This is a genomic window from Streptococcus sp. WB01_FAA12 (assembly GCF_012843315.1).
Lineage (GTDB): Bacteria > Bacillota > Bacilli > Lactobacillales > Streptococcaceae > Streptococcus.
Window position 1 is genome coordinate 1 of the sequence record NZ_JABAEX010000002.1, and the last position, 57671, is coordinate 57671.

Consider the following 57671-nt stretch of genomic DNA (forward strand, 5'->3'; position numbering starts at 1 on the left):
AATCAGTTTCACTCAGCAAATCAGTAAGTGTGTCATTGAGCGATAGTACTTCAGCATCAATCAGCGCAAGTGAGTCAATCTCAACAAGCGCAAGCTTGAGTGACAGCATTTCTGCATCAATCAGTGCAAGCAACAACTCAGGTAGCGGTTCAGGTTCAACAAGCACAAGCAATGACTCAGCAAGTCAATCAGCTTCAGCATCTGTAAGTGCAAGTCAATCAACTAGCGCATCAGTATCTGCAAGCCAATCAGCTTCAATCAGTGCAAGCAACAACTCAGGTAGCGGTTCAGGTTCAACAAGCACAAGCAATGACTCAGCAAGTCAATCAACTAGCGCATCAGTATCAGCTAGCCAGTCAGCTTCAATCAGTGCTAGCCAATCAGCAAGCACAAGCTTGAGCGACAGCGTAAGTACCTCAACTAGCTTGTCTGACAGTGCTTCAATCTCAAGTGCATTGAACCACTCACAAGCTCCTGCACAACAACCTGCTGGACCAGGACGTTCAAACGGTAGAAAACTTCCAAATACAGGAACTGCAAGTAACCAATTTGCTGGTCTTGGATTAGGAGTAGCTGCCTTGGCAACTGCCTCTCTTCTTGGCAAGAAGAAGAAATCAGCAGCTTCTGAAATGGATTTAGAAGACTAAGTCCCAAAAATCGGCTAAAATGAAATTGTTGATATCATTTTAGCGACGAAAACAAGAACCCCGGATGGCTCAAGGCTATCTGGGGTTTTTGCCTCTTTGTCAACTGTGGAGAGTGACATCTAATTAAGCATGAGAGAGAAGCAGATTGCTTCTCTCTCTTTTGTAACATTCAAAGTGACGAGAATCGTCATTCTAAAATTTTTGAAATTTTGAAAATCAAATACTATACATCTTATATCCTTGCTGATTGTCTCCAACTTGATATTGGAATCAAAAGGGATGGACTTCCATTTCTAAACGTTCTAAAGAACTTAATGATATCTCGCTAGTTATTAATCACCGCCAAAGAGAATATCTGAATCACAAGACAGCTTTTAAAGTACTTAGGAATAAGGGGTAAAAATATTACACTACGCATTGCATATCCCTAACGAAATAGATAAAAATCTAAAATTTGTAGAGAAAATAATATAATTTCGACCTTTTGTGACAGGAATTGCTTGACTAAATAAAACTAAAGCTGTATAATAAGGCAAATATCTAAAACAGGAGGTTCTGGAAATGAAAAAGTCTAAGGCCAAGTATCTGACACTGGCAGGTGTCGTGTTAAGCGCGGGTATCCTACTAAGCGCATGTGGGAACTCAGCAAGTTCATCTAAAACATATAACTATGTCTATTCTAGTGATCCATCTAGTTTGAACTATCTAGCAGAGAACCGTGCAACAACCAATGATATCGTTACCAATCTGGTAGATGGTTTGATGGAAAATGACCAATACGGAAACTATGTTCCATCTTTAGCGGAGGATTGGACCGTTTCCAAGGACGGTTTGACTTATACCTACAAACTTCGTAAAGATGCCAAGTGGTATACATACGAAGGTGAAGAATACGCCCCTGTAACTGCTCAAGACTTTGTGACAGGTTTGAAATATGCGGCAGATAAAAAATCTGAAGCCTTGTACTTGGTTCAAGACTCTGTAGCAGGTTTGGATGACTATATCAACGGCAAAACAACAGACTTTTCAACTGTCGGTGTTAAGGCGATTGACGACCAAACGGTTCAGTACACTTTGACTCGACCAGAACCTTACTGGAATTCTAAAACAACTTCAACCATTCTCTTCCCTGTCAATGCTGATTTCTTGAAATCAAAAGGGGATGATTTTGGTAAGGTTGATCCTTCTAACATTTTGTACAATGGACCTTTCTTGATGAAGTCCTTTGTTTCAAAATCCGTCATCGAATACAAGAAAAATCCGAATTACTGGGATGCTAAAAATGTCTTTGTGGACGATGTGAAATTGACCTACTATGATGGAAGTGACCAAGATGCCCTAGCACGTAACTTTACAGAAGGAGTATACAGCTACGCACGTCTCTATCCAAATAGCTCAAGTTTTGAAGGGATTAAAGAGAAGAATAAGGACAATATCATCTACAGCATGCAAGATGCCACTTCTTTCTACTTGAACTTTAACCTAGATAGAAAATCTTATAATTTCACTTCTAAAACGACTGACATCGAAAAGAAATCTACCCAAGAAGCAGTTCTGAATAAAAACTTCCGCCAAGCTATCAATTTTGCCTACAACCGTACGGCCTATGGGGCACAATCTCAAGGGGAAGACGGAGCAACGAAGATTATTCGTAACCTAGTTGTACCTCCTACATTTGTAAGTATCAACGGAAAAGACTTTGGTGATGTTGTTTCCGAAAAGATGGTCAACTATGGCCAAGAATGGCAAGGCATCAACTTTGCTGATGCTCAGGATCCTTACTACAATCCTGACAAGGCTAAAGCTAAGTTTGCGGAAGCTAAGAAAGAACTAGAAGCCAAGGGTGTTCAGTTCCCAATTCACTTGGATAAGACTGTTGAAATGACCAATAAGTCAGAAATTCAAGGGATTAGTTCAATGAAACAATCCATCGAATCTATTCTTGGAACTGAGAACGTGGTTATCGATATCCAACAACTGTCAACAGAGGATTATGATAGCTCTGGTTATTTAGCTCAGACAGCAGCCCAGAAGGATTTTGACCTTTACAATGGTGGTTGGAGTGCTGACTACTTAGATCCGTCAAGCTATCTTGATATTTTTAATGTTAATAGCGGAGGTATGTTGCAAAACTTTGGTTTAGAACCAGGTGAGGTCAATGACAAGGCTAAGGCAGTTGGACTTGATACCTATACTCAAATGTTGGAAGAAGCCAATAAAGAGCAAGATCCAGCAAAACGTTATGAAAAGTATGCTGAAATTCAAGCTTGGCTCGTTGATAGCGCCCTTGCAATTCCAAACGTTTCCCTTGGTGGAACACCTAGCCTGAGAAAGACAGTTCCATTCTCATCGCCATTCTCACAAGCTGGAAATAAGGGTGTCGAATCATACAAGTACCTCAAGTTACAAGATAAGACTGTAACGGCTGATGAGTATGAAAAAGCTAAAGAAAAATGGCTAAAAGAAAAAGAAGAATCAAATAAAAAATCCCAAGAAGAACTGGCAAAACACGTTAAATAACCAGTCTATTCAACAGGAAAAACGATAGTTTCTCAAGGAACTATCGTTTTTGTATAGTTTGAAACTATAACTAGCTCTTGAAAAGAAGAAAATGAGTTAGTGAAAATAAGTGGTACAATAGTTACTATAGATTTGGAGGTATTGTATGAGCAAAGAACTACACATCAACACAATTTTGGCCCAGGCGGGAATTAAGTCAGATAAGGCGACAGGTGCCTTGGTAACGCCGCTTCATTTTTCAACAACTTATCAGCATCCAGAATTCGGTCAGTCTACTGGTTTTGACTATACGCGTACTAAAAACCCAACTCGCAGTAAGGCGGAGGAAGTCTTGGCTGCAATTGAATCAGCAGACTATGCCCTAGCGACGAGCTCAGGTATGGCTGCGATTGTACTGGCTTTTAGTGTTTTTCCAGTGGGAAGTAAAGTCTTGGCAGTGCGTGACCTTTATGGTGGTTCTTTCCGTTGGTTCAACCAAGTGGAGCAAGAAGGCCGTTTCCATTTTACCTATGCTAATACTGAAGCAGAGTTGATTGCTGAGCTGGAAAATCATGTGGATGTTCTCTACATCGAAACGCCAACCAATCCTTTGATGTTAGAATTTGATATTGCAAAACTAGCCCAAATAGCTCACGCTAAGGGTGCCAAAGTAGTCGTAGACAATACCTTCTATAGTCCGATTTACCAACGACCAATCGAAGATGGTGCAGATATTGTTCTTCATTCGGCTACCAAATACCTAGCAGGGCACAATGATGTTTTGGCTGGGGTAGTTGTGACTAATAGTTTAGAACTATATGAACAACTGTTCTACAATCTCAATACGACAGGTGCGGTCTTGTCTCCATTTGATAGTTATCAGTTGATTCGTGGTCTTAAGACCTTGTCTCTGCGCATGGAGCGTTCTACAGCTAATGCCCAAGAAGTGGTTGCCTTTTTGAAGAATTCTCCAGCAGTCAAGGAAGTGCTCTACACTGGTCGTGGGGGAATGATTTCCTTTAAAGTAGTGGATGAGAAACGTATTCCTCATATTTTGAACAGCCTCAAGGTCTTCTCTTTTGCAGAAAGTTTGGGTGGGGTAGAGAGTCTCATTACCTATCCGACGACGCAGACCCATGCGGATATTCCAGCAGAAGTACGCCATTCCTACGGTTTGACAGATGATCTTTTGCGCTTGTCTATTGGGATTGAGGATGCTAGAGATTTGATTGCAGATTTGCGCCAAGCCTTGGAAGGATAAGACAAAGATGGGAAAATATGATTTTACAAGCCTGCCCAATCGTTTTGGACATCATACCTATAAATGGAAAGAGGCGGAAGCTGATCGAGAAGTTCTACCAGCCTGGATAGCGGATATGGACTTTGTAGTTTTGCCTGAGGTTCGACAAGCCGTACAAACCTATGCGGATCAGTTGGTCTATGGTTATACTTATGCAAGCGACGCTTTGATTCAGTCGGTTCAAGAATGGGAAGCCAGTCAACACGGGTATCACTTTGACAAAGATGCTCTCGTTTTTATCGAGGGAGTGGTGCCAGCTATTTCAACAGCTATTCAAGCCTTTACAAAAGAAGGTGAGGCTGTCCTGATTAACACACCGGTCTATCCACCTTTTGCCCGCAGTGTCAAACTGAACAATCGCCGATTGATTACCAATCCTTTGGTGGAAAAGGATGGGCTGTTTGAGATTGACTTTGATCAGCTGGAGAAGGATATGGTGGGAGAGGATGTGAAGCTTTATATCCTCTGCAATCCCCACAATCCTGGGGGCCGTGTGTGGGAAAAGGAAGTGTTGGAAAAGATCGGAAATCTCTGCCAAAAACACGGTGTTTTGTTGGTTTCGGATGAGATTCACCAAGATTTGGCCCTCTTTGGTCACAAACACCAGTCTTTTAATACCATTGATCCAGCTTTTAAAGACTTTGCCCTTATCTTGAGCAGTGCCACTAAGACCTTTAATATTGCTGGAACGAAAAATTCTTATGCGATGATTGAAAATCCTAAGCTTCGAGCGGCTTTTCAGAAACGTCAGTTGGCCAATAACCAGCATGAAATTTCAGGCCTGGGTTATTTGGCGACAGAAGCTGCCTATCGATATGGAAAGGATTGGCTAGAAGAACTCAAGCAAGTCTTTGAAGACCACATCAATTATGTGGTGGATCTATTTGAAAAAGAGACTAAAATCAAGGTCATGAAACCGCAAGGAACCTACTTGATTTGGCTGGATTTTTCAGCCTATGACCTAACGGATGACCGCTTGCAAGAGCTTTTGAGAAATGAAGCTAAGGTTATCCTCAACCGAGGTTTGGACTTTGGGGAGGAGGGAACTCTTCATGCCCGCCTCAATGTAGCCATGCCGAAGTCAGTGCTAGAAGAAGTTTGCCAACGCATCGTGACTACTTTTGCTACCCTTTAAAAATCCAGCCTTCTAGGAGAAAAGTATTCCTAGAAGGCTATTTTCATAGGGGAAAATGTGGTATAATGAAGAGATAAGATAAAGGGGTAATTATGGCTAAATTGATTCCAGGAAAGTTGCGCATGGAGGGTGTTACTCTCTATGAGACAGGCAAGATTGAGATTATCAAGGAAAAGGGGAATCGCCTCTATACTCGTGTGGCGGGAGAAGACTTGCGCTACAGTTTAGAGGATGATCTTGTTTTTTGTGCTTGCGATTTTTTCCAAAAAAGAGGTTACTGTGTTCACCTCGCAGCGCTCGAGCATTATCTGAAGAACGACGAAGAAGGCCAGGTGATTTTACAAGCCTTAGAAAAAGGACATGAGGAGCAAGAAGAGGTCGAAACCAAGGTTAGTTTTGGTGGTGGTTTTTTGGAGCGTATCCAACCTCAGAAGAGAGAGAAAATCTACACTTTGTCGGCACAAGGCCAGGTGGAAGCTGGAACCAATCGCCTCCTTTGGACTCTCCGAATCGGTTTAGTTGATAGTCAAAAATATTATGTCATTCGTGACATCCCTCTCTTTTTGAAGGTCTTGGTCCATCGAAAACCATATATGATTGGGAAACACTATGAAAATGACTTGTCTTGGGATGCTTTTGATACAGCTAGTCAAGAAGTTCTTACTTTCTTATGTGGCTTGATTGAGGAGGGACTGAGTCAAGATCTCTTTTTCCCCAATCAAGGTCGTCACCTCTTTTTTCCTCTAACCTTTTTTGAGCAGGGAGTGGAGTTGCTGATGAACTTGGAAGATTTTCATTTTGAACACCAGATCGATAGTTATGAAAATCTTCTCTTTCATGATTTAGATTCCGATGCTGGACTTTTCACTTTTTCTGTGAGGGAGCATCCCGATTATTTTGAGATGGAAATCTCTGAAACTGAGCGAGTCAACGTATTCTATGGGGGAGCGGTTCTCTTTCGTAAAGGAAATGTTTATTTCTTGACCCCTAATCAGATAACTCTTTTGAAGGAACTCAGGGAGCTCCCTCGGGAGGAAAGAGGGAGAAAATGCCTCCAGTTTGACAACAGTGATCGTGATCGCCTAGCCGCCTGTTTGCCTATGTTTGGACTGCTAGGAACAGTCTCTGTACCCGAGCGTCTGCAAATCAGACCCTTTTCACCAATCTTTTACTTTGATAGGGAGGATGACGGTCGTATCCGCTTGGATATCCAGTTTGACTATGGAGATGTTAAGGTGACTAGTCGTCAACAGCTGGAACAATTACAATTTTCAAGCGATGCTGTCTTGGAAAACCAGCTATTTCAAGTCTGTTTAGGGGCTGGGTTTGAGGCTGATTTTCAGTCTTGGAGACAGGCTTTGAAGCCAGAAGCAGTTTATTCTTTCTTTCACCATACGCTTCCTGCTTTTGAGAAGTTGGGTCAGGTTTTCTTGTCTGATGAGATAAATCAGCTCTACAGTGTCCAAGCTCCTCAGGTTCAGATCGAGTCTAAGGGGGGACTGTTGGAGATTCTGTTTGATTTCCAAGGGATTGCCCAAGAAGAGATTGATCAAGCTCTTAAAGCCCTGACCAGCAATCAGGATTTCTATATCAGTTCTTCTGACCAAGTGTACTTTTTTGATGAGGAAACCAAGCAGATTCGTCAAAATTTACAGGAACTGGGGGTTGAGCTAAAAGGTGGTTCTTTCCAAGCGCGAAAATCTCTGGCTTATAGCCTTTCTCAGCTTTTTGAAGGTCGAGATAGGATCTCCTTCACAGAGGAATTTCAGCATTTAGCTCATGATTTGACCCATCCAGAGGACTTTCCTTTGGGAGATATACGGGTTCAGGCGAGTTTGAGAGACTATCAGGAAAAGGGTGTTCGTTGGCTTCAGATGCTACATAACTATGGTTTTGGTGGCATTCTGGCAGATGATATGGGACTGGGAAAAACACTGCAAACTATTGCTTTTTTGACCAGTCAGGTGACCGAAGACAGTCGGGTCTTGATTTTAGCGCCGTCAGGTTTAATCTACAATTGGGCAGATGAATTCAGGAAATTTGCCCCACAGTTGGATTTGGCTGTCGTTCATGGTTTGAAAGCGAATCGAGAAGCAATTCTTTCTGAAAATCACCAAATCTATGTGACTAGCTATGCCACCTTTCGTCAAGACAGCGAGCTTTATCAAGAGATGGACTTTGATTTTCTCTTCTTAGATGAAGCCCAAGTCATGAAAAATGCCCAGACAAAGATTGCTCAGAGTTTGCGCCAGTTTGTGGTACCAGCAGTCTTTGCATTGTCAGGAACGCCCATTGAAAATCATTTAGGAGAGTTGTGGTCTATCTTTCAAATCGTCCTCCCAGGGCTCTTGCCGAACAAGAAAGAGTTTATGAAATTACCAGCTGAGCGAGTGGCGCAGTTTATCAAGCCCTTCGTCATGAGGCGTAAGAAAGAAGAAGTCCTTACAGAACTGCCTGACCTAATCGAAGTCGTCTATAAAAATGAACTGGAAGACCAGCAGAAGGCCATCTATCTAGCCCAGTTGCAACAGATGCGAGACCGACTAGCCCAAGTGACAGATCAAGAATTCCAGAGAAGTCGGGTAGAAATTTTATCTGGTCTCATGCGTTTGCGCCAAATCTGCGATACGCCAGCTCTCTTTATGGACGATTACCAAGGAGCTAGTGGTAAATTGGATAGTCTCCGAGATTTATTGCTACAAGTGGCTGATGGTGGGCATCGGGTCTTGATTTTCTCACAATTCAAAGGAATGTTGGAAAAAATTGAGCAAGAACTACCAGACTTGGGCTTGACTTCCTTCAAAATCACAGGTTCAACTCCTGCTCAAGAAAGACAGGAGATGACCAAGTCCTTTAACCAAGGAGAAAGAGATGCCTTTCTCATCTCCCTTAAGGCGGGTGGTGTTGGTCTCAATCTAACGGGAGCTGATACGGTTATTTTGGTTGACCTCTGGTGGAATCCCGCTGTCGAAGCACAGGCTATCGGACGAGCCCACCGCATGGGGCAGGAGCAGATGGTCGAGGTCTATCGTTTGATTACCAAGGGAACCATTGAAGAGAAAATCCAAGAACTTCAAGAACAAAAGAAACATTTGGTTTCCCAAGTTTTAGATGGTACGGAGTCGCGTGCGAGTCTCAGTCTGGCAGAAATTCGTGAAATTTTGGGAATTTCTGAAGCCAGCACTTGAAAAATCAAGACAATACGCTATAATGAAGTGTTGAAAGGAAATACAAAATGAAACAAGATCGATTTCCATTGGTGTCAGATGATGAGATCATGCTGACCAAAATGCCAGTCATGGACTTGTACGATGAGTCAGACTTTATTAGCAATATCAAAGGTGATTACCGCGATAAGAACTATTTGGAATGGTCTCCTATCAATGAGGAAGAAACCGTAGTTTCTCCAGTGGTTAACAAGGAGTCAAAGCCAAGCCCAGAACCTAAAAAAGTTGAAAAAACGTATGCTGAATTGGCTCGAGAAGAGGCGCGTGCGGACTTGAAGAAGAAACGTTCAGCCAAGTATTTGACTCAGGATGTTAGTCATACCAGACGACACAATGGTTCAACACTTATTCGTCAAGGAAACCAACCAACAGCACCATTTCAAAAGGAAAATCCAGGTGAGTTTGCCAAGTTTAGCAAAAACTTGATCCAGTCTCACTATATTCTAGCTGAAGAGGTTGGCCAAGTGGCGGTTCCAACTCCGAAAACCCAAACGGGAAAAAATAAAAAGAACAACTATGATTTTCTAAAGAAGAGTCAAATCTATAATAAAAAGAATAAGCAAACAGAACAGGAACGTCAGGTTGCCCAAGAGTTGAATCTGACAAGAATTACTGAGTAGGGGAGAAAAGCATGTCAAAAACATATCATTTTATTGGAATCAAGGGATCAGGGATGAGTGCCTTGGCCTTGATGTTGCACCAAATGGGGCATAAGGTTCAAGGGTCAGACGTTGAAAAGTACTACTTTACTCAACGTGGACTAGAGCAGGCAGGGATTGCGATTCTTCCTTTTGATGAAAAGAACCTGCAAGGTGATGTGGAGATTATCGCTGGAAATGCCTTCCGCCCAGATAACAATGTTGAAATCGCCTATGCCGATAAAAATGGTATCAGCTACAAACGTTATCATGAATTCCTAGGTAGCTTTATGCGTGACTTTGTCAGCATGGGAGTGGCAGGAGCTCATGGCAAAACTTCAACAACAGGTATGTTGTCTCACGTCTTGTCTCATATCACAGACACCAGCTTCTTGATTGGTGACGGGACAGGTCGTGGTTCAGAAAATGCCAAATATTTTGTCTTTGAATCAGACGAATATGAGCGTCACTTCATGCCTTACCATCCAGAATACTCTATCATCACCAACATTGACTTTGACCACCCAGACTACTTCACTAGTCTAGAAGATGTTTTCAATGCCTTTAATGACTATGCTAAACAAATCACGAAAGGTTTGTTTATCTACGGTGAGGATGCTGAGTTGCGTAAGATCACAGCCAATGCGCCAATCTATTACTATGGGTTTGAAGCAGAGGGCAATGACTTTGTAGCTAGTGATCTCCTTCGCTCAACAACGGGTTCGACCTTTACAGTTCACTTCCGTGGTCAAGAATTGGGACAATTCCACATTCCAACCTTTGGTCGTCACAATATCATGAATGCGACAGCTGTTATTGGTCTTCTTTACACAGCAGGATTTGATTTGAACTTGGTGCGTGAACACTTGAAAACCTTTGCGGGTGTCAAGCGTCGTTTCACTGAGAAAATTGTCAATGATACAGTGATCATTGATGACTTTGCCCACCATCCAACAGAAATCATCGCGACCTTGGATGCGGCTCGTCAGAAATACCCAAGCAAGGAAATCGTAGCAATCTTCCAACCGCATACCTTTACAAGAACCATCGCCTTGTTGGATGATTTTGCCCAAGCCTTGAATCAGGCAGATGCAGTCTACTTAGCGCAAATCTATGGATCAGCACGTGAGGTAGATCACGGAGATGTCAAGGTAGAAGATCTAGCAAGCAAGATCACTAAGAAAAACCAAGTCATCACCGTTGAAAATGTATCGCCACTCCTAGACCATGACAATGCTGTCTATGTCTTTATGGGTGCCGGAGACATCCAAACCTATGAGTACTCATTTGAAGGTCTTTTGTCTAACTTGACAAGCAATGTCCAATAAGGAAAACCAGATGGAAATTCCAATCACTATAAGGCAAGCCACCTTATCAGATTTAGACGAAATGTTGGCGATTGAAGAAGTCAATTTTTCATCAGAAGAGGCACTTAGCCGTCAATCCTTAGAAGAGAGTATCCGTAAAACTGCGGATACCTTTCTTGTAGCTAGGGATGAAAATCAACTTGTGGGCTATATTCTTGGGGCTGGATTGTCAAGAACTCACACTAAAACAAGCGCGAGCCTTGAAATCAAGCATCTAGCCATTCATCCAGACCATCTTGGGCAAGGTTTGGGAACTCTTCTCCTTGCCAACTTGAAACAAGTGGCTGTAGAAGGAGGAGTCAAGTGCCTTCGTCTGACTTGCCCTGATGACCTCCTCTCTTACTTTGAGATGAATGGATTTGTCGAGGAAGAAGTGCCAGAGGTTTTGTACGCAAGCTCTTCGGAATGGAATCTGATTTGGGCCAATCCTTTTTATCGGGAGGAAATATGAAAATCAGACAAGCAAGATTTTCGGATTTAGATCGGATTATAGAGATAGAGCTAGAGAATTTCTCCCTTGAAGAAGCTATTCCTCGTTCGGTCTTTGAGGCGCACTTACGTGAAATTCAGACCAGTTTTCTTGTAGCTGAAAGGGAGGGACGTATCCTTGGTTATATCGAAGGTCCAGTCGTCCCACACCGCCATCTACAAGATCAGTCCTTTACAGAAGAAATAAAAGACTATAGCCATCGACCTGGAGGTTATATTTCTGTGACTTGCCTATCTATTGCCAAGGAAGCACAAGATTTGGGAGTTGGGAAAAGACTATTAAAGACTCTGAAAGAGGTCGCTTTAGAACATGAACGAGAGGGCATTAATCTGACGTGTCATGATTATCTTATCGCCTATTACGAAAAACATGGCTTTGTTAACGAGGGAATATCCCAGTCAAGCTTTGCTGGGGAAACATGGTATGATATGGTTTGGCAGCCAGAAAATAAAGAAAACTAGCTAGGGAATGCCCTAGTTAGTTGCTTTTCTGCGACTTTTAAGATATAATATTATGGATTGTCAACAAGGAGGTAATGCTTTTGACTGAAAAATCAAGAGAAGAAGAAAAACTAAGCTTTAAAGAGCAGATTCTACGCGATTTAGAGAGAGTCAGAGAGAGAGAAAGAAGAGAGAAAGAAGATGAAAGTCCGATCACCCCAACTCCATCTTCTCAAGTAACTCCAACCGCTCCTTCTGAACAAGAACCAAATCTTGCCACAGAAGGTTTAATGGTAGACTCTCTGTCAACTGTGGATGAAATCCTTAAAAATGCCCCAAGTGTGCCACCACGCCCAAGTTTTGAATCAAGCGAAGTGACAGTACCAGAACCAGAAGAGTCAAAACTAGAAGAGCCCGCACCAGCCAAGATTGATGCTGTAGAGCCTAAAAAGGAAGACAAAGAGTTTAATACTACTCCGACTAAAGTGGCTGTTTCCTATAAAACAGATGGTAAAAAAGAAGAATCAATCCTTCCTGTTGTGGAGAATGTAGTCCCTGCTCCAGTTGAGAAAGTTGATAACCTAGCGGATGCTCCACGACGCAGTCGTCGTGAAGGAACAAAGCCAGCTAAGAAAAAGAAGAAATCAAAAGCTAAAGGTTGCTTGCTTACTTTCCTAGTTCTTCTAGTGCTTGGAGGTATTGGTGGCTTCTTTGGTTATGGATACGTTAAAGAATCCTTGAAACCTGTTGATGCAAGTTCTAAGGACTATGTGACAGTTCAAATCCCGGAAGGTTCAAATGTTCAAGAAATTGGGAGCACTTTGGAAAAATCTGGTCTTGTTAAACATGGACTTATCTTTAGCTTTTATGCTAAATATAAGGGCGCAGACTTAAAATCAGGTTATTACAACTTGAAGAAGAGCATGAGTACGGATGAATTGATCCAAGAATTGCAAAAGGGGGGAACTCCTGAACCACAAGAACCAGCTCTTGCAAGTCTGACAATTCCAGAAGGATATACATTAGAGCAAATCGCTCAAACAGTAGGACAACTTCAAGGTGAATTTAAAGAACCTCTTACTGCGGATGCTTTCTTGGCAAAAGCTCAAGATGAGACCTTTATCTCTCAAGTAGTAGCCAAGTATCCAAACTTGCTTGGAAGTCTACCAACAAAAGATAGCGGGGTTCGTTATCGCCTAGAAGGTTACCTTTTCCCAGCAACTTATACTATCAAAGAAAGCACTACAGTTGAAAGTTTGATTGATGAGATGGTAGCTGCTATGGATAAGGCCTTGTCACCATATTACGCTACGATCAAAGAAAGGAATCTGACAGTCAATGAATTGCTCAGCATTGCCTCACTTGTCGAAAAAGAAGGTGCTAAGACCGAAGACCGCAAGAAAATCGCAGGTGTCTTCTATAACCGCTTGAATGTTGGTATGCCACTTCAAAGTAATATCGCTATCCTATATGCTCAAGGAAAACTTGGTCAAAAGATTAGTTTAGCAGATGACGCTGGAATTGATACAACGATTGATTCACCATACAATGTTTATACACACCTTGGCCTCATGCCTGGACCGGTTGATAGCCCAAGTTCAGATGCGATTGAAGCAAGTGTAAACCAGACAAAGAGTGAGTACTTGTACTTTGTAGCCAATGTAGAAGATGGTAAAGTGTACTTTGCAACGACAAAAGAAGAACATGATCAAAACGTTGCAGAACACATCAATAGCAAATTAACACAATCAAGTAGTTCAAACTAAAATTATGTGGTTTTCCACATAATTTTGTTTTAAAAACAAATTAAGAAAAGAAAGTTGAGAAAAATGGCAGAAAAAACTTACCCAATGACCCTTGAAGAAAAGGAAAAACTAGAAAAAGAATTAGAGGAGTTGAAACTCGTTCGACGTCCCGAAGTCGTAGAGCGTATTAAGATTGCTCGTTCCTATGGAGACCTTTCAGAAAATAGTGAGTATGAAGCAGCGAAAGATGAACAAGCTTTTGTTGAAGGACAAATTTCAAGCTTGGAAACTAAAATCCGCTATGCTGAAATCGTTAATAGCGATGCAGTTGCCCAAGATGAGGTAGCAATCGGTAAGACTGTAACGATCCAAGAAGTCGGTGAAGATGACGAAGAAGTCTATATCATCGTCGGTTCTGCAGGTGCAGATGCTTTTGCTGGTAAGGTTTCAAATGAGAGCCCGATTGGGCAAGCCTTGATCGGTAAAAAGACTGGTGATACAGCGACCATTGAGACACCAGTTGGTAGCTATGATGTAAAAATCTTGAAGGTTGAAAAAACAGCCTAAATAGGATGAAAAAGGAGTAGTGGAGGTCTTGTCTTGCTCAACTCCTTTTTGGTTTTTTGAATAAATAGGAGACTATATGAGTGAAAATAAGAAGAAAAATAAAATGGAGCGTGGATTAACCAATCGCCACGTTCAGGTGATGGCCATTGCTGGGACAATCGGAACAGGACTTTTCCTAGGTGCTGGTCGTTCTATCAGCCTTACTGGACCTTCTATCATCCTGATTTACATGATTACAGGAGCCTTTATGTTTTTGATGATGAGGGCTGTTGGAGAGATGCTCTACCAGGATCCAGAACAGCATACTTTTATCAACTTTATCACCCGTCATTTGGGGAAAGGCTGGGGGTATTTCTCGGTATGGTCTTATTGGTTGTCTGTCGTCTTTATCGGTATGGCAGAAATCACTGCGATTTCGCATTATGTTCAGTTTTGGTTTCCTAGCTGGCCTAGTTGGTTGATTCAGATTGTCTTTTTAACGATTTTGGCCTTGGTCAATCTGATTGCGGTTAAGCTCTTTGGAGAAGTCGAGTTTTGGTTTGCAATGGTTAAGATTGTGGCTATTTTAGCTATGATTGCAACGGGAGCCTTTATGGTTTTAACTGGATTTGAGACGCCACATGGGGCTGCAAGTCTGGCAAATATCAGCGACCAGTTCTCTCTTTTTCCAAACGGAGTCATGAACTTTGTCATGGCCTTTCAAATGGTATTTTTTGCCTATTTGATGATTGAGTTTATCGGGGTGACAACTTCTGAAACGAAGAATCCTCGTCAAGTTTTACCCAAGGCCGTTAAGGAAATTCCTCTCCGAATTGTCTTCTTCTATGGTGGAGCTCTATTAGCCATTATGTCTATCATTCCCTGGAGAGAACTTGCTTCTTCAGATTCACCATTTGTAACGGTCTTTGAGCTAGCAGGTATCAAGTGGGCGGCAGCTCTGATTAACTTTGTCGTTTTGACGTCGGCAGCGTCTGCTCTTAACTCAACTCTCTACTCAACAGGTCGACACCTCTACCAGATTGCTCATGATTCGCCCAATCGCTTCTTAAAAGCGATTAAGGCAGATACTCTTTCTCGTCACAATGTTCCGCAAAATGCCATCATCGCCTCAGCAATCTTGATTGCTCTGGCTGCCTTTATCAATGTTTTGCCAGGTGTTTCCGATGCCTTTGCTTTGATTACGGCGTCCTCATCAGGTGTTTACATCGCGATTTATATCTTGATCATGGTGGCTCACCTCAAATACCGCAAGTCACAAGACTTCATGGCGGATGGCTACCTCATGCCTCAGTATCGTTTGCTCAATCCCCTAACGATCCTCTTTTTTGTCTTTGTTTTTGTGACTCTCTTTTTGCAAGAGTCTACTTTCATGGGGGCAGTTGGTTCAGCCATCTGGATTATCGGTTTCGGAATTTATAGTCAGTGGAAATTTAGAAAATAAATCATGAACTCATCAACTCTGCTTGGTGAGTTTTTTCTAGTTTGACAGTCTATTGAAATAGGATTATAATCAAGCTGTATCAGTTTTTAGGAGGTTTGGATGTACGTTAGATTGGAAAATAAGGAATCTCATAAAGCGCAAGAAATAGGGAATCTGATTCGCACTTATAATCGTTCCAAAAGAGAAGAGGCTGCAAGTGAGCCACTGAATCTTTATCTCGAAGACGAAAAGGGCAATCTTATGGCAGGCTTAGTAGCTGAGACTTTCGGAAATTGGTTGGAAATTGAGTATTTGTTTGTAACAGAGGAACTGCGAGGGCAAGGAATCGGTTCAAAACTATTGCAACAGGCAGAAAATGAAGCTAAGAATCGAAACTGTCGTTTTGCTTTCGTCAATACTTACCAGTTTCAAGCGCCAGATTTTTATAAAGGGCATGGCTACAAGGAAGTCTTTACCTTGCAAGACTATCCCTACACAGGGAAAAGATTTTATTACCAAAAGGATTTGTAAGCTGAATATGAAAGTATAAAGCAAAGAGGGATTTTTCACATCACTATGGAGGTGGGCTAATGGACATAATATTAGATATGGGCAACGTTTTATTAGAATGGAACAAGGATAAGATTTTGCAAGGTGTTTCGGAGATAAAGAAAGATTATCTGATTTTAGATAAGACTATTTTTCAGTCGGGGCTTTGGGAGAGATTAGATCTTGGTACCATGACGAGAGAAGAATTAGTGCTTAAAGTTGTGTCCATGATTGGAAGGACCTATCAAAAGAAGGTCGAAGAAGTTATCTGGAACTGGCCTAGCTACATTGACATTTATACGGAAGTCTTTCCTGTCTTGTCAGAACTAAAGAAAAAGGGGCATCGCATCTTTGTCTTGTCCAATACCTCAAAGGTATTTTATGACTTGCTGGAAGAGCAGCTATCTCCCATAAAAGAACTTTTAGATGGCTTTATCCTATCTGGTGATATAAAAGCTATAAAGCCTGATTTGGCAATGTTTAAGGAGATTCTCGACAAATACCAGTTAGATCCTACAAATTGTGTCTTTCTAGATGATATTGAGGACAATACAAACGCAGCCCAGAAATTGGGCATCAAGGCCTATCAGGTCAAGAAAAGAAGTGATGTCGTCGATATTTTGAAATCCTATATTTAAAGGCAACACTCTCTATTTTTGTGGTAGAGGGTTTTTTTGTTAATAAAATGTTACAAAATGACATTTATATATTGCATTAAGTTAGATATATGGTATAATGTTTTTAAAAGAAGCGCAACTTTTTAAAAATGTGAAGGAGGACGCTAGTGGCTAAAAATTTAAAATTAAAATTAGCTCGGGTGGAGCGTGATTTAACACAAGGGGATTTGGCAGAGGCTGTTGGTGTTACTAGGCAGACTATAGGCTTGATTGAAGCTGGGAAATACAATCCTAGTCTCTCCCTTTGCCAGTCCATTTGCAGATGCTTAGGCAAAACTTTAGATCAATTATTTTGGGAGGAAGAAGATGAAAAATAGAAAGAAACTTGTGATCAAAGATGAACGTACGGAAAAATTGGACGGAAACATTTCAGGAGAAATTCTCTTGGGAATGTGCCTATTTTTGGCACTGGAAATTTTTGCCAAAGTTTATATTTTCAATTTAACACTTTTGTCCTATTTACCAGAATTACTTTTATTGATTGGAGTCGGTTTGTATGCCATCATTCGCCGCATGTATGTTGGAATTGACATTCGAGATATTGTTGAGAATACTGGAAAAGAAAGAATTTTATCTGCTTTGGGATTTTCTATAGTGATTTTATTGATTGATATCGTAGGCAATCGCGAGGAACTGGTCAATCTATTGACTTGGAAGTACTCCCTAAAAGTGGTTCTAGCAGTTATCATCTATCTCGTTGGGAGTTTTTCTATGGATAGAGTTATCCTATACTTGAATCGCAGAAATCAGCAAGTTTGGGAGGAAGAAGATGAAAAATAGATTTTTTTATTATCAATTACTAGACGAAAGAGAAGAACAACTGATGAATAAAGCGGGGGCTGAAAGTTTCTATATCTCTATAGCTTTCTTGCTTTTATCTTATATGATTACAGTATTAGCACCAAGTCTTTTTAATCCGAGAATGATTCTCATCATTATCATTATTGGAACTTCTTACTTTTTCGGCCGTGCTCGAGATTTGGGTGTGAACTACTATAGTCGTTTTCATTTTACAATTATAGGGTGTTTGCTGGTAACTCTCGCTATTACGACTCTTTTGATGTTGCAGAATTATCAATTCAATATCGAAATTTATCAGCACAATCCTCTGAACTTTAAATACTTGTCTGCTTGGGTCATTACTTATCTGATTTACCTTCCTTGGGTTTTTATCGGCAATCTCGGGCTTAAAAGTTATGGCGAATGGGCTCAAAAAAAGTTCGAGCAAGATATGGATGAACTGGAGAACGGAGAATAGCTTGTTAGTTTTTTATCAATCTCGGTAAAATGTGTTATAATAGTACTAATTTATCGGATGGTGTGAAAGTGGTAGAATATGTTCATACCTTTGTAAAGTAGGAAGAAGGAAAACAGATGTATCCAGATGATAGTTTGACATTGCACACGGACTTGTACCAGATTAACATGATGCAAGTTTACTTTGACCAAGGAATTCACAATAAGAAGGCGGTTTTTGAGGTTTACTTCCGCCAGCAACCGTTTAATAACGGCTATGCGGTTTTTGCTGGTTTGGAAAGAATTGTACATTATCTTGAAGACTTACGCTTTTCAGATAGCGATATTGCCTACTTGGAGACGCTTGGGTATCATGGAGAATTCTTGGATTACCTACGAAATCTCAATTTAGAACTAACGGTTCGTTCTGCTCAGGAAGGGGACTTGGTTTTTGCTAATGAGCCGATTGTGCAGGTTGAAGGACCTCTAGCCCAATGTCAATTGGTCGAAACGGCTCTCTTAAACATCGTTAACTTTCAAACCTTGATAGCGACCAAGGCAGCACGTATTCGTTCAGTCATTGAAGATGAGCCTTTGATGGAATTCGGGACACGTCGTGCGCAAGAAATGGATGCAGCTATCTGGGGAACACGCGCAGCCGTGATTGGTGGCGCCAATGGAACCAGTAACGTGCGTGCTGGTAAACTCTTTGATATTCCTGTCTTGGGGACTCATGCCCATGCCTTGGTACAAGTTTATGGAAACGACTATGAAGCTTTCAAGGCTTATGCGGCGACCCATCGTGACTGTGTCTTTCTAGTAGATACTTATGACACGTTGCGAATCGGTGTGCCAGCTGCCATTCAGGTAGCGCGTGAGTTGGGAGACAAGATTAACTTTAAGGGCGTTCGTATCGACTCTGGGGATATTGCCTACATTTCCAAGAAAGTCCGTCAGCAACTGGACGAGGCTGGCTTTACAGAGGCTAAGATTTATGCTTCCAATGACCTTGATGAAAATACTATCCTCAATCTCAAGATGCAAAAGGCCAAGATTGATGTCTGGGGTGTGGGAACCAAGCTGATTACAGCCTATGATCAGCCAGCTCTTGGGGCAGTTTATAAGATTGTGGCTATTGAAGATGAAAATGGCCAGATGCGCAATACCATCAAATTGTCCAATAATGCTGAAAAAGTGTCTACGCCAGGTAAGAAGCAGGTATGGCGCATTACCAGTCGTGAAAAAGGCAAGTCAGAGGGTGACTACATTACCTATGATGGCGTAGATGTTGCTAGCATGACAGAAATCAAGATGTTCCATCCAACTTATACCTATATCAAAAAGACCGTTCGAAATTTTGATGCCGTTCCTCTCTTGGTGGATATTTTCAAAGCAGGAACATTAGTTTACAGCTTGCCTAGTTTGACTGACATCCAGGCCTATGCTCGTAAGGAATTTGACAAGCTATGGGATGAATACAAACGCGTGCTCAATCCGCAACACTATCCAGTAGACTTGGCGCGTGATATTTGGCAAGATAAGATGGACTTGATTGATAAGATGCGCAAGGAAGCTCTTGGCGAAGGAGAAGAAGAATGAGTTTGCAAGAGACCATTATCCAGCAACTAGGTGTCAAGCCAGTGATTGACGCCCAGGAAGAAATTCGTCGTTCGGTTGATTTCTTAAAGAGATACTTAAAAAAACACCCCTTCCTTAAAACCTTTGTACTAGGGATTTCTGGAGGACAAGACTCAACCTTAGCAGGGCGTTTGGCGCAATTAACTATGGAAGAAATGCGAGCAGAGACAGGAGATGACAACTACCAATTTATCGCTGTCCGCCTGCCATATGGAGTGCAAGCTGATGAAGCAGATGCTCAAAAAGCCCTCGCTTTCATCCAGCCGGATGTCAGCTTGGTTGTGAATATCAAGGAATCAGCTGACGCTATGACAGCAGCAGTTGAAGCGACAGGAAGCTCTGTTTCAGACTTTAATAAGGGAAATATCAAGGCTCGTAGTCGCATGATTGCTCAATATGCGCTTGCAGGGGCACATAGTGGTGCGGTTATGGGAACAGACCATGCTGCGGAAAATATCACAGGTTTCTTTACCAAGTTTGGTGACGGTGGTGCAGACATTCTCCCTCTTTACCGCCTCAATAAACGTCAAGGAAAACAACTCTTGAAGGAACTTGGTGCAGACTCCGCCCTTTATGAAAAAATTCCAACAGCAGATTTGGAAGAAGAAAAACCAGGTATTGCAGACGAAGTAGCCTTGGGAGTCACTTACAATGAAATTGATGATTACCTCGAAGGCAAACAAGTCAGCCCAGAAGCCCAAGCGATTATTGAAAACTGGTGGCACAAAGGCCAACACAAACGCCACCTACCAATCACCGTTTTTGATGACTTTTGGGAGTAAAAAGGTCCTGTGGACCTTTTTACCCTGAGCCTAGAAATGAGAAAGCGAGGAAGGTCCGGGGGACCTTTTTAGCCCGAGTCTAGAAACGGGAAAACGAGGCAGATTCGGTAACTCGTAGAGTTCGATTTTCCTTGTCTCACCCCCGCAACGATGACTAGGTTTGAAAAAGCTTGGTAAAGCGCATTTCAAACCAGACAGCGACTGCGTCAAGTAACTAGATGAAAAACTTATTTTCTAGCTGTTACTGAGTATAGTCTTTTTACCCCGAGTCTAGAAATGAGAAAGCGAGGAAGGCCCGGGGAACCTTTTTAGCTTCTTGCCTAGAAACTGGGAAGCAAGAATAACCTCCAGTGGAGGTTTTTACCCTGAGCCTAGAAATGAGAAAGCGAAGAAGGTCCGGGAGATCTTTTTAGCTTGAGCCTTAAGCTTAGAAAGCGAGGTAACATTATGAAAGCAATCGGTACGCAAATGTTACAGACAGAACGTTTGATTTTAAGAAGATTTGTGGAGAGTGATGCGGAAGCCATGTTTCAAAATTGGGCTTCATCTGCTGAGACTCTGACCTATGTCACCTGGGATCCTCATCCGAATGTTGACGTGACTCGAAACTCGATTCGAAATTGGGTTGCATCTTATACCAATCCCAACTATTACAAATGGGCCATTTGTCTCAAAGAAAAACCAGAGCAAGTGATAGGAGATATCAGCATCGTTGAGATGAATGAGGATGATTCTTGTTGTGAAATTGGCTATATTTTAGGTAAAACCTATTGGGGCCGTGGTATGATGACAGAGGCCTTGAAAGCTGTGTTAGACTTCTGTTTTACTCAAGCAGGATTTCAGAAAGTTAAAGCACGTTATGCCAGTCTCAACCCAGCTTCAGGCCGAGTCATGGAAAAGGCTGGAATGACCTATCTAAAAAACATTGCCAATGGGGTTGAGAGAAAAGACTACGTTGCGGACCTTATTTATTACCAGATTAAAAAGAACTAAGAAATGACCTGAGCTTCAAAATTTAACTTTTGAAGCTCAGGTCATTTTCTTCTGCTCTTTTATTTTAACTCATAAAGCCAGTCATCGCCGTCTTTATAGTAAAAGAATTCACTGAGATCCTCTTCTAGAAACACACGAAGCATATCAGACATATCATCGGTTGCAAGTTTTAGATGAGATAGATTGTCAAAATTCTCCCACCAGACTTTCCCTTCGTCTGAAGATTGGAGTTCACCAGTAAAGTGTTCTGTCTTGTAAAAAAGGACGACATACCGATAATCCTCGTCATCGTACCAGTCTTTGATACCACAAAGTTGAGGTTTGGATATGGTTAGTCCAGTTTCTTCCTTGACTTCTCTGATAACTGCATCGGTAAAAGATTCCCCACGCTCTACATGACCACCAGGAAAAGTGATTCCGGGCCAGTCGGGATTAACTCGATCTTGGACCAGAACCTTGTCACCATTTTTAATCATGCACATGTTGACAAATTCGACTAATTCTCGTCTGTTCATATTGTTTTTCCTATTTTGTTAGTAACTTTTCCACGACGTTTAACTTTCGCATGGTCAAATCCACGCCAAAAAGTTTTTCAAGATAGTTGGTATTGAGCTTTTTTCGTTTTGCAGTTCTAGGGAGATAGAGGTAGAGACAGTGATCGCCTACACAAATTTCTTCCTCACCGTAGTCAGCTTTCAATTTTTTTAGTGGCAGACTTTGGATAAATCCCTGATAAAGAATCACATGTACACGATCATGAAGATAGTTATCTTTAAATGGATTCTCATGAACAATCTTTTCAAGATCGTTCTTATTCTTAATAACCATTTTTAAGTCGGCTCCAATTTTTTCCTTTATCAGAGTATGAACGCGTTCTCGTATTTCTTCTAAATCTAAGTTACTTTCAAGAATGATATTCCCACTTTGAATATAGGTTCGAACGTGTTGAAACCCAGTTTCTGTCAAAATATCTACCAAATAAGACATTTTCGGGATAGCATTTTTTCCATTAGGAGTAACACCTCTTAGTAAAATAATATGTTCCAAAGGACTTCCTTTCTTATTTGGTACTTATTGGATTTGAGCCTGCCACCCAGCCGGTACAGAGGGCAGAAGTGATATTAAAACCACCTGTGTGGGCATTGATGTCTAAAACTTCCCCAGCAAAGTGGAGGCCAGGTACTAGCTTACTTTCCAGAGTTTTAGGATTGATTTCTTTAAGACTGACGCCTCCTTTGGTGACAAAGGACTTGGCCAATGACATTTTACCAGAGACAGGAATTTTGAGAGCCTTGATAGATTGGGCAATCTGGTCCCGTTCTTTTTCAGTTAGCTGTTTGACTTTTTCAGGAAATCCTTGTACAAAAAACTCAGCCAAACGTTCTGGTAACAAGGTTTTTAAAGCATTTTTCAAGGATTTTTCCCGATTTTCTTCTAGAAATGCCAACAAGTCGCTCTCAGAAAGTTGAGGTAAAACATCGAGTGAGAGAACCTCTCCACCTTTTACAAAGCTAGACATGCGTAGGGCAGCAGGTCCTGACAAACCAAAGTGGGTAAAGAGCAGGTCGTGGGTGATGACATGCTTGCCATAACTTAAGGTCACATCATCTAGGGAAATTCCCTGCAAGGCCTTATGCGGAAAATCTGTCAATAATGGACTTTCAGCGGCTTCAAGCTCTGTAATGGTATGTTTGAAATGACGGGCGATCTCATGTCCAAAACCAGTCGAACCAGTCGAAGGATAAGACTTACCACCTGTTGTGACAATGAGTTTGTCACAAGTGAAGGTTTGGTCCGCAGACTTCAGGACAAACTGGTCGTCTATCTTTTTAACCGAAACAATTTCTGTTTGAGTAGCAATTTGCCCACCAAGTTCAATTATTTTCTTTTCTAAGGCTTCGATTATGGTTCGCGATTTGTCGCTGGCGGGAAAGACACGGCCGTGGTCCTCAACCTTTAGTTTAACACCGTTTTCGGTGAAAAAGTTGATGATATCATGGTTATCAAACTGGGAAAAGACACTATATAGAAAGCGTCCATTTCCAGGGATGCCAGCCAGTAGGTCATCTAGACTTCCGTTGTTAGTTACATTGCAGCGACCACCGCCTGTTCCAGCTAATTTTTTACCAAGTTTCCGATTTTTTTCGATGAGAAGAGTTTTCTGACCATAAAAGCTACTGGAAATCGTAGCCATCATACCAGCAGGCCCTCCACCGATAACAATAGTATCAAAATGTTTCATAGCTCTATTGTACCATAAAAAACAAGAGATGCTTGGCATCTCTTGTTGCTAATGATCTTAGTTGATTTCATATCCCATCAACAAACCGCCATCTTCTGCATAGAAACTACAAAGTCCAGAAGTTGGAAGAATCTTAATTTCAGCTTGTGGGAACGTTTCCAGCAAGCGTTCTGACAATTGCTGACAGAATTTTTCATTGCTGCGATGAGCCATGACGATACGACCACCAGCATAGCCAGCCTTGATGAGTTCTTCATAGGCTGCTTGAAGGGACTTTTTAGCACCACGAGCTTTTTGAAGAAGCTCTAGGGTTCCAGTTTCACTTGCTTCCCCAACCATACGGATGTTGAGAAGACCAACGACTGTACCGATAAGCTTACTTAAACGGCCATTTTTTACCAAGTTATCAACTTTAGCGAGGACAAAGAGCAATTTTGTTTTTTCTTGGTAGGCTGTGATAGCTTCAACAATTTCCTCATGAGAAAGTCCTTGGTCAATCAAGTCATTGATTTTTTCGACAATCAAATCAACTTCCCCACCTGCAGATAAACTATCAATCACATGAATCTGAGTGTCAGGGTGTTCTTCAAGGTAGATATTTTTAGCGAGTTGTGCACTATTATGACTACCTGAAAGAGTACCAGTGATAGTAACGACAAAAATATGTTTGGCACCTTCAAATGCACGCAAGTAATCATCAGGGCTAGGACAAGCTGATTTTGAAGCCTCAGAAGTCGCATACATGGTTTTCATCATGTGGTCAATGTTAAGATTGGCATCATCGATAAAGACCTGATCAGCTACTTGAATGGTTAAAGGAACACTAACAAATTCAGTATCAATAGCGGGAGTTACCAATTGACGATAATCACAACCCGAGTCAGCTACAATCTTCCAAGTCATAGAAATTCTCCATCTCTGTCACTTATACATTGACAAAGGTTCTGTCTTTTTTTACAATTATATCATGAAAGCCCTTGAAACAAAAGTACCACCTCTCTGTTGTCACAAGTAGAAAGAAATTGTTATGTCTGAACGTAAAATATCTGAAAAATCTCTTGAAAATCTCAGAAAATCCAATCAAGAATCCAATTTCTTGACCAGAGAAGCGATTGAGACGGCTCTTTTGCAACTTCTAGAGAAAAAAGACTTGGCTAAGATTAGTATTTCAGAGTTGGTCAAGCGGGCGGGCGTCTCTCGCGCTGCCTTCTATCGCAATTATGACTCTAAAGAAGCAATTTTAGAAAGTGTTTTTAAACGCAGTGTTCATAATATCATGGAACAGTTGAGCCATTACGATGTTAAAACCGACCTTTATCTGGTCTGGGTTCACCTTTTCCGCGCAGCTAAGAAAGAAGCTAAGGTTATCCAACTTGCTCTGGACTACCACTTGGAAAAGATTTTTATCCAAGCAATGCAGGAATTTCTGGAAAAATACCACGGAAAATCAAAAGGTGTCAGCAGCTACCTTCATTCGTTTTGGAGTTCTGCCATCGTATCGGTTCTGCTCAAATGGATCAAGGATGGCATGAAGGTTCCAGCTGAAAAGATTGCAGATTTACGCTTGCCATTTTTCAAAAAATAGAGGACAAGGAGAAGACTTATGACAGAAAAAAGACTGGCTTGGGATGAGTACTTTGCAGCCCAGGCCTTACTGATTGCTAATCGTTCCACTTGTAAACGCGCCAAGGTAGGAGCTGTCCTAGTTAAGGACAATAAGGTCATTTCAACAGGCTACAATGGTTCCGTATCAGGAACGGAGCACTGTATTGACCACGAATGTCTAGTCATTGAAGGACACTGTGTCCGAACCCTTCACGCCGAGGTCAATGCCATCTTGCAAGGTGCTGAACGAGGGGTTCCCAGAGGTTTTACAGCCTATGTGACCCATTTCCCTTGTCTGAACTGCACCAAACAACTGCTACAAGTTGGCTGCAAGCGCGTAGTTTATATCAACCAGTACCGAATGGATGACTATGCCCAATACCTTTATCACGAAAAAGGTACCGAGTTAACCCATTTACCATTAGAGACTGTTCAGACAGCTCTCCAAGAGGCAGATTTGATTTAGAAATTAATAAAAATAAATGGTTTAGAAAGCTTTTTAAACCATTTTTTGATATAATGAGAAGAATAAATTGAAAGAAGGAATTCAAAAAATGGGAAAACTTGAAGTTATTAATCATCCACTTATTCAACACAAGTTGTCAATCTTGCGTCGTACAGACACTTCTACAAAAGCTTTTCGTGAGCTAGTAGATGAGATTGCAATGTTGATGGGATATGAAGTACTTCGTGATCTTCCACTTGAAGATGTGGAAATCGAAACACCAATCACAAAAACAGTTCAAAAACAATTGGCTGGAAAAAAATTGGCGATTGTCCCAATCTTGCGTGCAGGTATCGGGATGGTAGATGGGCTCTTGAGCTTGGTTCCAGCAGCCAAAGTTGGTCATATCGGTATGTACCGTGATGAAGAAACCCTTCAACCAGTTGAATATTTGGTGAAATTGCCTGAGGATATTGACCAACGTCAAATCTTTGTAGTGGATCCAATGTTGGCAACAGGTGGTTCAGCTATCTTGGCTGTTGACTCCCTTAAAAAACGTGGGGCATCAAACATTAAGTTTGTCTGCCTTGTAGCTGCTCCAGAAGGAGTAAAGGCTCTTCAAGCAGCTCACCCAGATGTCGAAATTTTCACAGCAGCCTTGGATGAACACTTGAATGAACATGGCTATATTGTTCCAGGTCTCGGAGATGCTGGAGACCGCTTGTTCGGTACGAAATAAGACTCAGATAGAGTCTTAAAGATGAAATTGGAGGATGTTTCTAATTTCGTAAGGAGGTTGAATTTTTGATTCTGTCTATAGTATAGAGCAAAAATTTGACCTTTTTTGACCAAAAAGATATAATAGTTCTGTATTGAGTCGTATGACTAAGAAAATTCAACATAAAAGGAGAAATGAATGATTCCTGTAGTTATTGAACAAACAAGTCGTGGAGAACGTTCCTATGATATTTACTCTCGTCTTCTGAAAGACCGCATCATCATGCTAACAGGTCCAGTCGAAGACAATATGGCCAACTCCGTTATTGCCCAGTTGCTCTTCTTGGATGCCCAAGATAGCACAAAAGATATTTACCTTTATGTCAACACACCTGGAGGTTCTGTGTCTGCTGGTTTGGCAATCGTTGATACTATGAACTTTATCAAGGCTGATGTCCAAACCATCGTGATGGGAATGGCTGCATCTATGGGAACTGTTATTGCATCAAGTGGAGCAAAAGGCAAACGCTTCATGCTTCCAAATGCAGAGTACATGATTCACCAACCAATGGGTGGTACAGGTGGTGGTACCCAACAAACAGATATGGCAATCGCTGCAGAACACTTGCTTAAAACCCGTAAGACATTGGAGAAAATCCTTGCAGATAACTCTGGTAAATCAGTTGAGCAAATTCATGCAGATGCAGAACGTGATTACTGGATGAGTGCCCAAGAAACACTGGAATATGGCTTTATTGATGAAATCATGGCTAACAATTCTTTGAGCTAAGCAACCTAGAAAGCAAACTCGACGGAGTTTGCTTTTTTTGATATAATAGGATAAGATTTCTTAGAAAGAGGATTCATCATGTTTGAAAAGGTCAATCGCTCAGGATTAATCATCTATCTTTACTATAATCGGGATGCAAATAAACTTCAGGAATACGGTGACATCTGTTACCATTCTAAGAAGCATCGCTACTTGCAACTCTATGTTCCAACTGAGGAGCTAGATGATTTAGTTGAGAGATTAGGTAAGGAAAGATTTATCAAAAAAATTAGACGTTGTCACATTCAAGAGCTAGAAACTCCCTTCGTTGGGAATCTCTATCGCACCGAGGAAAACGTTATCATTTAAAAAATAAGACAAAAGTGTTGACAATTTTCTGATAATTCGGTATATTCTTAACATACTATTTTTGAAACAACTATAAGGAGATTAAAAATGAAGAAAAAATTTGCCCTATCTTTTGTGGCTCTTGCTAGCGTAGCTCTTCTCGCTGCCTGTGGAGAGGTCAAGTCAGGAGCGTCAAATACAACTGGTAACCCAGTAGACGAAAAGACTATCAAAATCGGTTTTAACTTTGAAGAAACAGGTGCTGTAGCTGCCTATGGTACTTCTGAACAAAAAGGTGCTCAACTTGCTGTTGATGAAATCAATGCTGCAGGTGGTATCGATGGAAAACAAATCGAAGTTGTGGATAAAGATAACAAATCTGAAACTGCTGAGGCTGCCTCTGTTACAACTAACCTAGTTACCCAATCAAAAGTTACAGCTATCGTAGGACCTGCGACATCTGGTGCAACTGCTGCAGCTGTAGCCAACGCTACTCAAGCAGGGGTTCCATTGATTTCACCAAGTGCGACTCAAGATGGATTGACCAAAGGTCAAGAATATCTATTTATCGGAACTTTCCAAGATAGCTTCCAAGGGAAGATTATTTCTAACTATGTAACAAACAAATTGAATGCTAAGAAGGTTGTTCTATATACTGACAATGCAAGTGACTATGCTAAAGGTATTGCTAAATCTTTCCGCGAAGCATACAAAGGTGAGATTGTTGCAGACGAAACTTTTGTGGCAGGTGATACAGACTTCCAAGCAGCCCTTACTAAAATGAAAGGGAAAGAGTTTGACGCTATCGTTGTTCCAGGTTACTACACAGAAGCAGGTAAAATCGTAAACCAAGCGCGTGGTATGGGAATTGATAAACCAATCGTTGGTGGTGACGGCTTTAACGGTGAAGAATTTGTTCAACAAGCAACTGCTGAAAGAGCATCAAACATTTACTTCATCTCTGGATTCTCAACTACAGTTGATGTTTCTGCAAAAGCTAAAGCTTTCCTTGAAGCCTACCGTGCTAAATACAACGAAGAGCCTTCAACATTCTCAGCTTTGGCCTATGACTCAGTTTATCTAGTAGCCAATGCTGCAAAAGGTGCTAAAAACTCAGGTGAAATCAAGGACAACCTTGCTAAAACCAAAGACTTTGATGGTGTGACTGGTCAAACGAGCTTTGATGCAGATCACAACACAGTGAAAACGGCTTACATGATGACCATGAATAATGGTAAAGTGGAAGCAGCAGAAGTTGTAAAACCATAACATTAGAATAGTAGTTGAAATAGGGAATGAGCCTTTGACTCACTCCCTGTTTCGGTGTTTATGAACTTGTGAAAATTGAGAAATTTTCTAAAAAATAACGATAGAAAAGAGTGAATGCTATGCTCCAACAACTTGTGAATGGTTTAATTCTGGGTAGTGTTTATGCACTTTTGGCCCTGGGTTATACCATGGTTTATGGAATTATCAAACTCATCAACTTCGCCCACGGTGATATTTATATGATGGGAGCCTTTATTGGTTACTTTTTGATTAATTCTTTCCAAATGAATTTCTTTTTAGCTTTGATTATTTCAATGGTAGGAACCGCACTGCTTGGTGTTGTGATTGAATTTCTTGCCTACCGTCCTTTGCGACATTCTACGCGTATTGCTGTATTGATTACTGCTATCGGAGTGTCTTTCCTACTGGAATATGGAATGGTTTACTTGGTCGGTGCCAATACTCGCGCCTTTCCTCAAGCCATTCAAACAGTTCGCTATGATTTGGGGCCAATCAGCTTGACAAATGTTCAATTGATGATTTTAGCAGTTTCCTTACTCCTGATGATTTTATTGCAAGTGATTGTTCAAAAAACAAAAATGGGGAAAGCTATGCGTGCTGTATCAGTTGATAGTGACGCGGCGCAATTGATGGGAATTAATGTAAATCGTACAATCAGTTTTACTTTTGCTTTGGGTTCAGCCCTTGCTGGAGCAGCAGGTGTCCTAATCGCCCTTTACTACAACTCTCTTGAACCTTTGATGGGTGTGACTCCAGGTCTAAAATCATTCGTTGCGGCCGTTCTTGGTGGTATCGGGATTATTCCTGGTGCAGCTCTAGGAGGATTTGTGATTGGCTTGTTGGAAACTTTTGCAACTGCCTTTGGTATGTCTGATTTCCGTGATGCCATCGTTTATGGAATCTTGCTTTTGATTCTGATTGTTCGTCCTGCAGGTATCCTTGGTAAGAATGTGAAAGAGAAGGTGTAAACAATGAAGACAAATCTTAAAGTAAATATTCTCTGGTTATTCCTTCTGTTAGCGGGTTATGGATTGGTTAGCGTATTGGTTTCTGCTGGTGTTCTCAATCTATTCCATATCCAAATTTTAGAACAAATTGGGATTAATATCATCCTTGCAGTAGGTTTGAACCTAATCGTTGGTTTTTCAGGACAATTCTCACTCGGTCATGCAGGTTTTATGGCGATTGGGGCTTATGCAGCAGCGATTATTGGCTCAAAATCACCAACCTATGGTGCCTTCTTTGGAGCAATGGTCTTGGGTGCCTTGATTTCTGGTGCAGTCGCTTTGCTCGTTGGGATTCCAACACTCCGTTTGAAGGGTGACTACCTGGCTGTTGCGACACTAGGTGTTTCAGAAATCATCCGTATTTTTATCATTAATGGTGGAAGTTTGACCAACGGTGCTGCTGGTATCTTGGGTATTCCAAACTTTACCAACTGGCAGATGGTTTATCTATTTGTGGTGATCACAACTATTGCAACCCTCAACTTCTTACGTAGTCCAATTGGACGCTCTACTCTATCTGTTCGTGAGGATGAGATTGCTGCAGAGTCTGTTGGGGTAAACACTACAAAGATCAAGATTATCGCTTTTGTCTTTGGTGCTATTACAGCAAGTATTGCTGGCTCACTTCAGGCTGGTTTTATCGGATCTGTTGTTCCAAAAGATTACACCTTTATTAATTCTATCAATGTGTTGATTATCGTTGTATTTGGTGGACTTGGATCTATTACTGGTACCATTGTTTCAGCGATTGTTTTGGGAATTTTAAATATGCTCCTTCAAGATGTAGCTAGCGTACGTATGATCATCTACGCCTTGGCTCTTGTATTGGTTATGATTTTCAGACCGGGTGGACTTCTTGGAACATGGGAATTAAGTCTATCACGTTTCTTTAAAAAATCTAAGAAGGAGGGACAAAACTAATGGCATTACTTGAAGTTAAACAGTTAACCAAACATTTTGGCGGTCTAACAGCTGTTGGAGATGTCACTCTTGAATTGAACGAGGGAGAATTGGTCGGTTTGATTGGACCAAACGGGGCTGGTAAAACGACCCTTTTCAATCTCTTGACGGGTGTTTATGAACCAAGTGAAGGTACGGTGACACTAGATGGTCACCTCCTAAATGGGAAAACTCCCTACAAGATTGCTTCACTTGGACTCAGTCGTACTTTCCAAAATATTCGTTTGTTCAAGGATCTGACAGTTTTGGAAAATGTTTTGATTGCGTTTAGCAATCATCATAAACAACATGTCCTTGCGAGCTTTCTACGTCTACCCGCTTTCTATAAGAATGAGGAAGAATTAAAAAGCAAAGCGTTGAACTTGCTGAAGATCTTTGATTTGGATAGTGACGCAGATACTCTTGCGAAGAATCTGGCCTATGGCCAACAACGTCGATTAGAAATCGTTCGTGCTCTGGCAACTGAACCTAAGATCCTCTTTTTGGATGAACCTGCAGCTGGGATGAATCCACAAGAAACAGCTGAATTGACAGAATTGATCCGCCGTATCAAAGACGAATTTAAAATTACCATCATGCTCATCGAACACGATATGAACTTGGTTATGGAAGTTACTGAGCGTATCTATGTTCTTGAATATGGTCGTTTGATTGCTCATGGGACTCCAGATGAAATCAAGAACAACAAACGTGTTATCGAAGCTTATCTAGGAGGTGAAGCCTAATGTCTATGTTAAAAGTTGAAAACCTCTCTGTGCATTACGGTATGATCCAAGCAGTTCGTGATGTAAGTTTCGAGGTTAATGAAGGTGAAGTTGTTTCCTTGATTGGTGCCAATGGTGCTGGTAAAACAACCATTCTTCGCACCCTTTCAGGTTTGGTTCGTCCAAGTACTGGTAAAATTCAGTTTTTAGAAAAAGAAATTCAAAAGATGCCAGCGCAAAAAATCGTGGCAGGTGGCCTTTCACAAGTTCCTGAGGGACGCCATGTTTTTCCAGGATTGACTGTTATGGAAAACTTAGAAATGGGAGCCTTTTTAAAGAAAAATCGTGAAGAAAATCAAGCCAACTTGAAAAAAGTCTTTTCACGTTTCCCTCGTCTGGAAGAACGTAAAAACCAAGATGCGGCGACCCTTTCAGGTGGTGAACAGCAGATGCTGGCTATGGGACGTGCTCTCATGTCCACGCCTAAGCTCCTTCTCTTGGACGAGCCATCAATGGGACTTGCTCCTATCTTTATCCAAGAAATTTTTGATATCATTCAAGATATTCAGAAGCAAGGAACAACGGTTCTCCTAATTGAACAGAACGCTAACAAGGCCCTTGCTATTTCTGACCGAGGTTATGTGCTTGAAACAGGTAAGATTGTCCTATCAGGAACAGGAAAAGAACTCGCAGCATCAGACGAAGTCAGAAAAGCATATCTAGGTGGCTAAAAAGGTCCGGGGGACCTTTTTAGTCGGCAGATAGAGATTGCGTAGCAATCATCAGATCCAGTGGATTGTTTTAGTCGGTGGATGAGAGTTGCGCAGCAATTCCCCTATAGTCCGAGGGACCTTTTTAGTCGGCAGATAAGGATTACGTAAGCAATCATCCAATCCAGTGGATTGTTTTAGTTGGCATATGAATTTGAAGAGCTCCAAATTTGGGGCTCTTTCTTCGTTTGGTCACTATTTTGATGGACTTGATTTGAGCATCCGTTTTCTTAATATAGAATCTAACTTGACAAAAACACGTGTTCATTATATAATTAAATGAATAAAAATATTGAACAAAAGAGGCTGAAGATATGCTATCAGAAAAACAATTTAAACTTTTACGTTTTTTGTTGACTCACAAAGACGAAAACTTTACACAGAGACAATTGGCTGAACAGCTAGATATCGCTTTGGGGACGGTAAATAATCTTCTCAAGGAATGTAAAGAAGAGAAGTGGATCAGTGAGGAAAATCATTTAACTGACTTAGGTGAGGAGGCTTTAGCTCCGTATCAGGTGAAGAATGCCATTATCATGGCTGCAGGTATGAGTAGCCGCTTTGCTCCTTTGTCTTATGAGCTACCTAAAGGATTGCTTCAAGTTAAAGGTGAGCGTTTGATTGAGAGAGAAATCAAGCAGTTGCAAGAAGCTGGGATAGAGGATATTACAGTTATTGTAGGCTATCTGCAGGAAAAAATGTTCTATCTAGCAGAAAAATTTGGTGTTAAAATCGTTGTGAATAATGATTACTACAAGTACAACAACTGTTCTTCTCTCATGCTAGTCAGAGACCAACTTTCTAACACTTATATCTGCTCTTCGGATAATTATTTTGCGGAAAATCCGTTTGAGCGATACATTTACAGAGGTTACTATTCTACAATATTTGCAGAAGGGGACACAGACGAATACTGCTCTAAGGAAGACTCCAATCACACGATTATCGATATTCAAATCGGTGGGACGAATACTTGGGCTATGGTGGGGCACGTTTATTTTGATCGTGCATTTAGTGAAAAGTTTGTAGATATTTTAGAAACTGAATTTAAGCACGAACCATATCGCGAACAACTCTGGGAAGATTATTATAGTCGTCACGTCAAGGAGCTTCCTTTGGAAGCTCGGCATTATTCAGCAGACATTGTTAAGGAGTTTGATTCACTAGATGAGTTGCGTCAGTTTGATGAACACTATTTGGTGAATACGAATTCGGAAATCATTGATAACATCTGTAAGACATTAGGATGTATAGCTTCAGATATTGTCAATATCAAACCTCTAAAAGATGGTCTAACCAACACTTCGTTTTCATTTGACTGCCTAGGGAAGAAATATGTTTACCGCCATCCAGGTAGAGGAACGGAGAATTATATCGATCGTGCTAGTGAAGCGGCTTCCATGGAAATTGCTGCAAAATTAAAGATTGACCGTACTTTTGTCGCTATGAACAAGGATGAGGGCTGGAAAATTTCAGAATTTATTCCCAACGCCAAGCAACTAGATTATGATAATTGGGATGATGTAGCAAAAGCAATGGAGCTCTTGAGACGCTTGCACCAATCTGGAGAAAAAACGGATCATTCTTTTGATCAATTTGAGGGAATTGATGATTTTAGACGAAAATTAAAAGCTAGCAATCGTTTTGAGTTTGATGGACTTGAAGAGTTGGATAAGAATGTCTCAGTTCTCGAGAAGCTTTTACAAGAAGATCAAGCGAAAAAGGTTCTCTGCCACGGAGATTCTTATAGCCCGAATTTCTTGTTGAATGAAGCTGGCGAAATGAGCTTGATTGATTGGGAATATTCTGGTATGGGAGATCCAGCAGGAGATTTAGGAACCTTTATCGGGTGTTCAAATTATACAGTAGAAGAAGCTGAAAAGGTACTTGAAATCTATCTACAAGAAGTTCCAGACAAGAGAACCAAACGTCACTATTTTGCCTATGTATCAGTGACTTCATATTATTGGTTTTTGTGGGCCCTGTTCCAAGAAAGCGTTGGAAAACCAGTAGGTGAATTTCTTTATATCTGGTATCGTTATACCAAGCAGTATGGAAAACTTGCATTAGATTTATACTTAGAGGAGAATTGAGATGAAACCGACATCAGAAATTGAAGAATTAGTAGCAAATGAAACGAAAAGAAGGCTAGAAGAAATGGAATCACCAAACTATGTGTTTGCTCAGCCGTTTCTAAAAAGTGATTTTATTATAGTCATTGGCTTAGTTCTAATTAACCTTATTCTGATTATCCTAGCCATGACAGGAGGTATTCAATAAAATGTCTAAGATGAATGACTTTATTCAACAGGAGACGATAACGGGAATTGTTCCCATGACCAACAAGGATCGTCAGTATTCTTTCTGGGATCTCTTCCTGTCGACAAGTGGCTTTGCCATTGCAACTTGGTGTTATACCCAAGGAGCTTATGTGGCTCAATATTTGACCTTTAATCAAATGTTGATTAATATTTTTAGCTTTAATATTATCTGGGTCTTTATTGAGTGTCTCCCAATTCTGTTTGCGGTTAAATATGGAATTGATTTGTGGATTTGGTTGAGGGCTGTCCTAGGAAAAAAAGGGGTGGCCTTGCTATCAACCATTATTAGCTTGGCTAACTTTGGCTGGTACGCCGTTGCGGCTAATCTTTTTGCTAATTCTATGATCCACTTGGCAAATAATTTTGGACTTGGTTTAGACAAGGGAGTATGGGCACCGATTTTAGGTACTCTCTGTGTTCTCCTTGGAACGCTGATTGCCCTTGGAGGTCCAGAAGTGATCAAATGGACCAATCGATTCTTGGTCATCGCCCTGTTGATTGTCGGTCTGATTATAGTTGGAATCTGTTTTGTAGCTGTGCCTATCACTGACATTATGAACATTCAACCAGCTACCCAAGGAGATTTGACGCCCTTGGAACGCTTCATGCTCTCTGGGGAAGGAAATGTTGCTTTTGCCTTCTCTTGGTCTACACAAGCATTGGTTTTACCGCGTTTGGCAAAATCAGAACGCAGTGGTTATTGGGCTACAGCCTTATCATACGGGGTTGTCGCTCCATTCTTCGTTGCGACAGGTGGAGTCATGGCTCTAGCCATGTTTGTCAAAACAGGTGTTTATGAAAGTGATCCAACAACGATGCTGTCAACTCTAAGCACCCCAGCCTTTGCCCTCTTAAGTCTACTACTAGTAGCCTTTGCCAATATTGGAACCCAGGGGACAGGATCGTATGTGAATTGTATGATTGTCAAAAGCGGGATGCCAAAAGTAAGCTATAAACTAATGGTTTGGATTGCTATGGTTTACGTGAGTCTACTCACTATCTGGGGAGGGGTAGAAGAGTACTTCGGTTCCTTCATCTCACTAGCCGCTTATATTCAGGGGCCAATTATTGGTATGATCGTTGTTGACTACTTTATCTTAAGAAAACGAAAACTTGATTTGCGTTCAGCTTATTTCCTTGAAGGACACGATGCTTACGAGTTTACCAAAGGATTTAACTTGGTTGGCTTGTCTTGCGTATTTATCTCCTTATTGGTTGCAGTACTATTTGTTTATAACCCTGTAACAGCACAGATTCAAAGCCCAATCTTTTTAATCACAACGGGTAGTGGCTTTACTGCGATTTTTGGAGGTTTATTGTACTGGTTAGCTAGCTTAACTCCGTTAAAACGCTATATGATCAAGGATCGGGACTCTGTTACGATTTAAGGATAAATGAAAGCCTTAATCTATATCTATTTGCTTCCTCTTTTTTGAAAGTTAATTTTACATTAGTAATTGACATGAACTTAGTTAACCTCATTCTGATTATTTTTGCTATGACAGGAGATATTCAATAAAATGTCCAAGATGAATGACTTTATTCAACAGGAGACCATAACGGGAATCGTTCCCATGACCAACAAGGATCGTCAGTATTCTTTCTGGGATCTCTTCTTATCGACAAGTGGTTTTGCCATCGCAACTTGGTGTTATACCCAAGGAGCTTATGTGGCTCAATATTTGACCTTTAATCAGATGTTGATTAATATTTTTAGTTTCAACATTATCTGGGTTTTTATCGAATGTCTCCCAATCTTGTTTGCGGTTAAATATGGAATTGATTTGTGGATTTGGTTGAGAGCCGTTCTAGGTAGAAAAGGGGTGGCTATTCTATCAACCGTGATTAGTCTGGCAAATTTTGGTTGGTATGCCGTTACCGCCAATCTTTTTGCCAGCTCCATGATTCATTTGGCAAATAATTTTGGACTTGGTTTAGACAAGGGAGTATGGGCACCGATTCTAGGCACCCTCTGTGTTCTCCTTGGAACGCTGATTGCTCTTGGAGGTCCAGAGGTGATTAAAGGTACTAATCGCTTTCTGGTGGTAGCCTTGTTATTGGTCGGGCTAATCATTGTTGGAATCTGTTTTGTTGCGGTTCCTATAACTGATATTATGAATGTCCAGCCTGCCATCCAAGAAAATTTGACACCGATTGAACGTTTTATGATGTCAGGGGAAGGAAATGTGGCCGTAGCCTTTTCTTGGTCTACACAAGCCTTTGTCTTGCCACGTTTGGCAAAATCAGAACGTAGTGGCTATTGGGCTACAGCATTATCGTATGGGGTTGTTGCGCCATTCTTCGCTGCGACAGGTGGGGTTATGGCTCTAGCCATGTTTGTCAAAACAGGTGTCTATGAAAGTGACCCAACAACGATGCTTTCAACGTTGAGCACTCCTGCCTTTGCCCTTTTAAGTTTACTACTGGTAGCTTTTGCTAATATTGGAACCCAGGGTACAGGATCGTACGTGAACTGTATGATTGTAAAAAGCGGGATGCCCAAAGTGAGCTATAAACTAATGGTTTGGATTGCGATGGTTTATGTGAGCCTGCTTACGATTTGGGGAGGAGTGGATGAATACTTCGGTTCCTTCATCTCGCTGGCGGCCTATATTCAAGGACCCATTATCGGAATGATCGTTGTTGACTATTTTATCTTAAGAAAACGAAAACTCGATTTGCGTTCAGCCTATTTCCTTGAAGGACATGACGCCTATGAGTTTACCAATGGCTTTAACCTGGTGGGATTATCTTGTGTAATCATTTCTTTGTTAGTTGCAGTACTATTTGTTTACAATCCTATAACAAAGCACATCCAGAGTCCTGTGTTCCTACTCACAACTGGTAGTGGCTTTACTGCGATCTTTGGTGGTCTATTGTACTGGCTAGCTAGCTTAACTTCTTTAAAACGCTATATGATTAAGGATAGAGATTCCGTTACGATTTAAGTTTAAGAGAGAAGGCTATTTCTCTCTTTTTTGTGATTGAATGTTACAAAACCTTGAAAAAGAGATGAAAGCGTTTGATAGTTTTTGTAAGAAAGTGTATAATTATAGTAGCAATAAAGAAGGAGAAGTCTCATGGCAGTTAAAGATTTTATGACCCGCAAGGTAGTTTATATCAGTCCAGATACGACTGTAGCACATGCAGCAGATTTGATGCGAGAGCAAGGTTTGCACCGTTTACCTGTTATCGAAAATGATCAATTGGTTGGTCTTGTAACAGAAGGAACCATTGCTGAAGCCAGTCCGTCTAAAGCAACCAGTCTCTCCATCTATGAGATGAATTATCTTCTCAATAAGACCAAAGTTAAAGACGTCATGATTCGGGATGTTATCACAGTGTCAGGTTATGCAAGTCTAGAGGATGCGACTTATCTTATGTTGAAAAATAAAATCGGTATTCTTCCAGTTGTGGACAACCAACAGGTTTATGGTGTGATTACAGATCGTGATGTTTTTCAAGCCTTTCTAGAAATCGCTGGCTACGGCGAGGAAGGAATTCGTGTTCGGTTTATTACGGAAAATGAAGTTGGGGTTTTGGGGAAGATTGTGACCTTGATTGTAGAGGAAAATCTGAATATTTCACACACCGTTAATATTCCTCGCAAGGATGGTAAGGTTGTTATTGAAGTTCAAATTGATGGGACGATTGATTTAACCTTCCTGAAGGAGAAATTTGAAGCTCAAGGTATCCAAGTAGAGGAGATTGCTCGAACATCTGCTAAAAAGTTATAAAATGGAGGGTGAAAGCCCTCTTTTTTGTATACAATTTGAAATAACAAGCAAAATATGGAAAGAAATGAGAGAATGTGGTATAATGAAACGATGTGAATAAAGGAGTATTTATGGACATTTCAGAAATTCGTCAAAAAATTGACGCAAATCGTGAAAAATTAGCTTCTTTCAGGGGGTCTCTTTGACCTCGAAGGACTAGAGGAAGAGATTGCCATCTTGGAAAACAAGATGACAGAACCTGATTTTTGGAACGATAATATCGCGGCCCAAAAAACGTCGCAAGAATTAAATGAATTAAAAAACACCTACAACACCTTCCGCAAGATGGAGGAGTTGCAGGATGAAGTTGAAATTTTATTGGACTTTTTAGTAGAAGACGAGTCTGTACGTGATGAACTGGTTGAACAGTTGACAGAACTGGATAAGATGATGACCAGCTACGAAATGACGCTTCTCTTGTCAGAACCTTATGACCATAATAATGCAATCTTGGAGATTCATCCAGGATCTGGTGGTACTGAGGCTCAAGACTGGGGTGATATGTTGCTCCGTATGTATACTCGTTATGGAAATGCCAAAGGTTTTAAAGTAGAAGTCTTGGATTACCAAGCTGGTGATGAAGCGGGCATCAAGTCTGTGACCTTGTCTTTTGAAGGTCCAAATGCCTACGGTCTTCTCAAGTCAGAAATGGGTGTTCACCGTTTAGTCCGTATTTCGCCATTTGACTCTGCCAAACGTCGCCATACTTCATTTACCTCCGTGGAAGTCATGCCCGAGTTGGATGATACCATCGAAGTGGAGATTCGTGAAGATGATATCAAAATGGACACCTTCCGTTCAGGTGGTGCTGGTGGACAAAACGTCAATAAAGTTTCAACAGGTGTGCGTTTGACACACATTCCTACGGGAACTGTCGTCCAATCAACGGTCGATCGTACCCAGTATGGAAATAGAGATCGTGCTATGAAGATGTTGCAAGCCAAGCTCTATCAAATGGAGCAAGAAAAGAAAGCTGTAGAAGTCGATTCCCTTAAAGGTGAGAAAAAAGAAATCACTTGGGGAAGTCAGATTCGTTCTTATGTCTTCACACCTTATACCATGGTAAAAGATCACCGTACGAGCTTTGAAGTCGCTCAGGTAGATAAGGTCATGGATGGAGATCTTGATGGTTTCATCGATGCTTATCTCAAGTGGCGAATCAGCTAAGAATAGAAAGGAACTCACATGTCAATCATTGAAATGCGAGATGTTGTCAAAAAATATGATAACGGAACGACTGCTCTTCGTGGAGTCTCTCTTAGTATTGAACCAGGAGAATTTGCCTATATCGTTGGGCCTTCTGGAGCAGGGAAGTCAACCTTTATTCGAGCTTTATATCGAGAAGTAAAGATTGAAAAAGGGAGCCTAACAGTTGCAGGTTTTAATTTGGTTAAAATCAAGAAGAAAGATATCCCTCTGCTCCGTCGCAGTGTTGGGGTAGTCTTTCAAGATTACAAACTCTTGCCAAAGAAAACCGTTTATGAAAATATTGCCTATGCAATGGAAGTAATCGGTGAGAACCGTCGCAATATTAAGAAACGGGTTATGGAAGTCTTGGACTTGGTCGGTTTGAAACACAAGGTTCGCTCTTTCCCTAACGAACTCTCAGGTGGAGAGCAGCAACGGATTGCGATTGCTCGTGCGATTGTGAACAATCCTAAGGTCTTGATTGCCGATGAGCCGACAGGAAACTTGGACCCAGATAATTCTTGGGAAATTATGAATCTGTTGGAACGCATCAATCTCCAAGGTACTACTGTCTTGATGGCGACCCACAATAGCCAGATTGTAAATACCTTGCGCCACCGTGTCATTGCCATTGAAAATGGCCGTGTCGTTCGTGACGAAGCTAAAGGAGAATATGGATACGATGATTAGTAGATTTTTTCGCCATTTATTTGAATCATTAAAAAGTTTAAAACGAAATGGCTGGATGACAGTAGCAGCGGTAAGTTCGGTTATGATTACCTTGACGCTCGTTGCCCTGTTTGCATCCGTAATTTTTAATACAGCGAAACTGGCTACCGATATTGAAAACAATGTTCGTGTCATGGTTTACATTCGTAAGGATGTGGCGGATAATAGTGAAACGATTGAAAAAGAAGGTCAGACAGTTACCAATAATGACTATCACAAGGTTTATGATGCCTTAAAAGCCATGCAAGGTGTTAAGAATGTCACTTTTTCAAGCAAGGAAGAGCAGTATCAAAAATTGACGGAAACAATGGGAGACGATTGGAAGGTCTTTGAAGGAGACGCTAATCCTCTCTATGATGCCTATATCGTTGATACCAATACTCCGAGTGATGTTCCTAAAGTAGCAGAAGAGGCCAAGAAAATTGAAGGGGTATCTGAGGTTCAAGACGGTGGTGCCAACACTCAACGACTTTTTGAACTGGCTTCCTTTATCCGTGTTTGGGGATTGGTTATTGCAGGGCTCTTAATTTTCATCGCAGTCTTCCTCATTTCCAATACCATCCGTATTACCATTATTTCTCGGAGCCGTGAGATTCAGATCATGCGTCTAGTAGGAGCTAAAAATGGCTATATTCGTGGTCCATTCTTGCTAGAAGGTGCCTTTATCGGCTTACTAGGTGCAGCGATTCCTTCAGTCCTTGTATTCTTTGTTTATAATATGGTTTATCAATCTGTCAATAAATCCTTGGTGGGGCAAAACTTGTCAATGATTACACCAGATGTGTTTATCCCTTTGATGACAGTCCTATTGTTTGTGATTGGTATTTTCATTGGGGCAATCGGATCAGGTATTTCTATGCGTCGATTCTTGAAGATCTAGTTGGATATAAATGCAACTTGCAGACTAAATCAGAAATAATACAATTTTAAAAGAGAAGTTTTCTTGAGCTTCTCTTTTTCTTTTAGCACTTGTATAAAAATTTAAGAAAAACGGAAAATTTTTTTATAAAAGCCTTTACAAAAAAAAATAAAGTGGTATAATTAAATTATAAACAAGTGCAAACGTTTTCGTAAAACGTTTGCCTAAATAAAATAAAGGAGATTTGAATGATGAAAGCTACATTCAAAAATGTCTTGTCTTTCGAGTTTTGGCAGAAATTCGGTAAGGCTTTGATGGTGGTTATCGCGGTTATGCCAGCCGCTGGATTGATGATTTCAATCGGTAAGTCACTTGCAATGATTGACCCAAACCTTGCTCCCCTAGTTATTACTGGTGGCGTACTAGAGCAAATTGGTTGGGGGGTTATCGGTAACCTTCATATTTTGTTTGCCCTCGCTATTGGAGGAAGCTGGGCTAAAGAGCGCGCTGGTGGTGCTTTCGCCGCTGGTCTTGCCTTCATCTTGATTAACCGTATCACTGGTACAATCTTTGGTGTATCAGGCGATATGTTGAAAAATCCAGATGCTATGGTAACTACTCTCTTTGGAGGCTCAATCAAAGTTGCTGATTACTTTATCAGTGTTCTTGAAGCACCAGCCCTTAACATGGGTGTATTCGTAGGGATTATCTCAGGTTTTGTAGGGGCAACTGCCTTTAACAAATACTACAACTACCGTAAACTTCCAGACGCACTTTCATTCTTCAACGGGAAACGTTTTGTACCGTTTGTTGTTATTCTTCGTTCAGCAATCGCTGCAATTCTACTTGCTGCTTTCTGGCCAGTAGTTCAAACAGGTATCAATAGCTTTGGTATCTGGATTGCCAACTCACAAGAAACTGCGCCAGTTCTCGCACCATTCTTGTATGGTACCTTGGAACGTTTGCTCTTGCCATTTGGTCTTCACCATATGTTGACTATCCCAATGAACTACACAGCTCTTGGTGGTACTTATGACATTTTAACTGGTGCAGCTAAAGGTACTCAAGTATTTGGTCAAGACCCACTTTGGCTTGCTTGGGTGACAGACCTTGTTAACCTTAAAGGTTCAAATGCTGACCAATACCAACACCTTCTTACAACTATCACTCCAGCTCGTTTCAAAGTTGGACAAATGATCGGTTCATTCGGTATCTTGATGGGTGTCATCGTGGCTATCTACCGTAATGTTGATGCTGACAAGAAACATCAATATAAAGGTATGATGATTGCGACAGCCCTTGCAACATTCTTGACAGGGGTTACTGAACCAATCGAATACATGTTCATGTTTGTAGCAACACCTATGTATCTTGTTTACTCACTTGTTCAAGGTGCTGCCTTTGCTATGGCTGACGTAGTAAACCTACGTATGCACTCATTCGGATCAATTGAATTCTTGACTCGTACTCCGCTAGCTATCAACGCTGGTCTTGGTATGGATATCATTAACTTTATCTGGGTAACTGTCCTCTTTGCAGTCATCATGTACTTCATTGCCAACTTCATGATTCAAAAATTCAACTATGCAACTCCAGGACGTAACGGAAACTATGAAACTGCTGAAGGAGCATCAGAAGATGCAGCTCCAGGAGAAACAAAAGTTGCAGCTGCTTCTCAAGCCGTAAATATCATTAACCTTCTTGGTGGTCGTGCAAACATCGTAGATGTAGATGCATGTATGACTCGTCTTCGTGTAACTGTTAAGGACGCAGATCGTGTTGGTACTGAGGAACAATGGAAAGCTGAAGGAGCTATGGGTCTTGTCATGAAAGGACAAGGCGTCCAAGCTATCTACGGACCAAAAGCTGACGTATTGAAATCTGATATCCAAGATATCCTTGACTCAGGTGAGGTTATTCCTGAAACTCTTCCAAGCCAAATGACGGAAGCTCAACAAAATACTGTACATTTCAAGGGTGTAACTGAGGAAGTTTACTCAGTAGCTGATGGCCAAGTCATTGCCTTGGAACAAGTGAAAGACCCAGTTTTTGCTCAAAAAATGATGGGTGACGGATTTGCGGTAGAACCAGCAAATGGAAATATCGTATCTCCAGTTACAGGTACTGTATCAAGTATCTTCCCTACAAAACATGCTCTTGGTCTTGTGACTGAAGCAGGTCTTGAAGTACTTGTTCACATCGGTTTGGATACTGTAAGCCTTGAAGGTAAACCATTCACAGTTCACGTTTCTGAAGGACAAAAGGTTGCTGCTGGTGATCTTCTTGTTACAGCTGACTTGGATGCTATCCGTGCAGCAGGTCGTGAAACTTCAACAGTGGTTGTCTTCACAAATGGAGATGTTCTCAAATCTGTTAAATTAGAACAAACTGGTTCTCTTGCAGCTAAAACAGCAGTTGCTAAAGTAGAATTGTAATATACTTGAGGTTGGAAGCTGTTTTCCAACCTCTTGTTTTAGGAGAAAAGCATGAAATTTTTAACACTCAATACCCACAGTTGGATGGAGAAGGAAGCAGAAGAAAAATTCCAGCTCTTACTCCAGGATATTCTTGAAAAAGACTATGATTTGATTTGCTTCCAAGAAATCAATCAAGAAATTATTTCTCCAGAAGTGGAGGTTGATCATCTTTATCAAGCTTTGCCAGCGGCAGAACCCATTCATCAAGACCACTATGTCCGACTTCTGGTTGAAAAGTTGGCTGAGAAAGGGAAGAATTACTACTGGACTTGGGCTTACAATCACATCGGCTATGACCGCTACCATGAAGGTGTAGCAATCTTATCTAAAACGCCTATTAAGGCGCGTGAAATTTTAGTGTCTGATGTAGATGACCCAACGGACTACCATACTCGCCGTGTCGCCTTGGCAGAGACAGAAGTTGAAGGGAAGGAGCTTGCTCTTGCAAGCGTCCATCTCTCTTGGTGGGATAAAGGTTTCCAAGAAGAATGGGCTCGATTTGAGGCTGTGCTGAAAGGTTTGAACAAACCTCTGATTTTAGCAGGTGATTTCAATAACCCAGCTGGTCAGGAAGGCTACCAAGCGATTTTAGCTAGTCCTCTAGATTTGCAAGATGCTTTTGAAGTTGCTAAGGAGAGAAGTGGCAGCTATACCGTTCCACCAGAAATTGATGGTTGGAAAGGCAATGCCGAACCGCTTCGAATTGACTATGTCTTTACAACGAAAGAGTTAGAAGTAGAAAGCTTGCATGTAGTTTTTGATGGTCAGAATAGTCCGCAAGTCAGTGACCACTATGGTTTGAACGCAATTCTGAATTGGAAATAAATATTTAAAATGAAAGGAGATGTTTCCTTTCATTTTTTTACAAAAATTACTATTTTGGGGAAGAACATTTTTTGTATATTTGTATATTATGAAAAAAATATCAATAGATATATTTTTTAAAAATTAAGGTTCAAAAAGTCGATAAGATCAACTGTTTATGATAAAATGGTAATTATGAAATAAAAGGAGGACTGGAATGTTTTTTCAGGATAGAAAGATAAAATATTCAATCCGCAAATTGTCAGTTGCTACTGTGTCACTTGCGATTGGATTTTTGTTTGCACCTGCGGCTATTGGAGCCGCTCAAGTAGCTCAAGCGGATGAGCTTACGGCTACTGAACAAGTGGAGAATAAAGCAGAGAGTCAGGTCTCGGTGGGCTCTTCCGCGACAGAGCCTCAGAAAGAAAACCAAGTTTCTTTGAGCTCTTCGGAATCTACCGTAGCAGAGACAAGTGAAGCGATAGCATCTACTGGTTTTAGAAATGCTCAGCCAGCTACAGGCACTGTCCAAGCAACTCCAGCAAATGCTAGTCTCAATAAGAGCACTTTAGAGAACTACCTCAAAGAGTTGCGTAGCAAGGACTTTTCAAGTAAGACAGACGATAGTCTAGAAATCTTGAATGGCGTGATGACAGCTGCTGATAGCGTGCTTCAAACTGCGACAAAGCAAGAAGAAATTGATAAAATTTATCGCAATCTAGTGACTTTTGTCAATTCAGGTCTTCGTGATAAAAATCCGAAAGTCATCCCAGACAAGGATAAGACTCCTCACACAGCACTTTATGAGTTTGAAAGTGCTACACCAGGAAAATCAGCTCTGTGGGGACTGAGCTACCTAAAGCCAGAAGACACAAAAATCTACAAAAAGGGCGATAAAGTAAAGGCCATCCAGCCAACTGAAACAACTTATGTAGAGAATGATGGAAGTGGTAGATGGACCTTTAAGGGCTATGACTATGATAGCCAGGTGATTGACAAAGATGATGTCTTCTTCACAGGTAAGTGGGAATTTACACCGACACCATATAAGGCAACCTATAGAGCGGTTAATGGATCACCTGGAAAAACTTTGCCATCTTATGTTGCAAATTGGAGTCCAGAAGATAAAAGAAGATTTGCTGAGGGTGAAGTAGTAAAAGCACAAGAATTTCACTATGTTTTTTATACTTCAGAAGAATATCCTAACCGAAAAGGCTATTGGGCTTTGACTGGCTTTGATGCTCCAAGTAAAGTGGCAAACAATGGCGATGTAGAGTTCGTAGGAACTTGGAAATACTTTGAGGATGTCACTGTATCCTACAAACCTATGAACCAGCACGATTTTGAGAATTTTTATCATTTACCAAGTAGTCCTAAGACCTCACGTGACGAATATAAATTACCTCTTCCTAAGGAGATAAAAGATCTAGAAAGTAAGCTATACGATTACAAGCTTTCTCTCAATCAGTTTGATAAACGTGATGAGTATTTACCTAAAAATATACTGGATACGGTAGCAGCCTTGCTTCGCTACGATGAAGTTCAAGGTGTCTACAAACCCTTTTATGATGCGGAAAATGAAGGAAATTGGACCTTTGAGGAAGATGTAGTAGATTTAACCTTCAGTCGTGAACTAGAGCGGGCGGCTACATATGGGGAAATACCAAAAGTTACAATACCATTGGAGTTTGTATTTAAAGGGGTTCCTCGGAAACCGACTTATGAGTTTGTCAGTGGAACGGCTGGCAAAGCACTACCTGCTGAGATCAATAATCTGAAGCCGGTAGATATGCCTGAATGGGAGTATGCAAAGAGAAAGCAATACCCGAAAGGTGAGATGGTTCAGTCTGTTAGACCGACTCAAGAGTCCTACTATGATGCAGTTAACAAGGGTACCTGGACCTTTACAGGCTACGATTTTACTGAAAAACCAGTAAGTGAGTGGGATCATAAAGGATGGAACCTTAAGTTTACAGGTACTTGGACTTTTGTAGCGGATAAGTACTCAGAAAACTATGAGTTTGTTAGCTCAGATCCTAGTCGATCTCTACCAGCTGCAGTTAAGGCCTTGACGCCAAGTAATACAAATACTTACGATAATGGCGATACTGTATATGTGGAATATCCACGTGAGACGACCTACATGGACTTTGATAACGAGGGTACTTGGAAATTTAATGGCTATGACGCTAATAGCAAGGTAGTTAATCAAGATAAAGTTCTCTTTACAGGTAAATGGTCCTTCACACCACACAGAGATAAGACTGTTTCCTTTGACTTTGTCAGTGATACCCCAGGGAAGGCTATTCCGAATGATCTGAAGGCGCAAATTCCAGCTTCTATCACGACATCTCCGAAAGATTATTCTGATAATGTTAGATATGTCATTGAAAGTTTCTATACATACACAGATGATGATAATGATGGTACATGGAAGTTTATTGCTCCTGAGAAGATAGAAAAACCATCTGATGATGAGGACTCTACTTACACACTCCACTGGGTCTTTGAACCGATCAAGCGTAGTGTTTATTATGACTTCTATACAGATTCAAAAGATGATTTTGGTCAAGAGATCTATCCACCATCAACTTTGTTTGATCTAATCACTTATGAAAGAGAATTTGTCAAGGGTGAAAAAGCTCGCGTTAAAATGCCGTCTAAAACAAGAATTGAGGATCCAGATGGCAGAGGAACTTGGGTATTTGATGACTACTATGAAGATGATAATACGACTATTTCTCCACGTGTGAAAACAGTAGGGACAGGAGACGTTATCTTTAGAGGAAGATGGATTTTGGTTCCTACTGATCAGTCTGATACAATCTACAGAGTGGAGTATAAATTTACTAACTCGACTCCTGCTTATCCTCTTCCAAACAAGATTCGCGATATGCTTCCAGCTGGCACTGATTTCGTTGCACGAGCTGACGATTACAAAGATGCAAGCAAACTTGACACATCGACAGTAACTGTTCCAACTGGTACTTGGACTTTCCATGGTTTTGATGCGGATAAATACGGAAAAGCTATTGCAGGTACGAAAGTGAAGACCATCACAGGATCTTGGAGCTTTACGCCAAATGGTATAGACTATCAGTTCCAATCAACTAATCCTGATTTCGTATTACCAGATCATATCACCAAGTTGACTCCGAAAAATCCTTATGATTACAAGTTATATCCTAAGGAAATTCTGGCTGAACAACCAAGTGAAACGACTTATGTTGATACGGCGAATAAAGTGACTTGGACGTTTGCAGGATACGATAAAGAAAAAATCGTTGTAGCAGAAGGCAGACAAACTTTCCTTGGAAGCTGGGTACCTACTCCAAACCCAGAATATGTATTCAAATCTTCTAAAGCGGGTGTTCCATTACCACAAAGTATTTTGGGAATGCTTCCAAATGATGAGGCTTCTTATAAGGTTGGTGACACCATTGTAGCCAAACAACCTGCTGAAGAATCAGTAGTTGAAGAAGAAAAAGACTATGTCTGGACCTTCAAAGGTTACGATCAGAAGAATGCGACCTATAATGGCAAGCGCGTGACATTTACAGGTATCTGGGAAGTAACGCCTAGACCACATCATGTAAGCTATACTTTTGAAAGCGAAACGGCTGGTGTTGATTTGCCTGAATTTATCCAGAAGAAAGCGCCAAAAGATGGCTCAACTTACTTCAATGGGACGAGAGTTTTTGCAGAAGAGCCGACAACAAAGACTTACAAAGATGATGTGAATGATGGTAACTGGACTTTCGCTGGTTATGATGCCAAAAGTAAGATTGTGAGAAAGGCTGATCTGACCTTCACAGGTAAGTGGTCATTTGTAGCTAACAAGTACCAAGCTACTTACAGTTTCGCAAGTGCAACAGCAGGTAAGGCTCTTCCAGCAGAAATCACAGGTTGGACCCCAAGCGACAGTGCAACATATGTGAATGGTGACTCTGTTTCCGCTCAACAACCAGCGCAAGCGACCTACACAGATACTGTGAACGATGGCACCTGGACCTTCAAGGGTTATGATGCAGCTAGCGCCGTTGTCAACAAGTCCAATGTTGAGTTTGTAGGTAACTGGGCCTTTGAAGCTAACAAGTATCAAGCTACTTACAGTTTCGCAAGTGCAACAGCAGGTAAGCAACTTCCAGCAGCTATCGCAGCATTGACCCCAAGCGATAGTGACTCGTATGTGAATGGTGCCTCTGTTTCAGCTCAACAACCATCTCAAACCACTTACACCGACGCAGTGAACGACGGCACATGGACCTTCAAGGGTTACGACGCAGCTAGCGCCGTTGTCAACAAGGCAGATGTAGAGTTTGTAGGAAAATGGGCTTTTGAAGCCAACAAGTACCAAGCTACTTACAGTTTCGCAAGTGCAACAGTAGGTAAGCAACTTCCAGCAGGTATCGCAACGCTACTTCCAAGCGACAGTGCAACATATGTGAATGGTAACTCTGTTTCGGCTAAACAACCATCTCAAACCACATACACAGATAGTGTGAATGACGGCACCTGGACCTTCAAGGGTTATGATGCAGCTAGCGCCGTTGTCAACAAGGCAGATGTAGAGTTTGTAGGTAAATGGACCTTTGAAGCTAACAAGTACCAGGCTACTTACAGTTTCGCAAGTGCAACAGTAGGTAAGCAACTTCCAGCAGGTATCGCAACGCTACTTCCAAGCGACAGTGCAACATATGTGAATGGTGACTCTGTTTCCGCTCAACAACCATCTCAAACCACTTACACCGACGGAGTGAACGATGGCACATGGACCTTCAAGGGCTACGATGCAGCTAGCGCCGTTGTCAACAAGGCTGATGTAGAGTTTGTAGGAAAATGGACCTTTGAAGCTAACAAGTATCAAGCGACTTACAGTTTCGCAAGTGCAACAGCAGGTAAGCAACTTCCAGCAGGTATGGCAACGCTGCTTCCAAGCGACAGTGCAACATATGTGAATGGTGCCTCTGTTTCCGCTCAACAACCATCCCAAACCACTTACACAGATAGTGTGAACGATGGCACATGGACCTTCAAGGGTTATGACGCAGCTAGTGCCGTTGTCAACAAGGCTAATGTTGAATTTGTAGGTAAGTGGACCTTTGAAGCCAACAAGTATCAAGCAAGTTACCGCTTCGAGAGCGCCACAGCAGGTAAGGCTCTTCCAGCAGGCATTGCCACGCTACTTCCAAGCGACAGTGCAACTTATGTGAATGGTGCCTCTGTTTCCGCTCAACAACCATCTCAAACCACATACACAGACACAGTGAACGACGGCACTTGGACCTTCAAGGGTTATGACGCAGCTAGCGCTGTAGTCAACAAGGCTAATGTTGAGTTTGTAGGAAAATGGACCTTTGAAGCTAACAAGTACCAAGCTACTTATCGCTTCGAGAGTGAGACAGCAGGTAAGCAACTTCCAGCAGCTATCGCAGCATTGACCCCAAGCGACAGTGCAAGATATGAGAATGGTAACTCTGTTTCTGCTCAACAACCATCTCAAACCACTTACACAGATAGTGTGAACGACGGCACATGGACCTTCAAGGGTTACGCCGCAGCTAGCGCCGTTGTCAACAAGTCCAATGTAGAGTTTGTAGGAAAATGGACCTTTGAAGCCAACAAGTATCAAGCGACTTACCGCTTCGAGAGTGAGACAGCAGGAAAAGCTCTTCCGTCAGGCATTGCAACACTACTTCCAAGCGACAGTGACTCGTATGTGAATGGTGACACTGTTTCCGCTCAACAACCATCCCAAACCACTTACACCGACGGAGTGAACGACGGCACATGGACCTTCAAGGGCTATGACGCAGCTAGCGCTGTAGTCAACAAAGCTAATGTTGAGTTTGTAGGAAAATGGACCTTTGAAGCTAACAAGTACCAGGCTACTTATCGCTTCGAGAGCGCAACAGCAGGAAAAGCTCTTCCAGCAGGCATTGCCACACTACTTCCAAGCGACAGTGCAACTTATGTGAATGGTGCCTCTGTTTCCGCTCAACAACCATCTCAAACCACATACACAGATACTGTGAACGATGGCACATGGACCTTCAAGGGTTATGACGCAGCTAGCGCCGTTGTCAACAAGGCTAATGTTGAATTTGTAGGAAACTGGACCTTTGAAGCCAACAAGTACCAAGCGACTTATCGCTTCGAGAGCGCCACAGCAGGTAAGGCTCTTCCAGCAGGCATTGCAACACTACTTCCAAGCGACAGTGCAACTTATGTGAATGGTGCCGCTGTTTCAGCTCAACAACCATCTCAAACGACCTACACAGATACTGTGAACGACGGCACCTGGACCTTCAAGGGTTACGACGCAGCTAGCGCCGTTGTCAACAAGGCTAATGTTGAGTTTGTAGGAAACTGGACCTTTGAAGCCAACAAGTACCAAGCGACTTACCGTTTCGAGAGCGCCACATCAGGAAAAGCTCTTCCGGCAGGCATTGTCACGCTACTTCCAAACGACAGTGCAACATATGTGAATGGTGCCTCTGTTTCCGCTAAACAACCATCCCAAACCACTTACACAGATACTGTGAATGACGGCACATGGACCTTCAAGGGCTACAATGCAGAAAATGCAGTCGTGAACAAGGCTGATGTAGAGTTTGTAGGAAACTGGACCTTTGAAGCTAAGAAGTACCAAGCTACTTACAGTTTCGCAAGTACAACAGCAGGTAAGCAACTTCCAGCAGCTATCGCAGCATTGACCCCAAGCGACAGTGCAACATATGTGAATGGTGCCTCTGTTTCCGCTCAACAACCAGCGCAAGCGACCTACACAGATACTGTCAACGATGGCACATGGACCTTCAAGGGTTACGACGCAGCTAGCGCCGTTGTCAACAAGTCCAATGTAGAGTTTGTAGGAAACTGGACCTTTGAAGCCAACAAGTACCAAGCGACTTACCGCTTCGAGAGCGCCACAGCAGGTAAGGCTCTTCCAGCAGGCATTGCAACACTACTTCCAAGCGACAGTGCAACATATGTGAATGGTAACTCTGTTTCCGCTAAACAACCAGCGCAAGCGACCTATACAGATAGTGTGAACGATGGCACATGGACCTTCAAGGGTTACGACGCAGCTAGCACCGTTGTCAACAAGGCTGATGTAGAGTTTATAGGTAAGTGGACCTTTGAAGCTAACAAGTACCAAGCTACTTACAGTTTCGCAAGTGCAACAGCAGGTAAGCAACTTCCAGCAGCTATCGCAGCAGTGACCCCAAGCGACAGTGCAACATATGTGAATGGTGCCTCTGTTTCGGCTAAACAACCATCTCAAAACACTTACACAGATAGTGTGAACGATGGCACATGGACCTTCAAGGGTTACGACGCAGCTAGCGCCGTTGTCAACAAGGCTGATGTAGAGTTTATAGGTAAGTGGACCTTTGAAGCTAACAAGTACCAAGCTACTTACAGTTTCGCAAGTGCAACAGCAGGTAAGCAACTTCCAGCAGCTATCGCAGCAGTGACCCCAAGCGACAGTGCAAGATATGTGAATGGTGACACTGTTTCCGCTAAACAACCAGCGCAAGCGACCTACACAGATACTGTGAACGACGGCACTTGGACCTTCAAGGGTTACGACGCAGCTAGCGCCGTTGTCAACAAGGCTGATGTAGAGTTTGTAGGTAACTGGGCCTTTGAAGCCAACAAGTACCAAGCAAGTTACCGCTTCGAAAGTGCGACAGCAGGGAAAGCACTTCCAGCAGCCATTGCAGCATTGACTCCAAGCGACAGTGCAACTTATGTGAATGGCAATACTGTTTCAGCTAAACAACCAGCGGAAATCACATACACAGATAGCGTGAATGACGGCACTTGGACCTTCAAGGGCTATGACGCAGCTAGCGCCGTTGTCAACAAGGCTAATGTATCCTTCGTCGGTAACTGGACCTTTGAAGCCAACAAGTACCAAGCTACTTACCGCTTCGAGAGCGCAACTGCGGATAAAGCGCTTCCAGCAGCCATCGTAGCATTGACCCCAAGCGACAGTGCAACTTATGAGAATGGTAACTCTGTTTCCGCTCAACAACCATCACAAACGACCTACACAGATAGTGTGAACGATGGCACTTGGATCTTCAAAGGCTATGACGCAGCTAGCGCTGTTGTCAACAAGGCCAATGTATCCTTCGTCGGTAACTGGACCTTTGAAGCCAACAAGTACCAAGCTACTTACCGCTTCGAGAGTGAAACAGCAGGTAAGCAACTTCCAGCAGGTATCGCAACGCTGCTTCCAAGCGACAGTGCAACTTATGTGAATGGTGCCTCTGTTTCCGCTGAGCAACCAGCGCAAACCACTTACACAGATAGTGTGAACGACGGCACTTGGACCTTCAAGGGTTACGACGCAGACAATGCAGTCGTCAACAAGGCCAATGTATCCTTCGTCGGTAAATGGGAATTTGTAGCTAACAAGTACCAAACTACTTATCGCTTCGAGAGCGCAACGGCAGGTAAGCAACTTCCAGCAGAAGTATTGAGCTTACTTCCACAAAGTGGAACATATACTACAAGTTCTTCTGCAGCGATTGCTTTCGTTCCAGAAGCACCGATGCCTGTAGAAGTTGCTGTTGCAAATGGTACATGGACATTCTTAGGTTACCAAGAAGTGGAAGAGGGGGCAAATCTAACCTTCGTCGGTAAGTGGGTCTTTGAAGCTAAGCAAGATCCTAGTCCACAACCACAGCCGGCACCAACGCCACAACCAGCACCTCAACCAAATCCAGTTCCACCAGTTAATCCAGGAGGAGAGCAGGGAACTGATAATAATCAGGCAGATAGACATCAATCAGAACAACCAAGAAAACCTGAAGAGAATCCACCAGCTCAAAGTCCAGCAGGAGAAAAAGCAAAACAAGCTACATTGCCAAATACGGGTAGCACTGCACCGCTTTCACTCACTGGACTAATGACTAGCTCTCTTCTTGCAGGTCTAGCAGCGTTGCTTCTTGGTCGCAAGCGGAAAGATGATTAATCACTAATTTTATCTAGAAGCTTTCGACTTTTACAAGATTATTAAGCAACTGTTTGACTGTTTGACAAATCTATCTGAATCGCAAGCTTTAAGGCTGAGAGAAGACCAATTTGGTCTTCTCTTTTTGCATTTTGTATAGAAAGCAACTGTGTGATTTTTAGTATAAGAGAGGTATTTAGAGAAATCGAGAGCCTTGTGATAGGTCAGATGAGTCGGACTACTGAAAATGTTCAAAATATGGTATAATGGTTAAATGAATAGAATCGAGGATAGTATGTCATTTACGAAATTTCAGTTTAAAAACTATATAGAAAAGGCTTTGGAGGAGTTGAAATTTACAACTCCAACAGAGGTTCAAGATAAGTTAATTCCTATTGTCTTGGCAGGTCGAGATTTGGTCGGTGAATCAAAAACAGGTTCAGGAAAAACCCACACTTTCTTGCTGCCCATTTTCCAGCAATTGGATGAAAAGAGCGATAGTGTGCAAGCAGTGATTACGGCTCCAAGTCGTGAGTTAGCTACTCAGATTTACCAAGCAGCTCGTCAGATTGCAGCTCACTCAGATGTCGAAGTTCGTGTGGTTAATTATGTGGGTGGTACGGATAAGGCGCGTCAGATTGAAAAACTTGCCAGTAACCAACCACATATCGTTATCGGAACGCCAGGTCGCATCTATGACTTGGTCAAATCTGGTGATTTGGCTATTCACAAGGCTAAGACCTTTGTCGTCGATGAAGCCGATATGACCTTGGATATGGGATTCTTAGAGACAGTCGATAAGATTGCAGGGAGCCTTCCAAAAGACTTGCAATTCATGGTCTTTTCAGCAACTATTCCACAAAAATTACAACCGTTCTTGAAAAAATACTTGTCAAATCCTGTCATGGAGAAAATCAAGACCAAGACAGTCATCTCAGATACGATTGATAACTGGTTGATTTCGACCAAGGGACGAGATAAGAATGCTCAGATTTATGAGTTGACGCAAGCCATGCAACCATATCTAGCCATGATCTTTGTTAACACAAAGACGCGTGCTGATGAGTTACATGCCTACTTGACTACTCAAGGATTGAAGGTAGCAAAGATTCATGGAGACATTGCTCCTCGTGAGCGCAAGCGAATCATGAACCAGGTGAAAAATCTGGATTTTGAGTACATTGTCGCAACAGACTTGGCAGCGCGTGGAATTGACATTGAAGGTGTCAGCCATGTTATCAATGATGCCATTCCGCAAGACTTGTCCTTCTTTGTTCACCGAGTTGGACGAACTGGACGCAACGGACTGCCTGGTATAGCTATTACCCTTTACCAGCCAAGCGATGACTCGGATATCCGTGAGTTGGAGAAATTAGGAATCAAGTTTACTCCTAAGATGGTCAAAGACGGAGAGTTTCAAGATACCTATGACCGTGATCGTCGTGCCAACCGTGAAAAGAAGCAAGATAAGCTTGATATTGAAATGATTGGCTTGGTCAAAAAGAAAAAGAAAAAAGTCAAACCAGGCTATAAGAAGAAGATTCAATGGGCGGTGGATGAAAAACGCCGCAAAACCAAGCGTGCTGAAAATCGCGCACGTGGGCGTGCCGAGCGTAAAGCCAAACGCCAAACATTTTAAGGATAAAATTGGAGTCGAATGGCTCCTTTTTCTAACTTCGTTTTATGAATTTTCAAAAATACTGCAAAAAAAAGTAAAAAGTGGTATAATGATAAGGTTATATAGTCCCGATAAGATGGTAGAAATTTCTATCAGTACTTTGTAACTCGCAAAGAATGACGGCTCCAAAGTCACTCGTCATTCTACGGTTACCGCTATAAGGCGGTCACCCTATGCGCCTTACTAGCTTCAGAAATAAAAAAACATCGTTTTTATTTCTTTCGCGTCGTAACTCTTAGACTATAGAAATTCCTATCAGTACTTTGTAACTCTATAACAATATTTTTTAAGGGGGGACATTTTTATGTCAGAACGTAAATTATTCACGTCTGAATCTGTATCTGAGGGGCATCCAGATAAGATTGCAGACCAAATTTCAGATGCGATTTTGGATGCTATTTTAGCAGAGGATCCAGAAGCGCACGTTGCTGCTGAGACAGCAGTATACACTGGATCTGTCCACGTTTTTGGTGAAATTTCTACAAATGCCTATGTGGATATTAACCGTGTAGTTCGTGATACCATTGCAGAGATTGGTTATACGAATGCAGAATATGGTTTTTCTGCGGAAACAGTTGGAGTTCATCCATCGCTTGTTGAGCAGTCACCGGATATCGCCCAAGGTGTTAACGAAGCCTTGGAAGTCCGTGGAAATGCAGATCAAGATCCGCTTGATTTGATTGGAGCTGGAGATCAAGGTCTTATGTTTGGATTTGCAGTGGACGAAACAGAAGAGCTCATGCCATTGCCAATCTCACTTAGCCACAAGTTGGTTCGTCGTTTGGCAGAACTTCGTAAGTCTGGTGAAATCAGCTATCTCCGTCCAGATGCTAAATCACAAGTTACAGTTGAGTATGATGAAAATGACCGTCCAGTACGCGTGGATACAGTCGTTATTTCAACTCAGCACGATCCAGAAGTTAGTAATGAACAAATCCACGAAGATGTGATTAGCAAGGTCATCAAAGAGGTTATTCCAGCCTCTTACTTGGATGAACAGACAAAATTCTTCATCAATCCAACTGGTCGCTTCGTAATCGGTGGACCTCAAGGGGACTCAGGCTTGACTGGTCGTAAGATTATCGTGGATACCTATGGTGGCTACTCTCGTCATGGTGGTGGTGCCTTCTCTGGTAAGGATGCGACTAAAGTGGACCGTTCAGCCTCTTATGCGGCTCGCTACATTGCCAAGAATATCGTTGCTGCAGGTTTGGCTAAGAAGGCAGAAGTGCAATTGGCCTACGCTATCGGGGTAGCGCAACCTGTTTCTGTTCGTATCGATACTTTTGGTACAGGAACAGTAGCTGAAAGCAAGCTTGAAAAAGCAGCGCGTCAAATCTTTGACCTTCGCCCTGCAGGAATTATCCAAATGCTGGACCTCAAACGGCCAATTTACCGTCAAACAGCGGCTTATGGACACATGGGGCGTACAGATATTGACCTTCCATGGGAACGTTTGGACAAGGTAGACGCTTTGAAAGAAGCTGTGAAATAAAATTAAAAGATTGGTAGAAACTACCAATCTTTTTTTGCAAAAGAAAACCAGCTTTTGGCTGGCTTTCTTATTTTGTAGGAATAGAAATTTCAATCAATTTGTCTGAATAGAGGGTCTTGATATTGGCTTCATCGATCTTATCTTTATCAATTTTGCGCTTCATGAAGAAGTCTTGGATGGTTTCGATTTCTGGTTCACGAATAGCGCGGTGTTTGTTGGAAATGAGGATTTCATAGTGAAGCGGAGCTTGTGTGAAAATCACATCTGTGTTTCCAGCAGAATAGACCTCAACAAGGGTCGCGTCAGTACTTTCTAATTGGCTTTTAACAAGTTGCGAGTGTGAATTAGTCGTGTTGATAAGCTTCATAATAGTTCCTCCGATTTTCTAACTCTATTATAGCACTTTTTGGATAAAATCGTGTATTTTAGTCAATTCCATACTGGATTTTCCAAGCTTCAATTCCCCATTTGTGGCTACCACGTTTGAGTTTTTCTATTGCCTCATCAATAGGAAACCAAGCAATATGATTAAAATCTTCCAATGGTTTTTGTACTTCTTGGAAAGAAGTAGCTTCATAGAGATAAGCTGGGTTGTAGTAGTAGGTGTCACGGTGGCGAGAGTAAAAATACTCATCAGCTTGTCCGAAATAGCTTCCGATTTCAGCTGTAAAACCAAGTTCTTCGATTAGTTCTCTCTTCAGTGCTTCTTGATGGTCTTCACCTGCTTCAATCTCTCCACCTGGCAAGAACCAAGCACCATTGGGAGCTTGAACTAAGACAATTTGTTTTTTTTCTGGATCAGGAATAACTGCGTAAACGCCGTAGCGGGGCAGGTAGGTCATATTCTCTTTCTTTTCACCAAAAGTTGGGTTTGCCATTGAACTGTCCTCATTCTCTAGTATCTTTATTATTATCATAATGGACGAGGGGCAAGCTGTCAAGAATTTACAGTTATTTTAGTAAAAAAGGTGCAGAAAATGATAGACTTCCTGCACCTGTTATATAGCTTTATTCTTCTTTTTCAGAAGCAATTTCTTCTATTTTTTCAGTTTTTTTGGCAGATTTGATTTGAATCTTACCATTGCTTGTCATGACTGCCTTGAGGGCTTTCTCACTTGGATTTTCAAGGTAGAAGTCAGTGATGGCGTCCTCGATATGGTCTTGAATGG

The 57671-nt window shown here is 41.7% G+C and carries 50 protein-coding genes (1 of these 50 running past the window's edge); 43 read left to right on the plus strand and 7 right to left on the minus strand.

What is annotated here, in order from left to right; genetic code table 11:
• The 20 genes from HF881_RS04375 to HF881_RS04470 all read left to right on the plus strand — a co-directional run.
• The coding region (locus HF881_RS04375) for an LPXTG cell wall anchor domain-containing protein (RefSeq protein WP_240956784.1) at positions 1-647 on the plus strand (647 nt) is incomplete at its 5' end.
• A 561-nt stretch (positions 648-1208) separates the two neighbouring features.
• On the plus strand, positions 1209-3167 hold the full coding sequence (locus tag HF881_RS04380; protein ID WP_169446619.1) for a peptide ABC transporter substrate-binding protein: 1959 nt from the start codon (positions 1209-1211) through the stop codon (positions 3165-3167).
• A gap of 145 nt (positions 3168-3312) precedes the next feature.
• Positions 3313-4407: a cystathionine gamma-synthase gene (locus HF881_RS04385; RefSeq protein ID WP_169446620.1), complete on the plus strand. Its 1095-nt coding sequence runs from the start codon at positions 3313-3315 to the stop codon at positions 4405-4407.
• 7 nt (positions 4408-4414) lie between these two features.
• On the plus strand, positions 4415-5581 hold the full coding sequence (locus HF881_RS04390; RefSeq protein WP_169446621.1) for a MalY/PatB family protein: 1167 nt from the start codon (positions 4415-4417) through the stop codon (positions 5579-5581).
• Positions 5582-5673: 92 nt separating this feature from the next.
• On the plus strand, positions 5674-8769 hold the full coding sequence (locus HF881_RS04395) for a DEAD/DEAH box helicase (RefSeq protein WP_169446622.1): 3096 nt from the start codon (positions 5674-5676) through the stop codon (positions 8767-8769).
• A gap of 47 nt (positions 8770-8816) precedes the next feature.
• Complete coding sequence (locus HF881_RS04400; protein WP_169446623.1) at positions 8817-9428, plus strand: cystathionine gamma-synthase; 612 nt, start codon at positions 8817-8819, stop codon at positions 9426-9428.
• 11 nt (positions 9429-9439) lie between these two features.
• On the plus strand, positions 9440-10774 hold the full coding sequence (gene murC, locus HF881_RS04405; protein WP_169446624.1) for a UDP-N-acetylmuramate--L-alanine ligase: 1335 nt from the start codon (positions 9440-9442) through the stop codon (positions 10772-10774).
• 10 nt (positions 10775-10784) lie between these two features.
• Complete coding sequence (locus HF881_RS04410) at positions 10785-11264, plus strand: GNAT family N-acetyltransferase (protein WP_169446625.1); 480 nt, start codon at positions 10785-10787, stop codon at positions 11262-11264.
• On the plus strand, positions 11261-11764 hold the full coding sequence (locus HF881_RS04415) for a GNAT family N-acetyltransferase (RefSeq protein ID WP_169446626.1): 504 nt from the start codon (positions 11261-11263) through the stop codon (positions 11762-11764). The genes HF881_RS04410 and HF881_RS04415 overlap by 4 nt, the downstream gene beginning before the upstream one ends.
• A 74-nt stretch (positions 11765-11838) precedes the next feature.
• Positions 11839-13509 carry an endolytic transglycosylase MltG gene (mltG, locus tag HF881_RS04420; protein ID WP_169446627.1) on the plus strand — a complete coding sequence of 557 codons (1671 nt, stop codon included), beginning with the start codon at positions 11839-11841 and terminating at the stop codon, positions 13507-13509.
• A 63-nt stretch (positions 13510-13572) separates the two neighbouring features.
• A complete protein-coding gene (gene greA, locus HF881_RS04425) occupies positions 13573-14055 on the plus strand; it encodes a transcription elongation factor GreA (protein WP_038805600.1) in 483 nt (160 codons plus the stop codon).
• A 76-nt stretch (positions 14056-14131) separates the two neighbouring features.
• Positions 14132-15496: an amino acid permease gene (locus HF881_RS04430; RefSeq protein WP_169446628.1), complete on the plus strand. Its 1365-nt coding sequence runs from the start codon at positions 14132-14134 to the stop codon at positions 15494-15496.
• A 99-nt stretch (positions 15497-15595) separates the two neighbouring features.
• Entirely contained in the window at positions 15596-16006 is a 411-nt protein-coding gene (locus HF881_RS04435; protein ID WP_169446629.1) for a GNAT family N-acetyltransferase, read from the plus strand.
• Positions 16007-16065: 59 nt separating this feature from the next.
• A complete protein-coding gene (locus HF881_RS04440) occupies positions 16066-16662 on the plus strand; it encodes an HAD family phosphatase (RefSeq protein WP_169446630.1) in 597 nt (198 codons plus the stop codon).
• Between the two features lie 146 nt (positions 16663-16808).
• Positions 16809-17018 carry a helix-turn-helix transcriptional regulator gene (locus HF881_RS04445; protein WP_001107502.1) on the plus strand — a complete coding sequence of 70 codons (210 nt, stop codon included), beginning with the start codon at positions 16809-16811 and terminating at the stop codon, positions 17016-17018.
• Positions 17008-17481, plus strand: a complete 474-nt coding sequence (locus tag HF881_RS04450) for a DUF6773 family protein (protein WP_061420622.1) — start codon at positions 17008-17010, stop codon at positions 17479-17481. The genes HF881_RS04445 and HF881_RS04450 overlap by 11 nt, the downstream gene beginning before the upstream one ends.
• Positions 17471-17959 (plus strand): DUF6773 family protein, encoded by a 489-nt coding sequence (locus HF881_RS04455; RefSeq protein WP_169446631.1) that lies wholly within the window; start codon positions 17471-17473, stop codon positions 17957-17959. The genes HF881_RS04450 and HF881_RS04455 overlap by 11 nt, the downstream gene beginning before the upstream one ends.
• A 116-nt stretch (positions 17960-18075) precedes the next feature.
• On the plus strand, positions 18076-19536 hold the full coding sequence (locus tag HF881_RS04460; RefSeq protein WP_169446632.1) for a nicotinate phosphoribosyltransferase: 1461 nt from the start codon (positions 18076-18078) through the stop codon (positions 19534-19536).
• On the plus strand, positions 19533-20357 hold the full coding sequence (gene nadE / locus HF881_RS04465; protein WP_169446633.1) for an ammonia-dependent NAD(+) synthetase: 825 nt from the start codon (positions 19533-19535) through the stop codon (positions 20355-20357). The genes HF881_RS04460 and nadE overlap by 4 nt, the downstream gene beginning before the upstream one ends.
• Positions 20358-20804: 447 nt before the next feature.
• Positions 20805-21350, plus strand: coding sequence for a GNAT family N-acetyltransferase (locus HF881_RS04470; RefSeq protein ID WP_169446634.1), 546 nt, complete (start codon positions 20805-20807; stop codon positions 21348-21350).
• Between the two features lie 59 nt (positions 21351-21409).
• Here the strand turns inward: HF881_RS04470 and HF881_RS04475 are convergent, their stop codons facing one another.
• The 4 genes from HF881_RS04475 to HF881_RS04490 are packed head-to-tail and all read right to left on the minus strand — an operon-like array spanning position 21410 to position 24495.
• Positions 21410-21865, minus strand: a complete 456-nt coding sequence (locus tag HF881_RS04475; RefSeq protein ID WP_169446635.1) for an 8-oxo-dGTP diphosphatase — start codon at positions 21863-21865, stop codon at positions 21410-21412.
• Positions 21866-21875: 10 nt separating this feature from the next.
• The gene (locus HF881_RS04480) at positions 21876-22397 is read right to left on the minus strand and encodes a DUF1697 domain-containing protein (RefSeq protein WP_169446636.1); all 522 of its coding nucleotides are present in this window, start codon (positions 22395-22397) and stop codon (positions 21876-21878) included.
• Positions 22398-22410: 13 nt separating this feature from the next.
• Positions 22411-23592 (minus strand): NAD(P)/FAD-dependent oxidoreductase, encoded by a 1182-nt coding sequence (locus HF881_RS04485; protein ID WP_346775282.1) that lies wholly within the window; start codon positions 23590-23592, stop codon positions 22411-22413.
• Between the two features lie 57 nt (positions 23593-23649).
• Positions 23650-24495, minus strand: coding sequence for a DegV family protein (locus tag HF881_RS04490; RefSeq protein ID WP_169446638.1), 846 nt, complete (start codon positions 24493-24495; stop codon positions 23650-23652).
• Positions 24496-24619: 124 nt separating this feature from the next.
• Between HF881_RS04490 and HF881_RS04495 the strand changes: the two genes are divergently transcribed.
• The 23 genes from HF881_RS04495 (at position 24620) to metK (ending at position 56502) form a co-directional block, all read left to right on the plus strand.
• On the plus strand, positions 24620-25177 hold the full coding sequence (locus tag HF881_RS04495) for a TetR/AcrR family transcriptional regulator (RefSeq protein ID WP_169446639.1): 558 nt from the start codon (positions 24620-24622) through the stop codon (positions 25175-25177).
• Positions 25178-25195: 18 nt separating this feature from the next.
• Positions 25196-25663 carry a cytidine/deoxycytidylate deaminase family protein gene (locus HF881_RS04500; RefSeq protein ID WP_000136990.1) on the plus strand — a complete coding sequence of 156 codons (468 nt, stop codon included), beginning with the start codon at positions 25196-25198 and terminating at the stop codon, positions 25661-25663.
• Between the two features lie 88 nt (positions 25664-25751).
• Entirely contained in the window at positions 25752-26381 is a 630-nt protein-coding gene (gene upp / locus HF881_RS04505) for a uracil phosphoribosyltransferase (protein WP_084926127.1), read from the plus strand.
• A 177-nt stretch (positions 26382-26558) separates the two neighbouring features.
• Complete coding sequence (gene clpP / locus HF881_RS04510; protein WP_000613464.1) at positions 26559-27149, plus strand: ATP-dependent Clp protease proteolytic subunit ClpP; 591 nt, start codon at positions 26559-26561, stop codon at positions 27147-27149.
• A 78-nt stretch (positions 27150-27227) separates the two neighbouring features.
• The gene (locus tag HF881_RS04515) at positions 27228-27497 is read left to right on the plus strand and encodes a YlbG family protein (protein WP_169446640.1); all 270 of its coding nucleotides are present in this window, start codon (positions 27228-27230) and stop codon (positions 27495-27497) included.
• 87 nt (positions 27498-27584) lie between these two features.
• On the plus strand, positions 27585-28745 hold the full coding sequence (locus HF881_RS04520) for an ABC transporter substrate-binding protein (protein WP_000726138.1): 1161 nt from the start codon (positions 27585-27587) through the stop codon (positions 28743-28745).
• A 119-nt stretch (positions 28746-28864) separates the two neighbouring features.
• Complete coding sequence (locus HF881_RS04525) at positions 28865-29734, plus strand: branched-chain amino acid ABC transporter permease (protein WP_000941418.1); 870 nt, start codon at positions 28865-28867, stop codon at positions 29732-29734.
• Between the two features lie 3 nt (positions 29735-29737).
• Complete coding sequence (locus HF881_RS04530; protein WP_000856265.1) at positions 29738-30694, plus strand: branched-chain amino acid ABC transporter permease; 957 nt, start codon at positions 29738-29740, stop codon at positions 30692-30694.
• Positions 30694-31458 (plus strand): ABC transporter ATP-binding protein, encoded by a 765-nt coding sequence (locus tag HF881_RS04535; protein ID WP_169446641.1) that lies wholly within the window; start codon positions 30694-30696, stop codon positions 31456-31458. Before HF881_RS04530 ends, HF881_RS04535 begins: the two co-directional genes overlap by 1 nt.
• Positions 31458-32168: an ABC transporter ATP-binding protein gene (locus HF881_RS04540; RefSeq protein WP_000062229.1), complete on the plus strand. Its 711-nt coding sequence runs from the start codon at positions 31458-31460 to the stop codon at positions 32166-32168. The genes HF881_RS04535 and HF881_RS04540 overlap by 1 nt, the downstream gene beginning before the upstream one ends.
• A gap of 353 nt (positions 32169-32521) precedes the next feature.
• Positions 32522-34300: a phosphotransferase gene (locus HF881_RS04545; RefSeq protein ID WP_169446642.1), complete on the plus strand. Its 1779-nt coding sequence runs from the start codon at positions 32522-32524 to the stop codon at positions 34298-34300.
• A gap of 1 nt (position 34301) precedes the next feature.
• Positions 34302-34487 (plus strand): hypothetical protein, encoded by a 186-nt coding sequence (locus tag HF881_RS04550; RefSeq protein ID WP_000805405.1) that lies wholly within the window; start codon positions 34302-34304, stop codon positions 34485-34487.
• Position 34488: 1 nt separating this feature from the next.
• The gene (locus HF881_RS04555; RefSeq protein ID WP_169446643.1) at positions 34489-35916 is read left to right on the plus strand and encodes a cytosine permease; all 1428 of its coding nucleotides are present in this window, start codon (positions 34489-34491) and stop codon (positions 35914-35916) included.
• Positions 35917-36048: 132 nt separating this feature from the next.
• Positions 36049-37476, plus strand: coding sequence for a cytosine permease (locus HF881_RS04560; protein WP_169446644.1), 1428 nt, complete (start codon positions 36049-36051; stop codon positions 37474-37476).
• Positions 37477-37608: 132 nt separating this feature from the next.
• The gene (locus tag HF881_RS04565; protein ID WP_000268641.1) at positions 37609-38265 is read left to right on the plus strand and encodes a CBS domain-containing protein; all 657 of its coding nucleotides are present in this window, start codon (positions 37609-37611) and stop codon (positions 38263-38265) included.
• A 110-nt stretch (positions 38266-38375) separates the two neighbouring features.
• Positions 38376-39471 (plus strand): peptide chain release factor 2 gene (gene prfB, locus HF881_RS04570; RefSeq protein WP_169446645.1). Its coding sequence is split into 2 segments (ribosomal slippage): positions 38376-38447 and positions 38449-39471, totalling 1095 coding nucleotides; the frame shifts between segments, so codons are not numbered across the junction.
• Positions 39472-39489: 18 nt separating this feature from the next.
• Entirely contained in the window at positions 39490-40182 is a 693-nt protein-coding gene (ftsE, locus tag HF881_RS04575) for a cell division ATP-binding protein FtsE (RefSeq protein WP_000022257.1), read from the plus strand.
• On the plus strand, positions 40175-41101 hold the full coding sequence (gene ftsX, locus HF881_RS04580; RefSeq protein WP_093586643.1) for a permease-like cell division protein FtsX: 927 nt from the start codon (positions 40175-40177) through the stop codon (positions 41099-41101). Before ftsE ends, ftsX begins: the two co-directional genes overlap by 8 nt.
• Before the next feature lie 227 nt (positions 41102-41328).
• Positions 41329-43515 carry a PTS transporter subunit IIBC gene (locus HF881_RS04585; RefSeq protein ID WP_206283171.1) on the plus strand — a complete coding sequence of 729 codons (2187 nt, stop codon included), beginning with the start codon at positions 41329-41331 and terminating at the stop codon, positions 43513-43515.
• Between the two features lie 51 nt (positions 43516-43566).
• Entirely contained in the window at positions 43567-44382 is an 816-nt protein-coding gene (locus HF881_RS04590) for an endonuclease/exonuclease/phosphatase family protein (protein ID WP_169446646.1), read from the plus strand.
• Positions 44383-44578: 196 nt separating this feature from the next.
• Complete coding sequence (locus tag HF881_RS04595) at positions 44579-53350, plus strand: SHIRT domain-containing protein (RefSeq protein WP_169446647.1); 8772 nt, start codon at positions 44579-44581, stop codon at positions 53348-53350.
• Positions 53351-53624: 274 nt separating this feature from the next.
• Positions 53625-54968 carry a DEAD/DEAH box helicase gene (locus HF881_RS04600; protein ID WP_169446709.1) on the plus strand — a complete coding sequence of 448 codons (1344 nt, stop codon included), beginning with the start codon at positions 53625-53627 and terminating at the stop codon, positions 54966-54968.
• 343 nt (positions 54969-55311) lie between these two features.
• The gene (gene metK, locus HF881_RS04605) at positions 55312-56502 is read left to right on the plus strand and encodes a methionine adenosyltransferase (protein ID WP_169446648.1); all 1191 of its coding nucleotides are present in this window, start codon (positions 55312-55314) and stop codon (positions 56500-56502) included.
• A 67-nt stretch (positions 56503-56569) separates the two neighbouring features.
• Here metK and HF881_RS04610 read toward each other — a convergent pair whose 3' ends face one another.
• From HF881_RS04610 to HF881_RS04620, 3 genes are all read right to left on the minus strand, one after another.
• On the minus strand, positions 56570-56869 hold the full coding sequence (locus tag HF881_RS04610) for a DUF1827 family protein (protein WP_000767190.1): 300 nt from the start codon (positions 56867-56869) through the stop codon (positions 56570-56572).
• Positions 56870-56927: 58 nt separating this feature from the next.
• Positions 56928-57380 (minus strand): NUDIX hydrolase, encoded by a 453-nt coding sequence (locus HF881_RS04615; protein ID WP_169446649.1) that lies wholly within the window; start codon positions 57378-57380, stop codon positions 56928-56930.
• A gap of 130 nt (positions 57381-57510) precedes the next feature.
• Positions 57511-57671, minus strand: the 3' portion of a protein-coding gene (locus HF881_RS04620) for an ATP-dependent Clp protease ATP-binding subunit (protein WP_169446650.1). Its footprint extends 2098 nt past the window's final position; 161 of the gene's 2259 nt are visible here — the last part of the coding sequence; the start codon falls outside the window, past its right edge; it ends in the stop codon at positions 57511-57513.

Excerpts from the sequence above, each read along its gene's own strand:
- HF881_RS04380 (WP_169446619.1), top strand. The coding sequence starts at position 1,209 with ATGAAAAAGTCTAAGGCCAAGTATCTGACACTGGCAGGTGTCGTGTTA.
- HF881_RS04385 (WP_169446620.1), top strand. The coding sequence starts at position 3,313 with ATGAGCAAAGAACTACACATCAACACAATTTTGGCCCAGGCGGGAATT.
- HF881_RS04390 (WP_169446621.1), top strand. The coding sequence starts at position 4,415 with ATGGGAAAATATGATTTTACAAGCCTGCCCAATCGTTTTGGACATCAT.
- HF881_RS04395 (WP_169446622.1), top strand. The coding sequence starts at position 5,674 with ATGGCTAAATTGATTCCAGGAAAGTTGCGCATGGAGGGTGTTACTCTC.
- HF881_RS04400 (WP_169446623.1), top strand. The coding sequence starts at position 8,817 with ATGAAACAAGATCGATTTCCATTGGTGTCAGATGATGAGATCATGCTG.
- murC (WP_169446624.1), top strand. The coding sequence starts at position 9,440 with ATGTCAAAAACATATCATTTTATTGGAATCAAGGGATCAGGGATGAGT.
- HF881_RS04410 (WP_169446625.1), top strand. The coding sequence starts at position 10,785 with ATGGAAATTCCAATCACTATAAGGCAAGCCACCTTATCAGATTTAGAC.
- HF881_RS04415 (WP_169446626.1), top strand. The coding sequence starts at position 11,261 with ATGAAAATCAGACAAGCAAGATTTTCGGATTTAGATCGGATTATAGAG.
- mltG (WP_169446627.1), top strand. The coding sequence starts at position 11,839 with ATGCTTTTGACTGAAAAATCAAGAGAAGAAGAAAAACTAAGCTTTAAA.
- greA (WP_038805600.1), top strand. The coding sequence starts at position 13,573 with ATGGCAGAAAAAACTTACCCAATGACCCTTGAAGAAAAGGAAAAACTA.
- HF881_RS04430 (WP_169446628.1), top strand. The coding sequence starts at position 14,132 with ATGAGTGAAAATAAGAAGAAAAATAAAATGGAGCGTGGATTAACCAAT.
- HF881_RS04435 (WP_169446629.1), top strand. The coding sequence starts at position 15,596 with ATGTACGTTAGATTGGAAAATAAGGAATCTCATAAAGCGCAAGAAATA.
- HF881_RS04440 (WP_169446630.1), top strand. The coding sequence starts at position 16,066 with ATGGACATAATATTAGATATGGGCAACGTTTTATTAGAATGGAACAAG.
- HF881_RS04450 (WP_061420622.1), top strand. The coding sequence starts at position 17,008 with ATGAAAAATAGAAAGAAACTTGTGATCAAAGATGAACGTACGGAAAAA.
- HF881_RS04455 (WP_169446631.1), top strand. The coding sequence starts at position 17,471 with ATGAAAAATAGATTTTTTTATTATCAATTACTAGACGAAAGAGAAGAA.
- HF881_RS04460 (WP_169446632.1), top strand. The coding sequence starts at position 18,076 with ATGTATCCAGATGATAGTTTGACATTGCACACGGACTTGTACCAGATT.
- nadE (WP_169446633.1), top strand. The coding sequence starts at position 19,533 with ATGAGTTTGCAAGAGACCATTATCCAGCAACTAGGTGTCAAGCCAGTG.
- HF881_RS04470 (WP_169446634.1), top strand. The coding sequence starts at position 20,805 with ATGAAAGCAATCGGTACGCAAATGTTACAGACAGAACGTTTGATTTTA.
- HF881_RS04475 (WP_169446635.1), bottom strand. The coding sequence starts at position 21,865 with ATGAACAGACGAGAATTAGTCGAATTTGTCAACATGTGCATGATTAAA.
- HF881_RS04485 (WP_346775282.1), bottom strand. The coding sequence starts at position 23,592 with ATGAAACATTTTGATACTATTGTTATCGGTGGAGGGCCTGCTGGTATG.
- HF881_RS04490 (WP_169446638.1), bottom strand. The coding sequence starts at position 24,495 with ATGACTTGGAAGATTGTAGCTGACTCGGGTTGTGATTATCGTCAATTG.
- HF881_RS04495 (WP_169446639.1), top strand. The coding sequence starts at position 24,620 with ATGTCTGAACGTAAAATATCTGAAAAATCTCTTGAAAATCTCAGAAAA.
- HF881_RS04500 (WP_000136990.1), top strand. The coding sequence starts at position 25,196 with ATGACAGAAAAAAGACTGGCTTGGGATGAGTACTTTGCAGCCCAGGCC.
- upp (WP_084926127.1), top strand. The coding sequence starts at position 25,752 with ATGGGAAAACTTGAAGTTATTAATCATCCACTTATTCAACACAAGTTG.
- clpP (WP_000613464.1), top strand. The coding sequence starts at position 26,559 with ATGATTCCTGTAGTTATTGAACAAACAAGTCGTGGAGAACGTTCCTAT.
- HF881_RS04515 (WP_169446640.1), top strand. The coding sequence starts at position 27,228 with ATGTTTGAAAAGGTCAATCGCTCAGGATTAATCATCTATCTTTACTAT.
- HF881_RS04520 (WP_000726138.1), top strand. The coding sequence starts at position 27,585 with ATGAAGAAAAAATTTGCCCTATCTTTTGTGGCTCTTGCTAGCGTAGCT.
- HF881_RS04525 (WP_000941418.1), top strand. The coding sequence starts at position 28,865 with ATGCTCCAACAACTTGTGAATGGTTTAATTCTGGGTAGTGTTTATGCA.
- HF881_RS04530 (WP_000856265.1), top strand. The coding sequence starts at position 29,738 with ATGAAGACAAATCTTAAAGTAAATATTCTCTGGTTATTCCTTCTGTTA.
- HF881_RS04535 (WP_169446641.1), top strand. The coding sequence starts at position 30,694 with ATGGCATTACTTGAAGTTAAACAGTTAACCAAACATTTTGGCGGTCTA.
- HF881_RS04540 (WP_000062229.1), top strand. The coding sequence starts at position 31,458 with ATGTCTATGTTAAAAGTTGAAAACCTCTCTGTGCATTACGGTATGATC.
- HF881_RS04545 (WP_169446642.1), top strand. The coding sequence starts at position 32,522 with ATGCTATCAGAAAAACAATTTAAACTTTTACGTTTTTTGTTGACTCAC.
- HF881_RS04550 (WP_000805405.1), top strand. The coding sequence starts at position 34,302 with ATGAAACCGACATCAGAAATTGAAGAATTAGTAGCAAATGAAACGAAA.
- HF881_RS04555 (WP_169446643.1), top strand. The coding sequence starts at position 34,489 with ATGTCTAAGATGAATGACTTTATTCAACAGGAGACGATAACGGGAATT.
- HF881_RS04560 (WP_169446644.1), top strand. The coding sequence starts at position 36,049 with ATGTCCAAGATGAATGACTTTATTCAACAGGAGACCATAACGGGAATC.
- HF881_RS04565 (WP_000268641.1), top strand. The coding sequence starts at position 37,609 with ATGGCAGTTAAAGATTTTATGACCCGCAAGGTAGTTTATATCAGTCCA.
- ftsE (WP_000022257.1), top strand. The coding sequence starts at position 39,490 with ATGTCAATCATTGAAATGCGAGATGTTGTCAAAAAATATGATAACGGA.
- ftsX (WP_093586643.1), top strand. The coding sequence starts at position 40,175 with ATGATTAGTAGATTTTTTCGCCATTTATTTGAATCATTAAAAAGTTTA.
- HF881_RS04585 (WP_206283171.1), top strand. The coding sequence starts at position 41,329 with ATGATGAAAGCTACATTCAAAAATGTCTTGTCTTTCGAGTTTTGGCAG.
- HF881_RS04590 (WP_169446646.1), top strand. The coding sequence starts at position 43,567 with ATGAAATTTTTAACACTCAATACCCACAGTTGGATGGAGAAGGAAGCA.
- HF881_RS04595 (WP_169446647.1), top strand. The coding sequence starts at position 44,579 with ATGTTTTTTCAGGATAGAAAGATAAAATATTCAATCCGCAAATTGTCA.
- HF881_RS04600 (WP_169446709.1), top strand. The coding sequence starts at position 53,625 with ATGTCATTTACGAAATTTCAGTTTAAAAACTATATAGAAAAGGCTTTG.
- metK (WP_169446648.1), top strand. The coding sequence starts at position 55,312 with ATGTCAGAACGTAAATTATTCACGTCTGAATCTGTATCTGAGGGGCAT.
- HF881_RS04610 (WP_000767190.1), bottom strand. The coding sequence starts at position 56,869 with ATGAAGCTTATCAACACGACTAATTCACACTCGCAACTTGTTAAAAGC.
- HF881_RS04615 (WP_169446649.1), bottom strand. The coding sequence starts at position 57,380 with ATGGCAAACCCAACTTTTGGTGAAAAGAAAGAGAATATGACCTACCTG.